The sequence below is a fragment of the Cupriavidus sp. FW305-46 genome, from assembly GCF_058787075.1.
On the sequence record NZ_JBYSZI010000044.1, the window covers coordinates 1 to 57,671 of the forward strand.

A 57,671-nucleotide genomic window follows, 5' to 3' on the forward strand; every position below is an offset into this window, starting at 1 on the left:
ATCCCCAGCTTGCGCTTCAGGTTCAGCCGGTGCGTCTCCACCGTGCGCACCGACACCCCCAGCTGCGCCGCGATTTCCTTGTTGGCGAGGCCGCGCCCGATCCCGCGCAGGATGTCGCGCTCGCGTGGCGTGAGCGCATCGAGCGGCCCTGTGGCGGGGCTCTGCTCGGCCATGCCGCGTGCAATGCGGGCGCTGTAGAAGACCCGTCCGGCCAGCACGGAGTGGATCGCCGCCATCAGCTCGTCGGCGGGCGCGTCCTTGAGCACATAGCCGCGCGCACCGGCACGCACCGCCTGGCGCACATACTCCAGGTTGTCGTGCATCGACACGATCAGCACCGCCAGCTCCGGATAGCGGTCATGCAGCGCCGCGGCCAGGGCAATGCCGCCCATGCCGCGCATGCCGATATCGGTGATAACCAGGTCGGGCAGCTCGGCGGCACCGGCACGGTCCAGCCACGCCAGCGCGGCCTCGCCATCGTCGGCTTCGCCCACCACGCGCAGGCCGGACTGCAGCGCCAGGTGCATGCGCATGCCGTCGCGCACCAGCGCATGGTCGTCGATCAGCAGCACGCGGGCGGGTACTTCGGTGGAATCGGCAAAAGACTGGGTCATGACGGCGAGGGTCCTGCTGAAACGGGATCGTGCGCAATGGCCGCGGGCCTGGCCAGCGGCAGTGAAGCGACCAGCTGGGTGCCGCCCGTGCCCGAAACGATGTCGAACTGCCCGCACAGCGCGGCGATGCGCTCGCGCAGGTTGCGCAGGCCGATGCCGCGCTGCGGGTCCTCCTGCATGCGCGCCACGTCGAAGCCATGCCCGTCGTCGCGCACGGTGAGGCGCGTGGCATCGGCATCGAAGGCCAGCGCCACCGCGACCCGGCGCGCGCCGGCATGGCGCTCGACGTTGGTCAAGGCTTCCTGGGCGATGCGGAACAGCGCCGTGGCCTGCTCGTCGGGCAGTTCGCGCGGGGTGCCGCTCTGGGTCACCGCAATCTCCAGCCCGCTGCCGCCCTGCATCTCGCGCGCCAGGTGCTGCAGCGCGGCGTGCAGGCCCAGGTCGTCGAGCAGGGCGGGGCGCAGGTTGCGCGCCACGCGGCGCACTTCATTGAACACGGTATCGAGCCGGTTCAGCGCCATGCCCAGCACCGGCGCCACCGCGGCGCCTTCGGCCGGGGCCAGGCGCAGGCGGTTGGTAGCGGTTTCCAGCACCAGCTTGACCGACACCAGCAGCTGGCTGATGCCGTCGTGCAGCTCGCGCGAGAGCCGGGCGCGCTCTTCTTCCTGCGACTGCACCACGCGCTGCGCCAGCTGGCGCAGCTTGGCGTCGGCCTCGCGGTGCTCGCTGACGTTCAGCGCCAGGCCGCTGGCGGCGACCAGCAGGATGCTGATGCCGGCAATCACGCCGATCCAGGCCATGGTCTGGCGGATATCGGTCTCGGCACGGGCGTCGAGCTGGCGCAGCGTGCTTTCCACGTCATCCAGGTAGATGCCGGTGCCCACCATCCAGCCCCATTCGGGCACCGCCACCACATAGCCGAGCTTGGGCGCCAGCTGCTGCGACGAGGGCTTTCTCCACAGGTAACGCACCGCGCCGCCACCGCCCTTGGCCGCGGCGATCAGTTGCTGGATGGTCAGCGCGCCCTGCGGGTCGCGCAGCGTCCACAGGTCCTGGCCGACCAGTTCGGGCTGGCGCGGGTGCATCAGGTTGCGGCCGTGCAGGTCATACAGGAAGAAATAGCCGTCGGGGCCGTAGTCCAGCCGCGCAAGTGCCTCCATCGCGGCCTGCCGGGTGGCGGCGTCGGTGCGCCCGGAGCGCACCAGCGGCGCGATGGCGCTCTGCGCCAGTTCTACGTAGTGGCGCAGCTCGGTTTCCTTGCTCTGCAGGTAGGCGGCCTCGACCAGCGCGCGTTCATGCTGCGCGAGCTGCGTGGCCTGGAAGCGCACGGCAAGTGCGATGCCCAGCATGGCGACCGCAAGTGGCGCCACGGCTAGCAACAGGATCTTCTGGCGGAGTTTCATACAGGTGCGGGGGGACCGGGGGTAAACACCGATGCCGCGCAGGCGGCATGCCACCGTCGATTTGCGTAGTACTACGCAGAAGTGCTGCGTAGTTACGCGCTTGTGCGGGGTTTGGCGGGTGTCAATACTACACGCCGAACGCGCCGCCGCCCCAGCAGGGCGCATGCGCGGACGCAGCTGGTGCACCGTCCACACCCGGACGGTGCGTCGCCTGCCTGCAAGACGAGATCCGGAAACGACGACACAACCGGGCGCGCAGCAGCTATCCCAGGAGACACCCTCACCGCCGGATTGCCCCCGCTGCCCGCCCTCGGCGCACCCCCGCTGCCGATCCTGCCAGTTGCCTGTTACCAGTCTTTCGCCGCCGCAGGCTATCCATATCCCGGTCTGAGGAGACCCTTCACTATGAATCGCATCGGAGAACACCTGGTGTGGCTGGCTGTCGCCGTCCTTGGCGCGTTTGCCTTCGGCACTGTCGCGCTGGCGCGCGGCGAGGCCGTCAGCGCACTGTGGATCGTGGTTGCCGCGCTCTGCATCTACCTGATCGCCTACCGCTACTACAGCCGCTTTATCGCCGACAAGGTGATGCAGCTCGATCCCAAACGGATGACGCCCGCGTGGCGCCATAACGACGGCCTGGACTACGTGCCGACCAACAAGGCGGTGCTGTTCGGCCACCACTTCGCCGCCATCGCCGGCGCCGGCCCGCTGGTCGGCCCGGTGCTGGCCGCGCAGATGGGCTATATGCCGGGCATGCTGTGGCTGCTTGCCGGCGTGGTGTTCGCCGGCGCGGTGCAGGACTTCATGGTGCTGTTCATCTCCACGCGCCGCGACGGCCGCTCGCTGGGCGACCTGGTCAAGTCCGAGATGGGCACGATCCCGGGCATGATCGCGCTGTTCGGCTGCTTCATGATCATGGTCATCATCCTGGCGGTGCTGGCGCTGATCGTGGTGAAGGCGCTGGCCGACTCGCCGTGGGGCACGTTCACCGTGGCGGTGACGATCCCGATCGCGCTGTTCATGGGCATCTATACGCGCTATATCCGCCCGGGCCGCATCGGCGAGGTGTCGGTGATCGGCTTCGTGCTGCTGATGCTGGCCATCATCGGCGGCCAGTACGTGCACGAGAGCGCCGTGCTGGCGCCGCTGTTCACCTATGACGGCAAGGCGCTGACGTGGATGCTGATCATCTACGGCTTTATCGCCGCCGTGCTGCCGGTGTGGCTGCTGCTGGCGCCGCGCGACTACCTGTCGACCTTCCTGAAGATCGGCACCATCATCGCGCTGGCGGTCGGCATCCTGATCGTCGCCCCGGACCTGAAGATGCCGGCGTTCACGCAGTTCGCGCAAGGCGGCGGGCCGGTGTGGTCGGGCAACCTGTTCCCATTCCTCTTCATCACCATCGCCTGCGGCGCGGTGTCGGGCTTCCACGCGCTGATCTCGTCGGGCACCACGCCCAAGCTGCTGGAGAACGAGACCCACGCGCGCTTTATCGGCTACGGCGCGATGCTGGCCGAATCGTTCGTCGCGATCATGGCACTGGTGGCCGCCTCGGTGATCGAGCCGGGCGTGTACTTCGCCATGAACAGCCCGGCGGCCGTGATCGGCACCACGCCGGAAGCGGTGGCGCACGCGGTCTCGACCTGGGGCTTCGTGATCACGCCGGACGTGCTGGTGCAGACCGCCAAAGACGTCGGCGAGAACACCATCCTCTCGCGCGCCGGCGGCGCGCCGACGCTGGCCGTGGGCATCGCCCATATCCTGCACCAGGTGGTGGGCGGCCAGGCCATGATGGCGTTCTGGTACCACTTCGCCATCCTGTTCGAGGCGCTGTTCATCCTGACCGCCGTCGACGCGGGCACCCGCGCCGGCCGCTTCATGCTGCAGGACCTGCTGGGCAGCTTTATCCCGTCGATGCGCAAGACCGATTCGCTGATCGCCAACCTGACCGCCACCGCGCTGTGCGTGGCGGCGTGGGGTTACTTCCTGTACCAGGGCGTGGTCGATCCGCTGGGCGGCATCAACACGCTGTGGCCGCTGTTTGGCATCTCCAACCAGATGCTGGCCGCGGTGGCGCTGGTGCTGGGCACCTGCGTGCTGGTCAAGATGAAGCGCGGCCAGTACGCCTGGGTCACGCTGGTGCCGACCGTGTGGCTGCTGATCTGCACGCTGACCGCCGGCTGGCAGAAGCTGTTCCACGCCGATCCCAAGGTCAGCTTCCTGACCCACGCCGCCAAGTTCAGCGCCGCCATTGCCGAAGGCAAGGTGCTGGCCCCGGCCAAGTCGATGGAGCAGATGCACCGCATCGTCTTCAACGACTACCTGGACGCCGGCCTGTGCGCGCTGTTCATGCTGGTGGTGCTGTCGATCGTGTTCTACGGCTTCAAGACCGCGCTGCAGGCGCGCGCCGCGAAGCGCCCGACCGACAAGGAAACGCCGTTCGAGCCGCTGCCGGGCGCCGCCTCGGCCCAGTCCTGATACCGGAGCCCGCCATGCTGGAACAACTCGGAACGATGGGACGCTACCTGGGGCAGTCGCTCAGGCTGATGGTCGGGCTGCCCGACTACCAGACCTACGTGGCCCATATGGAAAGCACCCACCCGGACCGCGCGCCGATGAGCTACGAGGAGTTCTTCCGCGAGCGCCAGGAGGCACGCTACGGCGGCGGGCAGGGCAAGTGCTGCTGAGCACACGCTGAACGCCGCCGTCCTGCGGGCCGGCGGCATACAAAGCAGACAGGCGATCACTTGATCGCCTGTCTTTTTATGAAGTGTTGCGTGTTTGCCGCGCTTTTGTAATGCACGGATACCGTTTCTGTAGCGGGTTACAGGGCTTTACAGGTGGTTACAGCAAGGGTGCGGCACCTTCTCTACACTTGCGACACATCATGGCAATTCGAGGAAAAAAGATATGACTCGCCATCCCGTTCGCAACCTGACCATTGCCCTCGCCCTGGCGGCCTGCGCGCTGCCGGCCGTCGCGAGCGACATGAACAACGCCCTGGGCGGCGCACTCGGCGGGGTCGCCGGTGCCGCCGTGGGCGGCGCGCTGGGCGGTAGCACCGGCGCAGTGATCGGTGGTGCAGTGGGCGGCGGCGCCGGTGGCGCAGTTACCTCCAACCGCCGCGAGCGCACCGGTGCCATCATCGGCGGCGCGCTGGGCGGCGGTGCCGGCACCGCGGCTGGCAATGCCATGGGCGGCCGCACCGGCGGCCTGATCGGCGCCGGCCTGGGCGGTGGCGCGGGCGCGGCGCTGGGCGGCAACGTCTCGCGCAGCAACTCGTACGACAATGACCGCCGCTATTACAACAGCAGCTACAAGCGCAAGAAGCACAAGCACCACCATCGCCACCACTACGACGACTAAGAAGTCGTAGGGGTCAGCAAAACGGGCCGTCATGGCCCGTTTTTCATTTGCGGCGTCTGGCATAATCGTTCGCCAGTGGTTGCAAACCTGCCGGATGCAGAAACAAAGAAGCCCGCAACCGGAACCGGTGCGGGCTTCTTCTCCAATAAAGGCGGAGAGGCTGCTAGGCGCTCCCCCAAGGACCTGTGGAGACCAGGTTTGAAGCAGGCGGGGCCGCACAAGGGGAGGAAGCTGCCCCGGGGATCGCGCTGCCAGAGACCGCCGGGGAGACGGGCCTGGGGTGGCCAGGCGGCCTTACAGCGGCGCGCGATCGGTGGTGGTGTCGTACTTGCCGCCTTCGGTGTAGGTGTCGAACTTGCCGGCGCGGGCACCCTCGGCGAAGGTATCGAACTTGCCGGCGCGGGCGCCGTCGGTGTACGGATCGAACTTGGCTACCTTGGCGCCGTCGGTGAACACATCGAACTTGCCGTTCTTGGCAAAGGCCGGTGCGGCCGACAAGGCGGCGGCGAGGGTAGCGACAGCGATCAGGGCGTAGCGGTTGGTTTTCATGATTCAGGCCTTCTCTATTGCATGGATGCCTGATTCATCACTTCGACGAAAGACTATGTTGCATTGCGGCATCCGATGGCTAGATATTAGGCATTTCCCTCATATCAATAAATATCAGGATCCACAATGATTAGTTTTGATTCGAACAATAAAATAGGCTGATTACGTAAGAATTCAGCGCAGAACCGGGAGACTGTGTCATGGATCGCCTGCAATCGATGCGTGTGTTTTCCAAGGTGGTGGAACTGGGAAGCTTCGCGCGTGCAGCGCAGCAGTTGGAAATGTCCAACGCGGTGGTGACGCGCTACGTGGCCGACCTGGAGAGCCATCTGGGCACGCGCCTGCTCAACCGCACCACCCGCAGCCTGTCGCTGACCGACGCCGGCGAAACCTACCTGCAGCGCTGCCAGCAGATCCTGGAAGACGTGGAAGAAGCCGAAAGCGTGGTCACGGCGCGCAGCCAGTCGCTGTCAGGCACGCTGCGGCTGGTCACCCCGGTGATGTTCGGCCTGCACCTGCTGCCGGAATTGCTGGCGCGCTTCCAGCAGCTGTATCCGGACGTGGTGTTCGACGTGATCCTGTCGGACCGCAATGTCGATATCGTCGAAGAAGGCCGCGACGTGGCCGTGATGCTGTCCGACCTGGGCCTGGGCTCGCACCTGGTGGCGCGCCCGCTGCTGTCGGCCGAGGTGATCCTGTGCGCGTCGCCGGGCTACGTGGCGGCGCACGCGCCGATCCGCCATGCCCATGAACTCAGCCACCACCGCTGCATTGCCATGCGCCTGCCCAGCGCCGAGCACGAATGGACGCTGCTGGGCCCGGAAGGCGAGGTGACCGTGCCGATCCGCCCCGGGCTGCTGTGCAGCAATGCCGAACTGGCCCACCAGGCGGCGCTGGCCGACATGGGCGTGGCCATGCTGTCGTCCTACCTGGCGCGTCCCAATATCGAATCCGGCAAGCTGGTGCATGTGCTGCCGCAATACCAGCTGCCGCGGCGCGACGTCAGCGTGGTCTACCCGAGCCGCAAGTTCTTGCCGACCAAGGTGCGCGCCTTTATCGACTTCCTGCTCGAAGAAGGGCAGGTACGGGGCAAGGAAGCGCAGCCGGCGCCAGCCGCCAGCCACGGCGCGCAAGCCGTGCGCACCTGAGCGGCTGCCCGGCCGAGCCAGCCAAAGCAAAACGCCCGGTGATGCCGGGCGTTTTGCCGTGACGCGCTGACGCTTACTCGCCGGCGGCCGCCGCGCGCGACTTCTTGGCCGCGGCGGTCTTGGCGGGGGCCTTCTTGGCTGCCGCCTTCTTGGCCGGTGCCTTGGTGGCCGGAGCCTTGGCGGCTGGCGTCTTGGCCGCGGTCTTCGCTGCCGTCTTGGTTGCCGGCGCCGCCTCGGCCGTGCCATTCGATGCCGCCTTGGCCGTGGTCTTCGCCGCCGTCTTGGCGCCCGCCTTGGGCTCGCGCGCCTCGAACTCGAAGCCGATCTTGCCGTCCGGCTGCTTGACCAGGAAGGCCTTGAAGTTGCGGCCGGTGCGCGACGACTTGAACCCCGTCAGCAGATCGGTCTTGCCGTCGGTGAGCAGCTTGCCGATCTGCTCGCGGCTGATTTCCTGCTGCAGGATGATCTTGCCGGTGGTGAAGTCGCAGCTCTTGGGGCTGGTCGTGCTGTTCTCGCAGACGTACTTCATGCCGTGCTCGAACACCGAGCCGCCGCACTTCGGGCAGGTGCCCACCGGCTCCTGGCCGCTGAAGTCGACCGGCTCGCCGTCGTTGTCGTCGTCGTTCTGGCCGAAGTCGAATTCCATCTTGTAATGGCCTTCGTCGTCCTTGCCCAGCTTGAGGATGGCGGCGAACGGACGGCCCATCTTGCTGCGGAAGCCCTGCAGCGGACCGATTTCCTTCTTCAGCAGCAGTTCTTCGACCTCTTCGATCTCGAACTGGCGCCCGCCCGGGATCTTGCTGATCGAGAACTCGCACGCGGTGCAGGCAAAGCGGCGATAGTTCTCCTTGACCTGTCCGCCGCATTGCGGGCACGGCGTGTCCAGCGTGGCGTAGTCGCCCGGGATGGTGTCGCTGTCGTATTCCTTGGCGCGCTTGACGATCTGCTGCGTCATCTGCGCGATCTCGAGCATGAACTCGTCGCGCTTCATGCGCCCGCGTTCGATCTGCGAGAGCTTGTGCTCCCATTCGCCGGTCAGCTCGGCCTGCGTCAGTTCCAGCACGCCCAGGCCGCGCAACAGCGTCATCAGCTGGAACGCCTTGGCGGTCGGGATCAGCTCGCGGCCTTCGCGCACCAGGTATTTTTCCGTCAGCAGGCCTTCGATGATGGCCGCGCGCGTCGCCGGCGTGCCCAGGCCCTTGCCGGCCATGGCCTCGCGCAGCGCGTCGTCGTCCACCAGCTTGCCGGCGCCTTCCATCGCCGACAGCAGCGTGGCTTCGTTGTATCGCGCGGGCGGCTTGGTGGTCAGGCCGACGCTCTCGACCTTGTCGGTCTTGACCTTCTCGTCCTTGGCCACCGGCACCAGGTTGGCGGCGTCCTTGTCGCCCTGCGCCTCGCGGCCGTAGATCACCAGCCAGCCCGGGTTGACCAGCACCTTGCCTTCGGTCTTGAAGTGGTGGCCGGCGACTTCCGTGATGCGGGTGGTGACCTGGAACTCGGCCGCCGGGAAGAACACCGCCAGGAAGCGGCGCACCACCAGGTCGTACAGCTTCTGCTCCGGCTCGGACAGGTTCTTGGGCGCCTGCAGCGTCGGGATGATGGCGAAGTGGTCGCTGATCTTGCTGTTGTCGAAGATCTTCTTGTTCGGCTTGACCCAGCCCTGGGCCAGGATCTTCTTGGCGTGCGGCAGGTAGTTGGGCGAGCTGTCGGCCAGCATGTCCATGGTCTGCTTGACCGTGTCCAGGTAGTCCTCGGGCAGCGCGCGCGCATCGGTACGCGGGTAGGTCAGGACCTTGTGCTTTTCATACAGGGCCTGCGCCAGGCCCAGCGTGTTCTTGGCCGAGAAGCCGAAGCGCGAGTTGGCCTCGCGCTGCAGCGTGGTCAGGTCGAACAGCGCCGGCGACTGTTGCGTCGACGGCTTGGATTCCTCGGTGACCGTGCCGGTCTTGTCGCGGCAGGCGGCGACGATGCTCTTGGCCTCGGCCTCGCTCCACAGGCGCGATTCGCGCGCCTCGGGATCGAACTCGCTCTTCTTGAACCTGGGGTCGAACCAGCGGCCTTCATACAGGCCGGCGGCGGCGATGAACTCGGCCCGCACTTCCCAGTAGTCGCGCGGCACGAAGTGCTTGATCTTCTCTTCACGCTCCACCACGATCGACAGCGTCGGCGTCTGCACGCGGCCCACGGTGGTCAGGAAGAAGCCACCGCCCTTGCTGTTGAAGGCGGTCATGGCGCGGGTGCCGTTGATGCCGACCAGCCAGTCGGCCTCGGAGCGGCAGCGCGCGGCGTCGGCCAGCGGCAGCATGTCTTCGTCTTCGCGCAGGCTGGCGAAGCCATCGCGGATCGCCTGCTGCGTCATCGACTGCAGCCACAGCCGGCGCACCGGCTGCTTGGCCTTGGCCTGTTGCGCGATCAGCCGGAAGATCAGCTCGCCTTCGCGCCCCGCGTCACAGGCGTTGATCAGGGCGGTGACGTCCTTGCGCTTGATCAGCCGGTTCAGCACCTTCAGGCGCGACTCGGTCTTGGCGATCGGGCGCAGGTCGAAATGCGGCGGGATCACCGGCAGGTTGGCGAAGCTCCACTTGCCGCGCTTGACCTCGTATTCGTCCGGCGCGGCGATCTCGACCAGGTGGCCGACGGCGGAGGACAGCACGTAGTCGTCGCTCTCGAAATACTCGTCGTGCTTGGTAAACCCCCCGAGGGCACGGGCGATATCCGCCGCGACCGACGGTTTTTCCGCGATGATGAGGGCTTTTGACATGGGAAGGGTCCTTGCGAGCTGCATCCGGCAACCCGCGAATTGCACTACAAACGAAGTAATCAGAACGCCGGGGGGCTATGAGGCGCCAATAATAAGCGCGCTTTCGACGGCGGTGCAAGCAAGCCCCGCCGCCGACCCAGTCGCCGCCTAGGCGGCGCTGCTCCCCCCGGCAAGCAACCAGTCCAGCACCTGCGGCACGTCTTCGGCACTCGCCGGCATCGCCGCACCGCGGCTCAGCATGCGTTCCAGCACCTCGATGTGCGGCAGCAGGGTGCCATAGAACTGGGGCGTGCCGCCCGACGCAGGCTGCACCAGCAGCGTCGGGAAATTCTCAATATCGATATCGCCAAGCGCATCCGCGTGCGTCTCGATGTCGATCCAGACGAAGCAATCCTCCGGATGGCGCGAGGCCAGCGCGGTCAGCGCCGCCAGGTAGTCCCGGCACGTGCCGCACCACTGCGCGCACAGGCAGGCCACCAGGCGGCCCTGCGGCCGCGCTGCCAGGCACCCGGCAATGGCGCCTGCGTCACGTTCTGGAAAGTAAACGGTCATGGCATCGGAAACATGAGGCGCCCGCGGCACGCGGGCTGCCGGCGATTGTATCGGTATTGCGCTGCAGCTCACCCAAGCCGCCGGAACAGGTTTCCCGGTAGACGCTCGGCGTGCCCGGCCAGTTCCAGTTCCAGCAGGCGCGCCGCGGCGGCTTCCGGCGGCTGGCCGCTGCGCTCGCACAGCGCATCCAGCGTAACCGGATCGTAGCCGAGAGCGGCCAGCAGGGGGTCGGCGTGGCCGGCAAAGTCAGAAAGATCTGGTTGCTCCGATACGGATGCGGGAACGCGCGCGGCAGCGGGGCGGGCAGGTGCCGGCAGCAGGTTGATCTCTTCCAGCACATCCTCCACGCGCTCCACCAGCTTCGCGCCCTGGCGGATCAGCAGGTGGCAGCCTGCTGACAGCGGCGCGTGGATCGAGCCCGGCACCGCAAATACCTCGCGCCCCAGGTCGGCCGCCAGCCGTGCGGTGATCAGCGAGCCCGAGCGCGCCGCGGCCTCCACCACCAGCACCCCGCGCGCCAGCGCGGCGATGATGCGGTTGCGGCGCGGGAAGTTGGCAGGCAGGCCCTGCATGCCGAGCGGGAATTCGGTAACGATGGCGCCGCGCGCGGCCACTTCGTGCGCCAGCGCCAGGTTCTCGGCCGGATAGACCCGGTCGGCCCCCGTACCCGTAACAGCGACGGTACCGCCGCAACCCAGCAGCCCGCCGGCATGGGCGGCGGCATCGACGCCCAGCGCCAGCCCCGAGACCACCGCCAGCCCCGACTCGGACAGCGCCCGCCCAAACGCCTGCGCATCGCGCTTGCCCTGCTCGGTGGCGCCGCGCGCGCCGACGATGGCCACCGCAGGACGCGCCAGCAGCGCGGGATCGCCCTTGATATATAGCAGCGGCGGCGGGTCGGGCAGGTCGAACAGGCGGGCAGGGTAGGCGTCGTCGCCAAACGTGACCAAGTGGTTGCCGGGCGTGCCGAGCCAGGCAAGGGTGCGTTCGACCAGTGCCGGCAGCCCGGTGCCGGGCCTGGCCAGCACCGCGCGGGCGTGTTTCTTGGGGACGACGGACGACAGCGCTGCCACGCTCTGCGCCAGGATCTGCTGCGGCAACCCGAATGCGGTCAGCAGCAGGCGCACCGTGACCGGGCCGACGCCGGGCGCGCAGGCGAGCTGCAGCCACGCCTTCAGCTCGTCGGGATCGCGCGTGGTGAGCTGCCGGGCAGCGCCGGCATGGCAAAGGGAAGCGGCGGCCGCCGGGGCCGCCTGCGATGTCGCCAAGGCCGGCTCAGCGCGGCGAGGTCGCCCGGTCGCCGACCGCGATCACGTTGGAGGCGTCGGTGACCAGCGCATACGACACCCCCGGGAACACGCGGAAGACAAAGGCCAGGCCGTAGCGCTCATCAGGCAGGCGGATGGCGCGGTTGCTGTCGGTCTTGTCGGCGACGGTCTCGCCGGTGCGCGACAGCGCGAGCACATGCCCGGGCTCAACCCCGGCCTGGCTGCCGAGGTTGAGCACCACCACCTGCTTGGCGCCGCCGAACTCGACCCCGCCATAGACCTTGGCCACGCGGCCGTCGAGCTGCGTATCGGGCGCGTGCGGCACATAGCGCGCCGCTTCGCGCGCGGGCTGCGGCATCAGCAGCGTGCCCACGCCCATTTCCTGCCTGGCCTGCGTGACCTGCATGGTCGAGACCGCATCCGGGCCCTGCGCACCGCGCGCCAGGCGCACGTTGCCTTCGTATTCGGCCTCGTAGCCGAGCACGGCGTTGGAGACGGGGTCGCGCACCGGGGTGACCGGGCGGTAGGCCTGCCAGTCGCTGCCTTGCGGCGCGTCGGCGGGGATGCCGCGCGCATAGCCGGTGTCGTCGCGGCCAAGGATGACGCGCGACTCGGACACGGCGACGATGCGCGCCGAGGTGGCCAGCGTATCCTGGTCGACCACCAGCGGGCGGATCAGGAAGGGCTCGATATCGGAGGACGCGATGCTCAGGATGGCGGCGCCGTCGGCGGCGTTGCCGCGTATCTGCGGCGACAGGCGCACCGTGCCGCTGCCGGCGGGCGTGGTCGATAGCCAGGCGCGGCCGTCGCGCTGGATCAGGTACAGGATCTGTCCCGGATAGATCAGGTGCGGGTTGCGGATCTGTTGCTGGTTCATGCCCCATAGCTCAGGCCAGCGCCATGGCTGGCGCAGGAAGCGGCCCGAGATCCCCCACAGCGTGTCCCCCGTGCGCACGGTGTACTGCGACGGCGCATTGGCAGCCAGGTCTGAAACGGGGATGCCCTGTTGGGCCGTGCGCTGGGCTTCGGCCTGCTGTGCCGGCGTGACCGTGAGGTCCGCGGCCAGGGCCGGAAGCGTGGCCGCGGCAGTGAAGCCGGCGGCACTCAACAACGCATAGGCAAGCTTAGGGATGAACGCGTGCAGCCTGCGGCCCGACGCCGCCTGGTGTTCTTTGGTAAGATCGCGCATTTTCCTGACCGGCCGGTGGTTCGGCCGGATTGACCCGGGAGAGCGTGCCTGTTTCGGCGCGCCTTGAATTTTTGTACTTGCGCCCCGATTCTGCATGTAAACACCCGCCGCCGCAACGCGGCCCGGTTGCCGGCAGCCGCCGGCGTTGCGCCTGAGCATCATGGCAAAACTCGATATCCTGACCTACCCCGATCCCCGTCTGCACACCGTTGCCAAACCCGTTGCGGCAGTGGACGACCGCATCCGCCAGCTGGTGAAGGACATGGCTGAAACCATGTACGAAGCGCCCGGCATCGGGCTGGCCGCCACGCAGGTCAACGTGCATGAGCAGGTGGTGGTGATCGACGTCTCGGAAACGCGCGACCAGCTCCAGGTCTTTATCAACCCGGAGATCGTCTGGGCCAGCGACAACCGCAAGGTCTGGGAAGAGGGCTGCCTGTCGGTGCCCGAGGTCTATGACCGCGTCGAGCGCCCCGACCGGGTGCGCGTGCGCGCGCTCAACGAGAAGGGCGAGAGCTTCGAGCTCGAGGCCGACGACCTGCTCGCTGTCTGCATCCAGCATGAGATCGATCACCTGCGCGGCAAGGTCTTTGTCGAATACCTGTCGCCGCTCAAGCTCAACCGCATCAAGAGCAAGCTGCAGAAGCGCGAGCGCACCCGCATGTAAGCGGCGCCCTTCCACAAAGATGTAACAGCCCGCCCGGAATCCCGCCGCCAGCGCGCGGCACCCGCGCGGGGTCTGTTATCTTTATGACTTCCGAAGAACAAAAGAACCGGCCGCGATAGCGGCCGGTCCTGTTTCAGGCCACGGAACCTGCCATGTCCCAAGCCAGACCCCTGCGTGTCGCCTTTGCCGGCACGCCCGAGTTCGCGCGCGTCGCGCTGGAAGCCATCCACGCCGCCGGTTTTCCCGTCGTGGCGGTGCTGACGCAGCCTGACCGCCCCGCCGGCCGCGGCCTGCAGCTGCAGGCCAGCCCGGTGAAGCAGTTCGCCGCCGCCAGCGGCCTTGGGCCGGTGCTGCAGCCGCGCTCGCTGCGCCGCCAGGGCAAGTACCCGGAAGACGCCGCCGCGGCCATCGACGCGCTCGCCGGCACCGCCCCCGACGTGATGGTGGTGGCCGCCTACGGCCTGATCCTGCCGGCCGAGGTGCTGGCCCTGCCGCGCCTGGGCTGCCTGAATATCCACGGCTCGCTGCTGCCGCGCTGGCGCGGCGCGGCGCCGATCCACCGCGCCATCGAGGCGGGCGATGCCGAGACCGGCATCACGCTGATGCAGATGGACGAAGGCCTGGACACCGGCGACATGCTCACGCGCGAGGCCGTGCCGATCGGCCCGGACGACACCACCGGCACGCTGCACGACACGCTGGCCGCGCTGGGCGCGCGCATGACCGTGGCAGCGCTGCAGGAGCTGGCCGCCGGCCGCGCGCTGGCCGCCACGCCGCAGCCGGCCGAAGGCGTCACCTACGCCGAGAAGATCGCCAAGGACGAGGCCCCGCTGGACCTGCGCCGCCCGGCCGCGGCGCTGGCCAACCAGGTGCGCGCGTTCAACCCCTTCCCGGGCGCGACGGTGCAGGTCGGCGATACCGTGATCAAGTGCTGGCAGGCCGTGCCGCTGGCCGCCGCCAGCAGCCTGCCGCATCCGCCCGGCACGGTGCTGGCGGCCGACGCCGCCGGCATCATCATCGCCTGCGGCGAGGGCAGCGCACTGCAGGTCACCGAGCTGCAGAAGCCGGGCGGGCGCCGCCAGCCGGCGCAGCAGTTCCTGCAGGCCCTGCCGCTGCCGCCGGGCACGCGCTGCGCGGTACCCGGCAACGGCGCCGCGCAGGCATGATCGGACGGGCCTTGGCCGCACATGGCGGCATAAGTGCCGGCGGCACCGCCCCGGCCGGCGCAAGCGGCCACGGCTCCCCCCTGAAACCGTTGAACAGCCGTTGAACAGCCGTTGAATTTTCGGGTATCGCCCCCTATCTAACGGTCATCGCGTCCGCTTTCCCCCGGGACGCGACTCACGATTACACGGAGATCACCGCAATGTTCAACTGGGTCAAGACCTTCATGCTGATGGCGGCCATCACGGCGCTGTTCATCGTCATCGGCGGCATGATCGGCGGGCGCAGCGGCATGATGATGGCGCTGCTGCTTGCGCTGGGCATGAACTTCTTCTCCTACTGGTTCTCGGACAAGATGGTCCTGCGCATGTACAACGCGCAGGAAGTCGACGCCGGCAGCGCGCCGCAGTTCTACGGCATGGTGCAGGACCTGGCGCAGCGCGCCGGCCTGCCGATGCCGCGCGTGTACCTGATCAACGAAGACGCGCCCAACGCCTTTGCCACCGGCCGCAACCCGGAGCACGCCGCGGTGGCGGCCACCACCGGCATCCTGCGGGTGCTGTCCGAGCGCGAACTGCGCGGCGTGATGGCACATGAGCTGGCGCACGTGCGCCACCGCGACATCCTGACCTCGACCATCGCCGCCACCATGGCCGGTGCGATCTCGGCGCTGGCCAATATGGCAATGTTCTTCGGCGGCCGCGACGAGAACGGCAACCGCAGCAACCCGATCGCCAGCATTGCCGTGGCAATCCTGGCCCCGCTGGCGGCATCGCTGATCCAGATGGCAATCTCGCGCGCACGTGAATTCGAAGCCGACCGCGGCGGCGCCGAGATCAGCGGCGACCCGCAGGCACTGGCCAGCGCACTGGACAAGATCCACCGCTACGCCCAGGGCATCCCGTTCCAGGCGGCCGAAGAACACCCGGCCACGGCGCAGATGATGATCATGAACCCGCTCTCGGGCGGCGCCATCGCCAATTTGTTCTCGACCCACCCGGCCACCGAGGAGCGCATCGCGCGCCTGATGCAGATGGCCCAGACCGGCACCTATCCCGCCTGAGCGGCCGGAAATCCGGGGCAGGGCCCCCGCACAGGGTAAACTGCCCGCTGTTCCGCATGGACCGGCGGGCTTTTTTTTGTGCCCGCGCCGGCCTGCTTCCCGATTCCAACGCCTGATCCGCCGCCTGACCGATATGCGCCTGCCTCCCGATTCGCTTGCCTTCCAGATGCTTGGCGCCGCCGCCGCGGTGCGCGCCGTCAGCGAAGGCACAGCCTTGCCCCAGGCGATCGAGGACGCCGCCGCGCAACTGCGGCTGGACCGCGTGCAGGATGCCGCCACGCGCGGCGCGCTGCAGGACATCGCCTATCGCACCATGCGCCAGTTCGGCACGGCACGCGCACTGGTGACAAAGCTGGTCACGCGCCCGCCGGGCGCGCAGGTCGATTCGCTGCTGGCGGTGGCGCTGGCGCTGCTGCTGGAGCACGCACCGGGCCCGCGCGACAAGCAGGACGGCGCGGACGCCGGCCGCCCGGGCTACAGCACCTTCACCGTGGTCGACCAGGCAGTCAGCGCCGCCGCCTCCGAACCCAAGACTGCGCATGCGCGCGGCCTGGTCAACGCGGTGCTGCGCCGTTTCCTGCGCGAACGCAAGGCGCTGCTGGCCGAGGTCAACCGCGACGAGCAGGCGCGCTGGAACCTGCCGCCGTGGTGGCTGCGCATGCTGCGCGAGGCCTACCCGGACCAGTGGATGGCCCTGGCCGCCAGCGCCAATGTGCGCCCGCCGATGACGGTGCGCGTCAACACCGCGCGCGTGTCCGTGCAGCAGTACCAGACCGATCTTGCCAACGCCGGCCTGGCTGGCCATGTGGTCGGCCCGCAGGCCGTGCGCCTGGTGCGCGCGGTGCCGGTGACGCAGTTGCCGGGCTTTGCCGAAGGCGTGGTCTCGGTGCAGGATGCCGGCGCGCAGCTGGCCGCTCCGCTGCTCGAGGTGGCCGACGGCATGCGCGTGCTGGATGCCTGCGCGGCGCCCGGCGGCAAGACCGGGCACCTGCTGGAACTGGCCGATATTGAAGTCACCGCGGTGGAAAGCGACCCGCAGCGCACCACCCGCATCGCCGAGAACCTGGCGCGCCTGGGCAAGCAAGCGCGGATCGTGGTCGGCGATGCCAGCCGGCCCGCCGACTGGTGGGACGGCCAGCCCTTTGACCGCATCCTGGCCGACGTGCCGTGCTCGGCTTCGGGCATTGTGCGGCGCCATCCCGATATCCGCTGGCTGCGCCGTGAGACCGATATTGCCAAGCTCATCACCGAGCAGCGCCGCATCGTCTCGCAACTGTGGCCGCTGCTCAAACCGGGCGGCATCCTGGTCTATGTCACCTGTTCTATTTTCCCAACGGAAGGCGAGGAGCAGGCGCGCTGGTTTGGTGCACAGCTGGCAGATGCGATACGATTGCAGGCGCCGGGGCAGCTGCTGCCCGGCACCCATGCCACGCAAGCCGCCGGCGCCAATGGCGAAAAGGACGCCACTGCCGGCACCAGCCTGCCGTCGGATCACGATGGCTTCTTCTACGCCCGCTTCCAGAAACGCGCCTGATCTGATCCGATGCTGAGCACGCCGCGCCTGTCAGACTTCCGCGTCATGGTGGACACGAACGTGGACGCTGCCGCGGACCGGGCGTGCCTGCATCTGCGCCCCGGCAGCGCGGGCAGGCGTGGCCTGCTGGCGCAGTGGTGGCTGGCACTGGTGCTGGCGCTCGCCTCGCTACTGTGGCTGCCGCCCGTCGCGCGCGCGCAGGTCATCGAGGCCACCGAGGCGCGCATCGAGTTCCAGGACGGCGGCTTCGAGCTCGCCGCCAGCTTCGACTTCGACCTGCCGCCCGCGCTGGAAGACGCGTTGCACAAGGGCATCTCCCTCTATTTCGCGGTCGACTTCCAGCTCTCGCGCTCGCGCTGGTACTGGTTCGACGACAAGCCGGTCAACACCACCCGCAGCGTGCGCCTGTCGTACCAGCCGCTGACGCGCCAGTACCGTGTCTCCACCGGCGGCCTGCAGCTGCCGTTCACGCGCCTGAAGGGCGCGCTGCAGTTCATCCAGCGCGTGCGCGGCTGGCGCGTGTTCGAGCGCAATGTGGTCAAGCCGGGCGAGACCTACCACGCGGAAGTGCGCATGCGGCTGGACCTGTCGCAACTGCCCAAGCCGTTCCAGATCAACGCCGTCAACACGCGTGAATGGAACCTGGCCTCCGACTGGCGGCGCTTCGCCTATACGGTGCCGACGGACCTGAACGCAGCGCCGCCACCCCCGCCGCCCGCAGCGCCGCCGCCGCCCGCGCCGGCCCCAGGGCCCGCATCGCCGGCGCTGCCGGCCTCGCCCGCCGTACCCGCGCCTGCGTCGGCGCCTGCCGCTGCCATTGACTCACGCGGCCTGACCATGCAGACGGTGTCGTACGGACTGTCGCCCGCACTGCTGCTGCAGCCCGCCTCGAGCCAGCCATGAACAACTCGCTGTGGGACAGCCGGTTCCGGCGCGTGCTGTACCGCGTCGTGGCCGGGATCATCGTCTTCCTGGCACTGGTGCTGGTGGGCCTGCTGGCCGGCGCATCGGCCAACACCGAATTCTTCGATCGCTATTTCACGCTGCTGTTCAAGGTGAACCTGGTGATCGGCGCCCTGCTGGTGCTGATCGTGGGTGCGCTGGCGCTGACGCTGTGGCTGCGCTATCGCCGCGGCAAGTTCGGCACGCGGCTGATGACCAAGCTCGCCGTGTTCTTCGGCGTGGTGGGCGTGCTGCCCGGCGTGCTGATCTACCTGGTATCGCTGCAGTTCGTCTCGCGCAGCATCGAGTCCTGGTTCGACGTGCGCGTGGAAACCGCGCTCGAGGCCGGCCTGAACCTGGGCCGCTCCACCATCGACAGCTCGCTCGCCGACCTGCAGGTCAAGGCACGCCTGATGGCCGAGCAGCTCGCCGGCGCCTCCGGCGTGGCCACCTCGCTGCAGCTGAACCGGCTGCGCGAGCAGTATGGCGTCCAGGAAGCCGCCATCTTCACCGGCAGCGGCCGCGTGCTGGCCACGGCGTCCAGCAACTACGCGTCGCTGGTGCCGGACCTGCCTTCCGGCGTGCTGGCCGAACAGGCACGGCTGGCCGGCGGCTACGCGGCGGTGGAGGGCGGCACCGACCCGTCGGGCGACGGCAGCCCGAGCCCCGAGCGCGTCGACAGCAGCCACCTGTACCGGCTGCGCGTGATCATTCCGCTGGGCGCCAGCCCGACCACGGCACAGGATGACGCGGCAGGCAGCAGCGCCCCGCGCGCGCTGGCCAAGCCGCCGCGCTGGGCCGGCTCCGGCCTGTCCGTCGAGCGCCGCCCGGAGGAATCGCCGTCGAGCGGCTTCGGCCTGGTCGGCGAGACCGTGCGCGAAGAGCGTTACCTGCAGGTGCTGCACCCGGTGCCGGCGGTGCTCGCGCGCAATGCCGACGAGGTCCAGCGCGCGTACCAGGAATACCAGGAGAAGGCGCTGGGCCGCACCGGCCTGCGCAAGATGTATATCGGCACGCTGACGCTGACGCTGTTCCTGGCCGTGTTCATCGCGGTGATGCTGGCGCTGCTGCTGGGCGGGCAATTGGCGCGGCCGCTGCTGATGCTGCTGCAGGGGACCAAGGAAGTGGCCGAGGGCGACCTCTCGCCCAAGCGCGAACTGAAAAGCCGCGACGAGCTCGGCATGCTCACGCAGCAGTTCAACCAGATGACGCGCCAGCTGGCCGAGGCGCGGCTGGCGGTGGAAGAGAACCGCACCGCGCTCGAGCAATCGAAGGCCTACCTGGAAAGCGTGCTGCAGAACCTGACCGCCGGCGTGCTGGTGTTCGACCGCCGCTTCGTGCTGATTACCGCCAATCCGGGCGCGGAGCGCATCTTCCGCCAGCCGTTCGGCGCGGTGCTGGGCCTGCCGGTTGAGCAGATCCCTGGCATGGGGCCGTTCGGCGAGATCGTGCGCCAGGCCTTCTCGGACCAGAACACCAGCGAGGTGCTGGGCGGCGCCGAGCACTGGCAGAAGCAGATCGAGCTGCCGCAGGGCGAGGAACAGCCGCTTACGCTGCTGGTGCGCGGCGCACGCCTGCCCGGCGGCGAGCGCGATGAGCCCGGCTACGTGATCGTCTTCGACGATATCTCCGATGTGATTTCCGCTCAACGCTCGGTGGCCTGGGGCGAGGTGGCACGGCGCCTTGCGCACGAGATCAAGAACCCGCTGACGCCGATCCAGCTCTCGGCCGAGCGCCTGCAGATGAAGCTCTCGCCCAAGCTCGAAGGCACCGACGCCGATGTGCTCAAGCGTGGCGCCGCCACCATCGTCAACCAGGTGGCCGCGATGAAGCGCATGGTCGATGACTTCCGCGACTACGCGCGCACACCGCCCGCGGTGCTGCAGTCGCTGCAGCTCAACAGCCTGGTGGCGGAAGTGCTGCACCTGTATGGCATCGATGATCCCGCAGTGCACGAGCATCCGGTGATTCATCCGACGCTGGGCACCGCGCTGCCCGAGATCAAGGGCGATCCGACGCAGTTGCGCCAGGTCATCCACAACCTGCTGCAGAACGCACAGGATGCCGCCACCGAGAACGTCGCGGCCGGTAGGGCGGCGCCCCATATCACTCTGAACACCGAGACTGTAGAATACAAAGATTCTGCCGGCGAAAACCGGCAGGCCGTCAAGCTCACCATTGCGGACAATGGTCCCGGTTTTGCGCCACGAATCCTGAGCCGTGCGTTCGAGCCCTACGTGACCACGAAAGCCAAGGGCACGGGCCTGGGGCTCGCGATGGTAAAGAAGATCATTGACGAACACGGCGCGCGAATCGAGATGCGCAATCGCATGGAAGGTGCGGAGATCGTCGGTGCACAGATCTCGATCCTGTTCGTTAAACTGACATAGTCAACAATGGCGTCCGGTCCCGGAACGCTGCGGTGGGGTTAAGAGGGGAAGTATGGCAACGATCCTCGTAGTCGATGACGAAATGGGAATCCGGGAGCTGCTCTCGGAGATCCTCAGCGACGAAGGCCACGTGGTTGAACTCGCGGAGAACGCGCTGCAAGCGCGCGAATACCGCGCAGCGGGTACGCCCGACCTCGTGCTGCTCGATATCTGGATGCCCGATACCGATGGCGTGACCCTGCTCAAGGAATGGTCCGCGCAGGGACAGCTGACGATGCCCGTCATCATGATGTCGGGCCACGCCACCATCGATACGGCGGTCGAGGCGACCAAGATCGGCGCGCTCAATTTCCTTGAGAAGCCGATCGCACTGCAGAAGCTGCTGTCCGCGGTCGAGCAGGGCCTGGCCCGCGGCATCGAACGCCCGCGCAGCAGCTCGGCCACCACCGCCGCGCCCGCCACGGCACCGTCTGCCGAACCCGGTTCGTCAGAGATCGTGCCCGAGGCCACCGCCGAGGCCGCCGCCAACGGCAGCCCCGCGCGCGTGCCCGAGGCCGAGATGCAGTTCTCCTTCGACATGCCGCTGCGCGAAGCGCGCGACCTGTTCGAGCGCGCCTACTTCGAATACCACCTGCTGCGCGAACACGGCAGCATGACCCGCGTGGCCGAGAAGACCGGGCTGGAGCGCACCCACCTGTACCGCAAGCTCAAGCAGCTCGGCGTCGAACTGGGCCGCAACAAGCCCGAGCCGGCCGAGCAATGAGGCTGTGACGCACATGACGCTTGACTGACCAAAAAAGTCCAGTTATAGTTTCGCTTCTTTGGCCCGGTAGCTCAGTCGGTAGAGCAGAGGATTGAAAATCCTTGTGTCGGCGGTTCGATTCCGTCCCAGGCCACCAGAACAAGAAAAGCCCGGCTCCCGCAGCCGGGCTTTTTGCATTGGGGCGCAGTGTCATAAACGCATCCGGACTCACGTCCCCGTCCTGTCGCCGCAACGGCGTACACATCCCGGCTCAACGCCAGCAACGCGCAACAGCCAACCCAGAAGTAAATATCTTCTACTTGGCAGCCGATCTATGTATCTCTACGATGCCCTGATGCGCTGCCGCCCGGCGGCGCGGACCGAGCCGGCCAAGCCGCACCCATAACGCGGACATCCGGTCCAGGGCTTACTTTCTTACCGGGGGGTCTGATGGATACGTTGATCGGGACAAACAACCGCTGGCCGCCGCAGACTGCGGGCGACGAGCGCGGGTTGTGGAAGAGCACCATGGCCGCGGCCAGCCACGCGCTGGGAGCGGCGGGGCGGGTGCAGCAGGCGGTCTCGCAAACGCTGAAGCTGCAGCACAAGATCCGCGCGCTGCGCGACGAGCTGCACCAGATGGAGGCCGAGCGCGACGTCTACCGCGAGCTGCATGCGCGCACGGTCGAAGAGCTGCACCAGGCAATCGACCGCAGCCCGGCAGAGATCCGGCGGCTGCGCGCAGAGACTGAGGCCATGCAGGTGCGCCACCGCGCCTACAAGCTGCTGGTGCAGCACTACATGCGCCTGGGCGCGCCGATCGATCCCGCGGCCTTTGCCGAGCAGCGCAGCCGCGTGCAGCAGCACATCCTGTTCCAGCGCCGCAAGGGCATTCCGGTGGCACAGATCCGCGTCGAGGACATCGCGTTCCTGCTGCGCTGAGGCGCCTTGCGGCGGTGAAGCCATTCCCTTTGTCGCGATAAGCCAGGCTGCACTAACATGGCGGCAGCGAAGCATCCCGCGCTCGCATCCAACACTGCCAGGCCGCCATGTTCGACATCCAGAACTACACCAGCTTCGTGCTCGCCATCCTGGTGTTCCAGCTGATCCCCGGGCCGGGCACGATCGCCATTCTCAACGCCACCGCGCGCAATGGCGTGGCGGCCGGCATGGGAGCGCTCTGCGGCACGCTGCTGGGCGACCTCGTGTACATGCTCGCCGCGGTGGCGGGACTGGCGGCGGTGATGCAGGCCAATCCGCTTTTGTTCCACGGCTTGCAATGGTTCGGTGCCGCGTACCTGTGCTGGATGGGTGTGCAGCTGCTGCGTACGCGCTTTGCCACGGACGCCGGCGCGCCCGAGCCGCGCAAGTCCGCGCGCGTATACCTGCGCCAGGGCTTCACGGTGAGCCTGACCAACCCCAAGGTGGTGCTGTTCTTCGTCGCGTTCTTCCCGCTGTTCCTGCGCCCGGATGCGTCGCCGGCCACGCTGGCGGCGATGATGGCCCACGTCACGGTGCTCAGCCTTGCCTACCAGGCAGCGCTGGTGCTGGCGGGCAACGCAGTGGCCAGCCGGCTGCGGGCGCTGCCGTTCGCGCGCACGCTGGCAACGCGACTGGCCGGGATCGCGCTGGTCGGCTTCGGCCTGCGGCTGGCGGCCAGCAACCGGTAACGGCCCGCGGCCAGGGCGGCGATTCGATACCGCGCGTCTGCACACAACAAAGCGGCCACGCATTGACGCGCTCCATGCGCGAGCGGAACACTGTCGCGTCCGCGCTCACCGCGTGCGCGCGGGCTTGCTACTGAACCGCCACCGTTCGAGGCGTCGTCTCAGGCGACGTTGTCCATCTTGCCGCTGCACGTTTTCCTTACTGCCTTTGCCGCGACCTCGCGGCCGCTCTCGTATCCCGTTCGTTGCTCCGCTTTATCGCTGCCGCGCGCCGTCAACGGAGCGCAGCGATGAGTACGCTCGCACGCCGCCTGGTGGCCGAAGGCCTGGGCACGGCGCTGCTGGTGGCGATCGTGGTGGGCTCCGGCATCCGTGCCGAGCGCCTCGCCGCAGGCGACACCGCACTGGCGTTGCTGGCCAATTCGCTGGCCACCGGGGCTGGGCTGGTGGCCTTGCTGGTGTCGCTGGGCCCGGTCTCGGGCGGGCATTTCAACCCCGTGGTGAGCCTGTCGGCGCTGCTGCAGGGCACGCTGCCGCCGCGCGATGCGCTGCGCTATGTGATGGTGCAGGTGGCGGGCGGCGTCTGCGGCGTGCTGGCCGCCCATGCGATGTTCGGCGAGCCGGCGCTGGCCTGGTCGGCGCAGAGCCGCACCGGCGCGGCGATGTGGTGGAGCGAGTGCGTGGCCACCTTCGGCCTGGTCGGCGTGGGCATCGGCACGCTGCGCAGCCGGCCGCAGCTGGTGCCGTTCGTGGTGGCAGGCTATATCACCGCGGGCTACTGGTTCACGTCGTCGACCTCGTTTGCCAACCCGGCACTGACCATCGCCTGCGCGCTGACCGATACCTTTACCGGGATCCGGCCGCAGGACGTGCCGGGCTTCGTGCTGGCCCAGATCGGCGGCGGGCTGGCAGCCACGCTGCTGTTCCACTGGCTGTGCCGCAAACCCGCTGCGGCCGCCACGGCGCAGGCCGACTGGCGCCCTGCGCCCGCCAGCGCCCCTACCAGCGCCGATTGAGCTGCACGCCGAAGATCGAGCCGCTCGCCTGCGAGGCCCACGCGTCGGCCGGCGCGGTGTAGCCGATGCCGTCGACGTCGCTGGCACGGCTATAGGTGTAGAAGGCGCGCAGGTTGGCATTGCCGGCCGACTTGCCCAGCGTCAGCGTGGGCGCCACGGTCAGCGCGGTGCGCTGGCCGCTGACGCCGAAGCCGGACGAGATCTGGTCGTGCGAGACCTCGAAGTTCAGGCGGAACTGGTTGCTGGCAACGTAGGCAGGACGCAAGCGCGTGGTGGTCCACTGCAGCGTGCCGACCGGCGACCGGTCGAACTGCAGGCTTTGCTCCACCGCGCCGCTCAGCCCTGAACGGCCCTTCCATTCCATCGATTCCGCCACGCGCGTGCGCGACAGCGCCGGTCCCATTCCGGTGTAGCCGGTCATGGCGGTGCGCGATCCCGATCCGAACTGCACCCCGAGCCGGTTGGTGCCGAACAGCACGCCCTTCTGCTCGTGCAACGCAGACGCCCACCATGCACCGCCGGGGTCTTCCACCAGCGGCTGCGCCTCCACCCGCGTGAAGCCGAGCTGGATCGAACCCTGTTCGTTGGTATTGATGGGCGCGGTGCGCAGCGAGTGGTAGCTGGGCAGGTTCTGGCCGTTCTGGTCGGCGCGCGCGGTGTACTGGTAGCTCAGGCCGATATCGCCGATCACCTTGGCGTTGTCGACGCCGAAGCGCATCGCCGTGGAATTGGGCGGCAGCAGGCCGGACGACAGCAGGAACGGCGCATTGTCGCGCCGGCCGGCCCACATGGTGGCGCCGTCCAGCACCGCCAGGCCGCTGACGGCGGTATAGAACTGCGGCACCAGGGCGTAGGGATCGATCGCCGCGGGGCGGCCATTGACCGTGGTGGCGTCGGTGCCGCGCGCCTGCGCGATCAGCATCACCTGCGCGCCGCCATCCAGGTCCAGCACCGATTCGCGGATCTTGACCTCGCCGGCGCTGCGGCAGGCCAGCCCGTTGCCGATACCGGTGGAAAGCGCGCCGCCGGGGCAGGCGCGCATGGTGGCCGGGCGTTCCTCGGCCGCGGCGCGGCCGCTGTAGCCGAGGCGCCACACGGAATCCCCGGCGGGGTCGTCGGCGGGCAGCTGCGAGTGCAGTACCGGCGGGGCGTCCGGCGGTGTGCCACCGGTGGTGCTGTCCGCCGGCTCGGCGGGCGCCTCGGCCTGGAACTGGCCGAGCCGGGGCGGGAACAGCACCAGTGGCGGCGGCGGCTGGGGTGGCAGTTCAGGCGGTCCGACGAAGCTCGGGTCGGCAGCGGGGCTGGTGCCGGCCAGGGTTGCCGGCGCGCTGCCGTCAGGCTGCACGCCGGGCTGGGCAGCCGGCTCGCCCGTGGTGCCTGGCGCCGGTGCCGCTGGCACGGTCACGCTGGCCGCAGGTGCCGCTTCGCCGGCGATCAGCGCCGCCAGCGGATCCTCCGTGCTTGCCGTGGCCGGCGTGGCAGGCCCGGCGGCTTGCGCCGAACCAGCGGTCACCACCGGCGGCACCGCCGGGCGCGGTTCGATGCGGGGCGGCGGGGTGGTCGCGCTGGTCGTCGCATCCCCGGTCTGCGCGCACGCGACCAGGCCCCACGCGGCCAGCACGGCAAAACCGAGGCGGCGCAGGGGCAGGCCACCGCGTCCGGCAGGGCCGGGACAAAGCGGGATGGCGGGAATTCGACGGGAGACTGGCGGCAATTCGGACAGCAATTCAGTCAAGCAACAACGATGGCCGGAGCAGGCAAGGGCTCCGGAGGCGGGACTGTTTTTTATCAGCCGACCCATTTGACCGCAAGCCGGGTTACAAAATCCATCACACTGTGCGCCGTCTCACAATGCGAAAAACCCCGGGATATGGCGCGATTGACTAGCGAAAACCCGCACTTGCGCGATACCCCGTGGCGAAAGAGCCACCGCTATAATCGGCTGGCTTGTCTTTCGGGTAAGACAGCCCTTTGCCGTGGCCCGCGACCGGCGCCAGGCATGCAGGGCACGCCGCCGTGCCCGTTCGCAACAGGCACAGCGTTGCGCAAGCCGCTGTACCCCGGCGGCTGGCGCGTCACGGTCCGGCGCGCGGCATCATGCAAGCCGCGAGCCTGCATCCGAATCAATATCTATAAGAGGAGAAGTGGAGATGGAACGTCGTTCCTTTCTGTTGAAAGCGTCGGCCGTGGCCGCCACGGGGGCACTGGCCGCGTGCGGCAAGGGTGAAGAGAAGGCAGCACCTGCCGCCGCCAGCGGCCCGGCAGCGCCGGCCGTGGTCGGCAGCAACCCGGCCGTGGAATGGCGCCTGGCCTCGAGCTTCCCCAAGTCGCTCGACACCATCTACGGCGGTGCCGAGCTGCTGTCGGCCCGCGTCAAGGAACTGACCGACGGCAAGTTCAACATCAAGGTGTTTGCCGCCGGTGAAATCGTGCCGGGCCTGCAGGTGCTGGACGCGGTGCAGAACAACACCGTGCAGATCGGCCACACCGCCGGCTACTACTACTTCGGCAAGAACCCGACGCTGTGCTTTGACACCACCATCCCGTTCGGCCTGACCGCACGCCAGCAGAACGCCTGGATGATGCAGGGCAACGGCATGAAGCTGATGCGCGAGTTCTTCAAGGAATACAACGTCGTCAACTTCCTGGGCGGCAACACCAATGCACAGATGGGCGGCTGGTTCCGCAAGGAAATCAAGACCGTGGCCGACCTGCAGGGCCTGAAGTACCGCATCGCCGGCTTTGCCGGCGTGGTGCTGTCGCGCCTGGGCGTGGTGCCGCAGCAGATCGCCGGCGGCGACATCTACCCGGCGCTGGAAAAGGGCACCATCGACGCGGCCGAGTGGGTGGGCCCGTACGATGACGAGAAGCTGGGCTTCTACAAGGTGGCGCCGTACTACTACTACCCGGGCTGGTGGGAAGGCAGCGCCCAGCTGTCGTTCTACGCCTCGGCCACCGAGTACGAGAAGCTGCCGGCGCTGTACAAGCGCGCGCTGGAAACCGCCACCATCGAGGCGCACACCAACATGATGGCCAAGTACGACACGGTCAACCCGCAGGCGCTGGCGCGCCTGCTGGAAAACGGCGTCAAGCTGCGCCCGTTCTCCAAGGAGATCATGGAGGCCTGCTTCAAGGCGACCCAGGAATCCTACGCCGACGAAACCGCCAAGAACCCGTCGTTCAAGAAGATCTACGACGACTGGCGCGTGTTCCGCAACAACCAGGCCGCCTGGTTCAACGTGGCCGAACAGGGCTTCGCCCAGTTCAGCTTCGCGCGCAAGCTGTAAGCGGCACACTGCCCCGGGGCCTGCCGCAAACCCCATGTTCCCTCGGGAGCATGGGGTTTTTTGTTGGCCACGGCAGGCGGGCGCCCGTCGGGCGGGGATCGCGCGGCGCCGGTAGAATCGCCGGCATCTACCGGAAATCCCTATGCAACTCGGCATTCTCTACGCCCTCCTGGCCTACGTCATCTGGGGGCTGCTCCCGCTCTATATCAAATCGCTGCCCGGCATTGCACCGCTGGAGATCCTGCTGCACCGGATGGTGTGGTCGCTGGTATTCCTCGGCCTGATCCTGACCTGGCGGCACCAGTGGGCGTGGCTGGGCCGGGTGCTCAGGGACCGGCGCCTGCTGCTGTCGTTCGGCGCCAGCGCGGCGCTGCTGTGCGCCAACTGGTTCCTCTACATCTGGGCGGTGTCGGCCAACCGCGTGGTCGATGCCAGCCTGGGCTACTTCATCAACCCGCTGTTCAGCGTGCTGCTGGGCGTGGTGTTCCTGCACGAGCGGCTGCGCCGGGTGCAATGGCTGTCGATCGCGGTAGCCGCCGCCGGGGTGGCCTGGCTGACGGTGGCGGCAGGCCAGCTGCCGTGGATCGCGCTGGGGCTGGCGGCCAGTTTCGGCGGCTATGGCCTGCTGCGCAAGACTGGCGCGCTGGGTGCGCTGGAAGGGCTGTCGCTGGAGACGCTGCTGCTGTTCCCGCTGGCCGCGGCGGCACTGGCCTGGCTGTTCGCCACCGGCCAGGACAGCTTCACCCACGCAGCGCCGGGTACGCAGTGGCTGCTGCTGCTGGCCGGGCCGGTCACGGCGGTGCCGCTGCTGTTCTTTGCGGCCGGCGCGCGGCGCATTCCGCTGTCGTTGCTGGGCCTGCTGCAGTACACCGGGCCGACGCTGCAGCTGCTGCTGGGCGTGTGGCTGTGGAACGAGCCGTTCCCGGCGCAGAAGCAGGTCGGCTACGCGCTGATCTGGCTGTCGCTGGCCTTGTATGCGGCCGAGGGGCTATGGATGAATGCGCGGCAGAAGCCCACTATCATCCAATCGATCAATGAAACCAACTAAAAATCAAACCATTTCATTCGTCACACGGATAACCAATACGGTGCCTGGCCACCATGTCCGCCCCGCCTGATGCCACTCCCTCGGTCCAGCGCAAGATCATCCATTGCGACTGCGACTGCTTCTACGCCTCGGTCGAGATGCGCGACGACCCCTCGCTGCGCGGCCGCCCGATGGCCGTGGGCGGCTCGCCCGACCGGCGCGGGGTGATTGCCACCTGCAACTACGAAGCGCGCGCCTTCGGCGTGCGTTCGGCGATGCCGTCGGCACAGGCGCTCAAGCGTTGCCCGGACCTGCTGATCGTGCGCCCGGCGATGGACAAGTACCGCGAGGTCTCGCGCCGGATCTTCGCGATCTATCGCGAATACACCGCGCTGGTCGAACCGCTGTCGCTGGACGAGGCCTACCTGGACGTGAGCCTCTGCACCCGCCACGCCGGCAGCGCCACCCGCATCGCCGAGGAAATCCGCCAGCGTGTGCGCGATGAAGTGGGGGTGACGGTGTCGGCCGGGGTGGGGCCGAGCAAGTTCGTGGCCAAGATCGCCAGCGACTGGAACAAACCCGACGGACTGTTCGTGGTCAAGCCGGCGGCGGTCGATGGCTTTGTCGCCGCGCTGCCGGTGGAGCGCATCCACGGCGTGGGCAAGGTCACCGCGGCCAAGCTGCGGCGCCTGGGTGCCGAGACCTGCGGCGACCTGCGGCCGTGGTCGCCGGACCGGCTGCACCGCGAGTTCGGGGTCTTCGGGGCGCGGCTCTACAAGCTGTGCCGCGGCGTCGACGAGCGCGAGGTCACGCCCGAGCGCGAGCGCAAGTCGATCAGCGTGGAAGAGACCTATGCCAACGACCTGCCCGACCTGCAGGCCTGCATGGCCGAGCTGGAACCGCTGATCGCCATGCTCGAAGCCCGCATCGACCGGGCTCAGGCACACGACACCATCGACAAGCTGACCGTGAAGCTGCGCTTCTCTGACTTCCGCCAGACCACGGTGGAATGCCGCGGCCACGCGCCGGACCGCACCGTCTACGCGCGCCTGCTGGCCGAGGGCCATGCGCGCCGGGGCTTGCCGGTGCGGCTGCTGGGGGTGGGGGTAGGGACCAGCGACCGGGATACGTCGCAACTGGAACTGTTCGACTAATCGCATGATTATTCCCGCGAATAATCAACGCAAATAAAATCAGGACACCCTGATAAATCGCATCAATAAACCAGCTACTGCAGGTCGTTGCGCATCACCAGCAGCCACGGCATATGCGAATTGGTGACGCCGTCGAGCCGGCCCGAATCGCCCAGCTCGATCTCCTCCATCGACACCGACTGCTGGACATTGCCGCCGATGGCACGCACCACGCGCATTGCCGGATCCACGCCGACCACGATGTCGCAATGCATGGGGGTGGCCCCGAAGCCGATTTCGGCGATGTCCTCGAGATAGCGGTCGCGCCCGCGCCCGGCGCAGATGATGTCGCCGGGCCTGGGCATGGCGGGCACGGGCTCGATATGGAAGGCTGGCCTGGGCAGGATGCCGTCGCGGGCATCGACCACGTACATCGAGTGCGACTGCCCGGTCAGGAACTGGCGCTCGTCCAGCCCCGCCTTGCGCAGCACCCATGAGATAAACACCGCCGACCAGGCCCAGGACCCCTGCGTCACCTGCCGGCACCCGGGCGCTTCGCCGACGATGCCCCAGTAGCGGCGCGCCAGCGAGCAGCCCAGGGGCGTGGCTTCCATGCCGGTGCCGTCCGGAAAGGACAGGCAGCTGGCGGCGGGTGGCGGATTGCCGTTGGTCTTGGATTCGGTGTCGGTGGTGGCGGCAGCGGGTGCCCCGGCCTCCGCGGGGGAAGCTGGCTGGGCCTCCGGGATCTCTGGCAGTGGCGCAGGCAGTTCCGGTGCGGGCACCGGGCTGTAGGTGACGCAGGAGGTGTCGTCCCGGCCCAGCCGCACCACCTGCCCGCCCCAGCGGGCCCATTCCTGCGTGGCGATCTCGACGATGCGTTCGCGCGGCGTGGCGCCCGGGCGCGTCACCGGCCTTTCGGTGTCGGGCAGGGCGCTCGCCTGCGGCCGCACCGGCTCGCTGACGGTGGTGCAGGCACTCAGCAGTGCCAGCGCCACGGCAACGCAGGCCGCGCGCATGGCGCCTGCAGCCTGTGGAGAAAGCTGTGGAACCGGCTGTGGAAAGCGCTGTGCATAACGCTGTGGAGATCTGCGGCGCGGCGGACGGGCAAGCATGGAGGCCCCATGTGGCACGGCACCCGGTCCGGCCTGTCACGGCCACGGCTGGACGCCTGTTGGAAGACTTCGCGCGCGATCGCCCCGATGGCGGACTCAGCGATGCGGCGGATACTGCAGAAAATCAGCTTACTGCTGTGGATAACGTCCCCCGCCTGGCGCTCGCCTGCACCCTCGGGCACCGGGCGGCGGCATGGCGGGGTCTGACAATTCGGGCCCTGCAGTGCAGCCCGTCAGGCTCACTGGTTGACAGCGTCCTTGAACTTCTGGCCAGCCTTGAACTTCACGGTCTTGGCTGCTTCGACCTTGATTTCTTCGCCGGTACGCGGGTTGCGCGCCATGCGCTCGCCACGCTCGCCCTTGCTGAACGTGCCAAAGCCGATGAGGCTCAGCGTTTCGCCCTTGGCCACGGCGTCCATGATGGCCGACAGGGTCACGTTCAGTGCCTGTTCCGCCTTGGACTTGGTCAGACCGTCCACCCCGGCTGCGATAGCGTCGATCAGTTCGGTTTTCGTCATGCTTCACTCCGTATCGAGTTGATAAAACACAGGCGTCCGCATGCCGGGCGGCCTGACTGGCACCGCTCCGGCAAAGACGCCGCGGGCCACATGATACCGTGTCGGACAAGGCGCACCGGGAACAGATTGTTACCTGGCAGTTTCCGCGAGGCCGCGCCAGACTGGGCTTCGCGGCAAATCGACGCAGCTGGGTACAGCCATCGCAAGCGGCGGAAGGTGACGAAAGCGCCCTAAGCTGACAGGGCAGAGCACCCAGGCCGCGCAGGCGCGATGGCGCGCGGGCCGGGTGCCTGTGCCCTCACCCATCCCTCACCAGAGGCTCTCAGAGGCCCTCTGCGCACGCCGAGGCGTATTGGACAGGCCTGGAGAGCCAGCGACGGCTAGAAGCGCTTGCAGACGCTCTGGCAGCCTCGGAGGAATCGGCTGCACTATGTTGCATGTTGTCGGATCACCGGGCCTGACAGCGAACAGAGCAGCTATTCAGGGTATGCATGGCGCCTTGCAGGATCGGTTTACGGACCGGCTCCAGATACTGTCTGGCAGCGTATACGCGCAAGTCGGTGTGATTGGGCGTATACGCCCGAGGTATACGCCCAATCCAAACCCAAAACCACAAAGTTTCGCGCTATCGCGACGTTTCCGGTCCCGGCCATTCGGATGATGCCTTGGGGGGCATTCTGTTGCCGACGCCGTTGGTTCGTTCTTTCGGTTTACCTTTTTCTTTCATGTATACAAATAGTAGTAGTAAGTAAACACCCGCCCCTGCTGTGGAAAACCACGTAAACGTCTTTCGGTTCAACGGTTTACGTAAACGAGAAGTGGTCGTATCCAATGTTGGTCGAGGTGGATGACTCAGCCATCCGGAGGAGGCCAGTGCCGCAAGCCCTCCGACTTATGCCTGAGGCATCCCCATGCCAGCCCCAGGCAGCCCACATCCAATCCGCGTGCTTGTCCACAGTTCGAGGCGGGGTTATCCACACGCGGGGACGTAAACGGGCGGCGGCTGAGGCGGAAACGGGGTGCCGTATACGTGCCAATTGCAACCAAGGCGTATACGGTGAGGTCGCCGGAAGGGGTGTTACGTATACGTGTCACGGTTGCACCGGTATCATCCCCGCTCGCGCCGGAACGGCCGGCACAGCGGGCCACTCAGGCACAACAGGCGACGAGCACGGAAAGGCAAATGGCGGACAAGGCAAAGCGCAAGGCAGCGGACGAGGGCAAGAAGAAGACGGCGAGCGACCGGATCGAGGTGCGCCAGTCAGGCGTGCACGGCAAGGGGGTCTATGCGATCGGCCAGATCGCCGAAGGCGAACGCGTGATCGAGTACAAGGGCGAGCATATTTCGTGGAAGAAGGCGCTGGAGCGCCATCCGCACGATCCCAGCGATCCCAACCACACTTTCTACTTCAGCCTGGACGACGGCAGCGTGATCGACGCCAAGTACGGCGGCAACCGCGCGCGCTGGATCAACCACGCCTGCGAACCCAATTGCGAGGCGCGCGAGAAGAAGGGCCGCGTGTTTATCCACGCGCTGCGCGACATTGCCCAGGGCGAGGAGTTGTTCTACGACTACGGCCTGGTCATCGACGCGCGCTATACCGCCAAGCTGAAGAAGGAATTCGAGTGCCGCTGCGGCAGCCCGCAATGCCGCGGCACCATGCTGGCACCGAAGGAAAAGAAGAAGAAGGCCAAGTAAGGCGCGCGTCCCAACCCGCGCCGCCGCCAGCGCAGCGGCGGGTTCAGGCCACCGATCCTGGTGGTTCGCAGGGGATCCGGATCACGAAGCGCATGGTCGGCCGCCGTTCGGGCGCGCCGTCCGCGGCCGGTGCATCGCCGGCCGCACCTGGAACCGGCGGCACGTCCTCGATGCGGATGGTGCCCTGGTGCAGCGTCACGATCTCATGGACGATGGCCAGCCCCAGCCCGGCGCCGCCGCTGTTGGCCGCCCGCCCGCCGCCCGGCTCGGGGGCGCGGTCGCCGCGGAAGAAGCGCTTGAAGACTTCCTCGCGCCGCTGCGGCGGGATGCCGGGGCCGTTGTCTTCGACCATCACCACCGCCATGCCGCGGTGACCCATGGCCTCGCCGCCGGCGCGCACCGTGATGCGCCCGCCCGCGGGCACGTACTTCACCGCGTTGTCGATCAGGTTGGACAGGGCCTCGCGCATCAGCAGCCGGTTGCCGCGCACCACCGCGGGCGCGCTGCCGGTGAAGGTGGGGCCGGGCAGGATCTCGAAGCCCAGGTCGATGCGTTGCGCCAGCGCCTGCGGCACCCACTCGGCGCCGATCTCGAAGGCCAGCTCGGCCAGGTCGAAGTGTTCCACCGGCCCGAGACGCTCCAGCGACAGCCCCGGCTCGGCGCGCGCCAGCGACAGCAGCTGGTTGGACAGCCGTACCGCGCGGTCGGCGGCGGTCTGCACCTCGCGCAGCGCATGCCGGGCGACTTCCAGCGAATCGGCTTCCTGGGCCCGGTCGGCATGCAGCTTGACCGCGGTCAGCGGGGTGCGCAGCTGGTGCGCGGCATCGGCAATGAACTTGCGTTGCGCGTCGAGCGCGTCGCGCAGCCGCGCCAGCAGCGCATTGAGGCCGCGGATCAGCGGCGCCACCTCGGCCGGCACCTGGGTCTCGTCGAGCGCGGCGAGTGAACGGGCAGTCTGCCGGTTGAGCTTGTCGGCGAGGATCTGCAGCGGCACCAGCTCTTCCTTGAGCACGTGCGACAGGATCAGGCTGCCGACCAGCAGCAGCAGGATCAGCGGCACCGACACCGACAGCAGGATCTCGTTGGCTGCGGTCTCGCGCCGGTCCAGCAGCTCCGCCACCTCCACCACGATCGGCCCGCGCGCGGGTTTGCCGGCCTCGCTGGTGCCGAGTTCGTCCACCGCGGCGCTGGGCAGCATCACCGGCAGCCGCACCGCGCGCACCTGGCGGCCGCTGAACCAGGCGTAGAACAGGCGTGCATCGTGCAGCGTGGTCTGGCCGGTGCCGTAGCCCAGCCAGGTGTCCATGCCGCCGATCAGCCCGTCGGGGCCGTGGATGCGCCAGTAGATGCGGTCGGTGCCCTCGGCCTCGACCAGCGTCTGCGCGATCATCGGGATGTCCTGCTCCAGGCGCGGGCCGGCAATGCGGATCTGCTGGGCGATGTTGTTGGCCACGCCATACAGCGCGCGGTCGAACACCTGCGTGGTGTAGTGCGCCGCCAGCCAGTACGACAGCGAGCCGCTGGTCAGCACCAGTGCAAACAGCGGCGTGGCCAGTGCGCGCAGCAGGTGCGCGCGCAGGCTGATGTTGGAGCCGGGGCGGGAGGCCTGGCGCGTCGCCGCGGGCGCAGGGGTGTTGCCGGCGGCGTCAGCGGCGGCGGAAGCCGGGGGCACGTTCCGCGTTGCGATGCGGGAGGCCGTGCGCCAGGAAACCCGGGAGGAGGTGCGGGAGCGAGGCCACATTGCCGGCTAGGCCGAAAGGCAGGGCCGCGTGTCGGATAACCGCGGCGGCCGGAGCGGTTTCATTGTCCGGCGCGGATCTGCAGCAGGTAGCCGAAGCCGCGCACGGTGACGATCTCGACATCGCTGTCCTCGAGCTTCTTGCGCACGCGGTGCACATAGACCTCGATCGCGGTGTCGCCCACGGTGTCGCCGCCTTCGCCGGCGGGGTGGGCAAAGGTGGCCAGGTGGTCCTGCAGCTGCGCCTTGCTGACCACGCGGCCCTGGCGCTGCAGCAGCAGCTCCAGCACCGCGAACTCGCGCGGCGACAGCTCCAGCGGGCGGGCGTCGATAAACATGCGGCGGTCGTTGCCCGACAGCCGCAGGCGCCCCAGGCGCACGTCGCGCTCGGGGGCGGCCTCGCCGTGCTGGCTGCGGCGCAGCAGCACGCGCACGCGCGCTTCCAGCTCGGGCAGGGCGAACGGTTTGATCAGGTAGTCGTCGGCGCCGGCGTTCAGGCCCGAGAGCTTGTCTTCCAGCTCGTCGCGCGCGGTCAGGATGATGACCGGGGTGGTGCGGTTGCGGGCGCGGTAGCGCGCCAGCAGGGTCATGCCGTCGATGCCGGGCAGGCCCAGGTCCAGGATGACCAGGTCGTGCTGCTCGCGCAGCAGGTGTTCGGTGGCATAGACGCCGTCGTGGACGACGCGCATCTGGTGGCCAGCGCGGGACAGGCCGGCTTCGACGCCGCTGGCAATCTGGCGGTCGTCCTCGATCAGCAGGATACGCATGGCGGCAGTTCGGGCAGGAAGTTGGGCATGGCTGGAGGGAAGGCCTCTTGGCGCACACGGGAGGTGCGGGCCTGCCGCAGATTGTACTAGCCGCGGGCCTCCGCTTCCTTACGGATTGCCTACATCGGCCCGATCCGGCGCTGCCGCCGCGCCCGCGCTTAGTCCGTCACCGCGTCGGCGGCGCGCTCGATGAAGTGGGCCAGGTCGATGTCGCGCTGGGTCAGGCCGTTGGCATCGTGCGTGGACAGCGTGATGTCGACGCGGTTGTAGACGTTGAACCATTCCGGGTGGTGGTCGGCTTTCTCGGCCTGGATCGCCACGCGCGTCATGAAGCCGAAGGCGGCATTGAAGTCATGGAAGGTGAAGCGCTTGAAGATCGCGTCGCGGTCCGGGACGGTGGTCCAGCCGGGCAGGTCTGCCAGCAGCGTGACACGGGCTTGCGGGGAAAGAGGGGTCATAAGGGGCTCGATCTGGTCGTAACGAAAACGAAGGCCGCAAATCAATGCGGACAGCCGGCCCGCCCGCGCCGTGGCGGCGGGCATGCCGGCATTGTTTCACAAAGCGGGAAGCGGGGCAGCGCGCCCCGGGTTTGCCGGCGAGGGCCGGATCAGATGTCTTCGGTGTCGGCCCAGCCTTCACGGGTGCCGACATTGAGCACCTGGTCGCCCGGGGCCACGTCGCCCGCGCCCAGCGTCGGCTGCGCGCGCAGTTCTTCGTACAGCGGCGCAAAGTCCGGCCGGGTGGCGTCGAACAGCTGTTCGAAGCTGTCGATCACGAAGTAGGTCTTCTGGAAGGTGTCGATGCGGTAGCGCGTGCGCATGATGCGGCGCACATCGAAGCCGATCCGGTTGGGGCTGGCCGAATCCAGGCTGTAGATCGACTCGCCCTGGCTCGACAGGATGCCCGCGCCGTAGATGCGCAGGCCCTGCGGCGTGCGGATCAGGCCGAATTCAACCGTGTACCAGTACAGCCGCGACAGCATGTCCAGCGCGCCCAGCCCGTTCGCCTTCAGCCCGCCCTTGCCGTAGGCCTCCATATAGTCGGCGAAGACCGGGTTGATCAGCAGCGGCACATGGCCGAACACGTCGTGGAAGCAGTCCGGCTCCTGCAGGTAGTCCAGCTGCTCGGGCTTGCGCATCCACCAGCTGGCCGGGAAGCGGCGGTTGGCCAGGTGTTCGAAGAACACCTGGTCCGGCACCAGGCCGGGAACGGCCACGACCTGCCAGCCGGTGGCGCGCATCAGGGTTTCATTGAGCTGGTCGAAATCGGGGACGCGGTCCTTGTCCATGCCCAGCGTGGCCAGGCCCTGCAGGAATTCATCGCTGACACGGCCCTGCAGCATCGCGGCCTGGCGTTCGTACAGCTTGCGCCAGATGGCGTGGTCGGTGCTGGTGTAGCGGTGCACCGGCTGGGCGATGGTGAAGTCGGGGCGCAGTTCCTGGCCGGACAGCAGGCCGGCGTCGAACTGTTCCTTGAGCTTGTCGGTCAGGGTGCCCTGGAAGGCGCCGGGGGCTTCGGTGGCCGTGGCGATGGACATGGTGCGCGTCTCCTTGTAATGCGTGCTTGCTGCATCGGCGGCAGCATGAATGCGGATTTACTGCGTAGTTTAGACAGCCAGGCGCGCAGAATGGCCGCAAAATCCGCTTGTTTTGGTGCGGCGGCGCATATAATATGCATCGTTCAAATAAAGAGTGCGGGATTTGTGTATGACTGCCTCCGGCGTCTCCCTGGACCCCTTCGACCTCGCGCTGCTGGCCGTCCTGCAGGCCGACGGCCGCACCACCCACCAGCAGCTGGCCGAACGCGTGCACCTGTCGCCCAGCCAGGTCGGGCGCCGGCTGGCGCGGCTGGAAGCCGACGGCGTCATCACCGGCTACCGCGTCAACCTGTCATCGCAGGCGCTGGGCCTGGGGGTGATGGTCTTTATCAGCGTCAAGCTGGCCCACCATGCCGACACCATCATCGAACGCTTCCGCGAAGAGATCCTGCTGCTGGAAGAGGTGCAGGAGTGCTATTCGGTGGCCGGCGAGGCTGACTACCTGATCCGCGTGGTCGTGCCCGACCTGCCCACGCTGGCCGAATTCACCATGAAGCGGCTGATGCGCGTGCCCGGCGTGGAAAGCGTGCGTTCGAATATCGTCCTGACCGCGATCAAGTGCGACGGGCCGCTGCCGCTGTCGCACCTGCGCTGAATCTTTTCCTGCGGCGCGTTGCAGGTTTGCGTGCCGGTCTTGCGCTCCTGTGGCGTGCGTGTCACCCTCGCCAGGTGCCGCAAACGTGGCGGGAACGGAGGATGGCAGGATGAAGGGAATCGTCGCCCGAGCCGATCGGGGTCTTGGCAGGATGCCAACGCAATTGCATGCGCGGCGCGCAGTCCTGGCCCTGGTGGCCACGCTTGGAATCCTGGCAGCGGGCGGCGCGCAGGCCGCGCAGGTGACGCGCTTCTCCCCTGAAGGCACGGTCGGGCAGGTGCGGCAGGTGGCGATCCGCTTCGACGAGGCCATGGTGCCGATGGGCGACGTCCAGGCCACCGCGCCCGCGGCGGTTTCCTGCACCGGTGCCGGCACCGGCGGGCAGGCCCGCTGGATCGATGCGAAGAACTGGGTCTATGACTTTGCCAGCGACCTGCCGCCGGGGGTGCGCTGCACCGTGCGCATGCGCACCGGCCTGCGCAGCGTGGCCGGCACCGCCTATGCCGGCAAGCCGGAGTACCGGTTCGAGACCGGGGGCCCGACGGTCGTGTCCAGCCGGCCTTCGGGCGGCGAGATCGAGGAAGATCAGGTCTTTGCGCTGCGCTTCAATGGCGCCGCCACCGCGGCCTCGGTGCGCGAGCACGCCTGGTGCCAGGCGCAGGGGCTGGGCGAGCGCATCCCGGTGCGCTTGCTTGCCGGCAAGGAGCGTGATGCCGTGCTCGACGCCATCCACTGGGAACGCATCGCCAGGCAGGCGCCCGATGCCGTGCACCTGCTTGCCTGCCAGCAGCGGCTGCCGGCCGCGGCGCGGGTGCAACTGGTGCTGGGCGCGGGCATTGCCACGCCGTCCGGCGTGGCCACGCGCGACGAGCGCCGCTTTGACTACACCGTGCGCGAACCCTTCACCGCCAGCTTCAGCTGCGAGCGTGAACACGCGCAGTCGCCGTGCACGCCGCTGCGGCCGATGTCGGTCAGCTTCTCCTCGCCGGTGCCGCGCAAGCTGGCCGAGAGTGTGGTGCTGAAGACGCCGTCCGGCCCGCGCGCGCCGCAGTTCGATCCCGACCTGGCGCCGGACGCCAGCGTCAGCGCGCTGACCTTTGCCGCGCCGTTCGCGGAGAAGGCCCAGTTCACCATCGAAGTGCCGCGCAACCTGAAGGACGACAGCGGCCGCACGCTGGCCAATGCCGACCTGTTCCCGCTCAAGGTGGCCACCGCATCGATGCCGCCGCTGGCCAAGTTTGCCGCGGCGCCGTTTGGCGTGGTGGAACGCTTCGGCGAGCTGCCGCGCGGCAAGGCGCCGGCCGACTACCCGCCGCTGTTGCCGGTGACGCTGCGCAACGTCGAGGCCGACCTCGCCGTGCGCGGCGTGCAGGCCAGGGCCGGCACCGTGATGAAGCTGCGCGTGGACGACGACACGGCCGTGATGCAATGGTTTGGCCTGGTGCGCCGCATGCATGAGGCCAGCTATACCCGGGCCGAGCTCGACGCCGTGCTGGCGGGCCGATCCCCGTATCGCGTCAACAACCCGCGCAATGCGGTGTCGATCGAGACGCGCTCGGTGTCTCTGCTGGATCGCGCCCCCGGCGTGCAGAAGCTGGCCGTGCCCAAGCCTTCGGGCGATGCGCCGCGGCCGTTCGAGGTGATGGGCATCCCGCTGCCGGAACCGGGCTTCCATGTGGTGGAGATCGCCTCGCCGATGCTGGGCGAGGCGCTGCTGGGCAAGCGCGCGCCGATGTACGTGCGCACCGCGGCGCTGGTTACCAACCTGGGCGTGCATTTCAAGCTGGGCCGCAGCGCTGGCAATGAAGACGACGGCAGCCGCAGCGGGCTGGCCTGGGTCACCACGCTGGATGACGGCAAGCCGGTTGCCGATGCCGCCGTGGCGGTGCGCGACTGCAGCGGCCGCCTGCTGGGCGAAGGGCGTACCGATGCCAGCGGCGTGGTGCGTTTTGCCAGGCTGGCTGCCGCGCCCGAGAGCGCCTGCGAGCAGAACGGGCTGTCGGGATATTTCGTCTCGGCGCGCATCGCCGCCGGCCACCCGCAGGCACGCGGCAAGGCCGACATGGCCTTCGTGATGTCGGACTGGAACCGCGGCATCGAGAGCTGGCGCTTCAATGTGCCGACCGACACCGGCACCGCACCCACGGTGCGCGCCCACACCATCTTCGACCGCACGCTGCTGCGCGCCGGCGAGACCGTGTCGATGAAGCACCTGATCCGTGCCGAGACCGCGCAGGGCTTTGCCCTGCCGCCGGCCAGCCGCCCGCTGCCCACGCGCGTGGTGATCCGACATGAAGGCAGCGGCCAGACCTACGAGCTGCCGCTGCAATGGCGCCAGACCGCGACCGGCGGGCGCAGTGCGGAGAGCACCTTCCAGGTGCCGGCGGCGGCCAAGCTGGGGGTCTACAGCGTCGAGCTGGAAACGCAGAAGGGCGAAGGCGCGCAGGACAATGGTGGCGCGCGCAGCTACACCAGCGGCAGTTTCCGGGTCGAGGCATTCCGCCTGCCGGTACTGGCCGGCACGCTGCAGGTGGCAGGCAAGGCGGGGGCCGTGGTGGCGCCTGCCGAACTGCCGGTCGGCGTGGAGATCCACTACCTCTCCGGCGGCGGTGCGGCCGGGCTGCCCGTGCGCGTGTCCGCGCTGCTGCGCGACAAATACGTCAGCTTCCCCGGCTATGACGAGTTCTCGTTCAACCCGCCGCGCGCGCAGCGCGAAAGCGCCAGCGGCGACGAGGAGATGGATGAGGACGGGCAGGGCGATGCCAGTGCCGACAGCCAGAAGCTGGTCGCCGACAAGCTGCCGGTGACGCTCGACAAGAACGGCAACGGCACCGTCACGCTGCGCAAGCTGCCCAAGATTGAAGCCCCGCGCGACCTGCTGCTCGAAGCCGGCTTTGCCGACCCCAACGGCGAGATCCAGACGCTGCGCCAGACCGTGCCGGTGTGGCCGGCGGCGGTGGTGGCCGGCATCCGCACCGATGGCTGGGTCTCGGTCAAGCAGAAGCTGGCCGTGCACGGCGTGGTGCTGGACGTCAACGGCAAGCCGGTGGCGGATGCGCCGGTCAAGATCAACGCGCGGGCACGCATCACCACCTCGGCGCGCAAGCGCGTGGTGGGCGGCTTCTACCGCTATGACAACCGCTCCGAGACGCGCGACCTCGGCACCGTGTGCGAGACCCGCACCGATGCGCAAGGCCGTGCGCGCTGCGACGTGGCGCTGGAGCAGGCCGGCCAGATCGAACTGGTGGCGAGCGCGCGCGACAAGGACGGACGCACCGCGCAGGCGGCCTCGACGGTCTGGGTCACGCGCCAGGGCGAGCTCTGGTTCGGCGGCGAGAACCATGACCGCATCGACCTGCTGCCGGAGAAGAAGTCCTACGCGCCGGGCGAGACCGCGGTGTTCCAGGTGCGCATGCCGTTCCGCCATGCCACCGCGCTGGTCGCGGTGGAGCGCGAGGGCATCTACCAGACCCAGGTGGTGGAGCTGCACGGCAGCGATCCCACCGTGCGCGTGCATGTGAAGCCGGAGTGGGGGCCCAACGTCTACGTGTCGGTGCTGGCCTTGCGCGGGCGCCTGCATGAGGTGCCCTGGTATTCGTTCTTCACCTGGGGCTGGCGCCAGCCGGGCGAGTGGTGGCGCGCGTTCCGCAGCGAGGGCCGCGAATATGCCGCGCCGACCGCGCTGGTGGACTTGTCCAAGCCGGCCTTCCGGCTGGGGCTGGCCGAGATCCGCGTCGGCAATGCGGGCCACCGGCTCGACGTTACCGTGACGCCGGACAAGGCCAGCTCTCCGGTGCGCGGCAAGGCGCGCGTGGCGATCCAGGTGAAGCTGCCCGACGGCAAGCCCGCCGCCAACGGCGAAGTGGCCCTGGCCGCGGTGGACCAGGCCTTGCTGGAACTGATGCCCAACACCAGCTGGGATCTGCTCGATGCGATGCTGCAGCGGCGCGGCTACGGCGTGGAAACGTCGACCGCGCAGATGGAGATCATCGGGCGCCGCCACTACGGGCGCAAGGCGGTGCCGGCGGGCGGCGGCGGCGGCAAGAGCCCCACGCGCGAGCTGTTCGACACGCTGCTGGTATGGAACCCGCGCGTGCAGCTCGACGCCGAGGGCCGCGCCAGCATCGAGGTGCCGCTCAACGATTCGCTGACCAGCTTCCGCATCGTCGCGGTGGCGGACCTTGGCCTCGGCCGCTTCGGCACGGGCAGCGCCACCATCGCCGCCACGCAGGACCTGCAGGTGATTTCCGGCCTGCCGCTGCTGGTGCGCGAGGACGACCGCTACCGCGCCATGTTTACGCTGCGCAATACCACCAAGCGCGCGATGACGGTGCAGGCCAGCGCGCGCGGCACGCTGCTCGGCAATGAGGCCAGCCTGCCGGCGCAGACCGTGCAGATCCCCGCCGGCGAAGCGCGCGAGATTGGCTGGGACGTGACCGCGCCCGCGCTGCTGGCGTACTCGCGCAGCGGCACGGTGATGTGGGAAGTGCAGGCGAGCGAGCAGGGCACGGGTGGGGCGGCCGACCGCATCAAGGTGTCGCAGCAGATCGTGCCGGCGGTGCCGGTGACAGTGCAGCAGGCCACGCTGGCGCAGGTGTCGCCGTCGCTGTCGGTGCCGCTCAAGGCGCCGCCGGGCGCGCTGGCGGATCCTGCGGGCAAGGTGCGCGGGGGGCTGCAGGTGAACTTCCAGTCGTCGCTGGCGGGCGGTATGCCGGGCGTGCGCGAGTGGTTCCGCAACTACCCGTTCACCTGCCTGGAGCAGCGCGCATCGAAGGCCATCGGCCTGAACGACACCGCCGCGTGGGACGCGCTGATGACGCAGCTGCCGTCCTACCTCGATGCCAACGGGCTGGCCTCGTACTTCCCGCTGAACGCCGACGGCGACTTTGGCAGCGAAGTGCTGACCGCCTACCTGCTGGCGGTCACCGACGAGGCCGCGCGCGCCGGGCTGGCGCTGCGCATCCCCGACGCGCAGCGCACGCAGATGGAGCGCGGGCTGACCGACTTCGTCGAAGGCCGCATCCGCCGCGACAGCTGGGCCCCGGTGGCCGGCACGCAGTACCTGGAGGCGCGCAAGCTGGCAGCGCTCGAGGCGCTGTCGCGCACCGGCCATGCGCAGGCGCGCATGCTGGGGTCGATCCAGATCCTGCCGGCGCAGTGGCCGACCTCGGCGCTGCTGGACTGGACCCTGCTGCTCACGCGCATGCAGGACATCCCGCAGCGCGAGCAACGCCTGGCCGAGGCGCAGCAGCTGCTGCGCTCGCGCCTGACGGTGCAGGGCACGCGCCTGGCGTTCTCCACCGAGCGCAACGACAACTGGTGGTGGATGATGGCCGGCGGCGACACCAATGCCGCGCGCCTGCTGGCGCTGGCGTCGGAACTGCCGGGCTGGAAGGAAGATGCGCCGCAACTGGCCACCGGGCTGCTGGGCCGGCAGGTGCATGGTGCCTGGGGCACGACCACTGCCAACGCGTGGGGCATGCTGGCGGTGACGCGCTTCTCGCAGGCGTTCGAGAAGACACCGGTGGCGGGCACCACGCGGGCGAGCGTGAGCAATGCGGCCGACGCCTCGCGCAGTTTCGACTGGGCGCGCGCGCAGCGCACCGACGGCGTGGCCGAGGGCAGCGTCGAGCTGCCGTGGCCGACCGGCGCCGACGGCGGCACGCTGCAGGTGGAGCACGCCGGCGCCGGCCATCCGTGGGCCACGGTGCAGGCGCTGGCGGCGGTGCCGGTGACCGCGCCGCTGGCCGCGGGCTACCGCATCAAGCGCACCGTGACGCCGCAGGAGCAGGCGGTGCAGGGCAAGTGGTCGCGCGGCGATGTGTACCGCGTCAAGCTGGAGATCGATGCGCAGGCCGACATGACCTGGGTGGTGGTCAGCGATCCGGTGCCTGCCGGCGCCACCATCCTCGGCAGCGGCCTGGGCCGTGACTCCGCGATCGCCACGCGCGGCGAGCAGCGCAAGGGCGCGGCCTGGCCGGCCTACACCGAGCGCACGCCGCAGGCCTACCGCGAGTACTTCGGCTACCTGCCCAAGGGCACGGTATCGGTCGAATACACGGTGCGGCTGAACAACGCCGGCGACTTCGCGCTGCCGCCCACGCGCGTGGAAGCGATGTACGCGCCCGACGTGTTCGGCGTGGCGCCCAATGCGCGGCTGGCGGTGGGGGCGCGCCCATGAGCTGGCTGTCGATGATGATGCCGGCACGCGTGCGCGAGTGGTGGATCGCGGGCACGCTGGCCGGCATCATCTACGGCGCGCTGCTGGTGCAGGTGGCGATCGAGCTGCCTGAAGGCGCGCCGCTGACCGGGCATATCGCCATGCAGCCCGCGTGGAAGACCGCGATGGCGCTGCTGCTGGCACGCGCCGCGTGGTTCCACCGGCCGCTGGTTGAGCGCCGCTGGCTGGTCACTGCGCTGATGTTCTCGGCCCTGGGCGATCTCCTGCTGGCGCTGCCGACGCTGACGTTTTCGTTCATGGGCGGGCTTGGCGCCTTCCTGCTCGCGCACCTGGCCTACCTGCGCGTGCTGGTGCCGCTGGCGGGCGACACGCGCCCGCACCGGCTGATTGCGTGCGGCGCGATGCTGGGCGTGGCGGGCACCATGCTGGGCCGCTTCTGGCCCAATATGGGCCCGCTGACGGTGCCGGTGGCGGTATACGTGGGCGTGCTGGCGGCGATGGCCTGCAGCGCGCTGGTGGCGCGCCTGCCCACGCCGCTGGCGGCGCTGGGGGCGCTGTGTTTTGCCGCATCGGACATGATGATCGGCATCGCGCGCTTCCTGGTGCCGTTCGAATCCTTCCAGCTTGGCATCTGGTGGACCTACGCCGCGGCACAGGTGCTGCTGGTGGCGGGCATCGTGGCGGGACGCGAGCAGGCATGAAGCAGCGCTGTATTCGCATGATGCTGGTGACGGCGTTGATCTGGTCCGCGCCGGCCATGGCCCTGCCGTCCTTCGAGCAAGTCCGTACCGACTGGCGCAGTGCCGACGTGGTGGTGCTGGACCGCCACGGCGCTACCGTGGGCCGCGTGCGCGACGACTTCCGCGCGCGCCGCGGCGACTGGGTCGCGCTGGCCGATACCTCGCCCGCGCTGCGCACTGCCATCGTGCTGTCGGAGGACCGGCGCTTCTATGCCCACAGCGGGGTCGACTGGCAGGGCGTGGCGGCCGCGGCCTGGGCCAACCTGTGGAACACACGCACGCGCGGCGCCTCGACGCTGACCATGCAGCTGGCGGGCCTGCTCGATGAGGACCTGCGCCGGCCGGGCGCTCCGGGGCAGGGCCGCAGCTTGACGCAGAAGCTGGGGCAGGCCGCCGGTGCGGCGGCGCTGGAGCGCAGCTGGAGCAAGGACCAGATCCTGGAGGGCTACCTGAACCTGGTGCCGTTCCGCGGCGAGCTGGTGGGCCTGTCGGCGATGTCGCAGGTGCTGTTCGGCAAGTACCCCGAAGGGCTCAACGCGAGGGAATCGGCCCTGGCGGTGGCGCTGGTGCGCGCGCCCAATGCCAAGGCCGCCCAGGTGGCAAGCCGCGCCTGCGGCATCCTGCGCGAGATGCGCCTGCCGCGCGAGTGCGAAGGCCTGGAAGGCTTTGCGCAACTGGCGCTGCTGCGCACCGGGCCGGTCGCGCAGCGCGCCGCGGCCGCCACGCCATCGGCGGCGTCGCCGCAGCTGGCACCGCACCTGGCACGGCGCCTGGTCGGCGAAGCGCGCTCGCAACTGGCCGCGGGCGTACCCATGCCTGCGCGCATCGCGTCCACGCTCGATGCCCGCCTGCAGCGCGTGGCTGCCACCAGCCTGGACCGGCACCTGCGCGAACTGGGCGGGCGCAATGTCGAGGACGGCGCGGTGGTGGTGATCGACAATGCCAGCGGCGACGTGCTGGCCTATGTGGGCTCGTCGGGCACGCTGTCAGGCGCCGCGCAGGTGGACCACGCGGCGGCGCTGCGGCAGGCGGGCTCGACGCTCAAGCCCTTCCTGTACGAGCAGGCGCTGGAAGAGACGCGGCTGACCGCGGCCTCGCTGCTGGACGACCGGCCCGTAAACCTGCCGGTCGGCGGCGGGCTCTACGTGCCGCAGAACTACGACCACCGCTATGCCGGCTGGGTCAGCCTGCGCGCGGCGCTGGCCGCGTCGCTGAACGTGCCCGCGGTGCGCACGCTGGTGATGGTGACCCCGCACCGCTTCCACAAGCGGCTGGTGGCGCTGGGGCTGCCGTTGGCCGAGGCCGGGGACTACTACGGGTTCAGCCTGGCGCTGGGCAGCGCCGACGTGTCGCTGCTGGCGCTGACCAATGCGTACCGGGCACTGGCCAATGGCGGGCGCTACGCGCCGCCACGGCTGCGGGAAGGGGCAGCGGCCGCACCGATGACAGCGGTGATGCAGCCGGGCGCGAGCTACGTGATCGCCGACATCCTGTCGGACCGCCATGCGCGCGCGCGCACCTTCGGCCTGGACAGCCCGCTCACCACGCGCTTCTGGACCGCGGTGAAGACCGGCACCAGCAAGGACATGCGCGACAACTGGTGCATCGGCTGGTCACAGCACTACACCGTGGGCGTGTGGGTCGGCAATGCCAGCGGCGCGAGCATGCACGAGGTTTCGGGCGTATCGGGCGCAGCGCCGGTCTGGCACGACATCATGGAAGCGCTGCACCGCGCGCGCGCCAGCCACGCGCCCGCCATGCCCGCCGGCGTGCAGCGCGTGGCGCTGAGCTTCGACGACGGGCTGGAGCCGGCACGCGATGAAGTCTTTCTGGCCGGCACGGCGATCCGGCGCGTCAGCGTGAGCGCACCCGCCGCGCGCCCGACCGCACCCGTGATCGCCAATCCCGCCGACGGCACCGTGTTTGCGCTGGACCCCGACATGCCGCCCGCGGCGCAGCGGGTCTGGTTCCATGCCGAGGGCGTGGCCGGCCAGACCGCGCGCACGGTCAGCTGGCGCATGGACGGCAAGCCGCTGGGGCGCGGCGGCGAGGTGGCATGGCTGCCGTGGCCGGGGCGGCACCAGGTGGAGCTGCTCGATGCGTCTGGCAAGGTGGTGGACCGCATCGGCATCGAGGTGCGTGGCGCGTCAGTGCGCGCGGCGGTGCCAGCGGCCAAGCGCTGAGGCCGCAGGCGCTCTGTGCGCAATAATGGCGCTTCGCAACGTCTTGCCGGAGCCAGCGCATGTCCCTCGTCCCCCTCGATGCCGCCAGCACGGCGGCGCGCCTGCCGTATCCCGAACTGGCGCAAGCCATCGCCGACATGCTGGCCGAGCTGCGCGACGGCACCGCCATGGCGCCGCCGCGCATTGCACTGCCGGTGGGCGATGCGCAAGGTGGCGAAGGCACGCTGCTGGTGATGCCCGCGCGCAACCGCAGCCTGGTGATGACCAAGAACATCACCGTCCATCCCGGCAACCCGCAGCGCGGGCTGCCCAATATCCTCGGCGAGGTGGTGGTGGCCGACGCGCACACCGGCGCGCGTATCGCCATGCTCGACGGCCCCACGGTGACGGGACGGCGCACTGCGGCCGTGTCGCTGCTGGCGGCGCAGTGCTTTGCCGCGCGCAAGGATGGCGAGTTGCTGATCGTCGGCGCCGGGGTGCAGGCGCTGACGCACCTGGAGGCCTTCGTGGCCGGGCTGGGCGTGCGCAAGGTGTGGCTGCATTCGCGCACGCGCGACAAGTCCGAGGCGCTGGCCGCGCACGCGCGCACGCTGGGGGTGCAAGCGCAGGTGGCCGAGTCGGTCGCGGCGGTATTGCGCCGGGTATCGATGGTGGTGACGGTCACGTCCAGCCGCAGCCCGGTGCTGCCGGACCTGGACAGCGGCCTCTGGCGCGACGATCACTTCATTGCCGCGGTCGGCGCGTTCCGGCCCGACATGTGCGAACTGCCGCCGGCGCTGTGCCATGCGGCCGCGGATAGCGGCCGGCTGCTGGCCGATACCCTGTTCGGGATCGAGGACGAGGCCGGCGACCTGCTGCAGGCCGGCATCGACTGGGCCGACGTGCAGCCGTTCGAGACCGCGATCCTGCAGGCCGATGCCATCCGCGCGCGGGCTGGCAGCCCGCTGGTGTTCAGGAGCGTGGGCTACGCGCTGTGGGACTTGGCCGCTTGCGTGCTGGCCAGCCGCGGCTGATTACTCGCCGCCGTCCCTGGCGCGCAGCCAGTCGCTGAAAAGCTCGCGCGCCGGCGCCAGGAAGCCGGCGATCGGTTCGCTGCGGTCGCTGGCATACCAGTGGCAGTAACAGCCATGGATGGTCGCCACCATCAGGCGCGCCATCGGCGCGGGCAGTGGGCGCCCCGGGGCGGACAGCGCATCGACCAGGTCCTGCACATGCGCGTCCCAGCTGCGGCGGATCTCCTCGCGCACGCTGGGCGGCACGCTGCCTGAGAACAGCAGGGCCAGCACGACACCCTTGGCTTCCGGATTGGCCGTGAAATAGTCGGCCACCCGGTCGAAGGCGTTTTCCAGCCGCCGCGCCGCGGTCTTGCCCCGGTGCGGCTCTGCGCCCAGCCCCTCGCCAATGTCCCGGAACAGGCTGGTTGCGGCTTCCGCCAGCAGCATTTCCTTGCTGCCGAAATGCCACAGCAGGCTGCTCTTGGCCACGCCGGCCTCGGCGGAGATCTGGTCGAGGGTCACCTCGGCGTAGCCGTGCGCGCTGATCAGTCCGCGCGTCACGGCAATGACGCGTTCGCGCGTTTCCAGGCCGCGGCGGTTCTTGGTGACGGAGGCTGGAGGCTTTTGTGCGGCCGGGCGGGTCGGTGGCATGGGCGGGGCGGAAGACAGGTGGTGCCGGCAGCAATTTAAGAGTATTCGGGCCGGATGCCTATTTGACAGCGGCCGGGATCTGCCAGCAAACTCCAGTATTGTACTGAACGTTCAGCACAATTACAGAAGCCAGGCCGGAGACGGACATCCGGCCCAGGATTTCCAGGAGACCAAGATGTCGTACCCGACTGCCATTGCCGCAGCCGCCGCCGCGCTGGCTGCAGCCGCAATCAGCCTTGCCGGCACCGCCGGCGCCGCACCTGCCCCGGCCACCGCGGGCAATCCAGCCACCGATGCCACCGCCCGTGCCAATGCGGCGGTGCTGCAACAACTGCCGTTCCAGGACCGGCGTGACTTCGAGGCAGCGCGCCGTGGCTTTATCGGCACGCTGGACAATGCCGAGATCCGTGACGCCAAGGGCAACGTGGTGTGGGCGCTGGACCCGTACGGCTTCCTCAAGCAAGACCAGGCGCCAGCCACCGTGAACCCTAGCTTGTGGCGCCAGGCCCAGCTGAATATGCACAACGGGCTGTTTCAGGTGACGGATCGGATCTACCAGATCCGTGGCTTCGATATCGCCAACATGACGATCATCGAGGGCGATACCGGCCTGATCGTGATCGACCCGCTGACGGCGATGGAAACCTCGCGCGCCGGCCTCGACCTGTACTTCAAGCACCGGCCTAAAAAGCCAGTGGTCGCGGTGATCTACACGCACAGCCATGGCGACCACTTCGGCGGGGTCAAGGGTGTCATCAGCGAAGACGACGTCAAGGCCGGGCGGGTCAAGGTGCTGGCCCCGGAAGGCTTCATGGAAGAGGCCGTCAGCGAGAACGTTTTCGCCGGCAACGCCATGAGCCGCCGCGCGCAGTACATGTATGGCTTCAACCTGCCGCGCTCGGCCACCGGGCAGGTGGATGCGGGGCTGGGCAAGGGCGTGGCGCACGGCACGGTGACGCTGATTGCGCCGACGGACCTGATCCACAAGACCGGCGACACGCGCACCATCGACGGCGTGCAGATCGAATTCCTGATGGCGCCGGGCACCGAGGCCCCGGCCGAGATGCTGATGTACTTCCCGCAGTGGAAGGCACTGTGCGCCGCCGAGGACGCCACCCACAACCTGCACAACCTGTACACCATCCGCGGCGCCCAGGTGCGCGACGCCAACCAGTGGTGGCGCGCGCTGGACGAGACCATCGACCGCTTCGGCGGCCGCACCGAGGTCCTGTTCGCCCAGCACCACTGGCCTACCTGGGGCCGCCAGGACATCGTCACCTACCTGGGCAAGCAGCGCGACGGCTACAAGTACATCCATGACCAGTCGCTGCGGCTGGCCAACATGGGCTACGTGCCGGCCGAAATCGCAGAGCGCGTGAAGCTGCCGCCGCCGCTGGCTGCCGAATGGCATCTGCGCGACTACTACGGCACCGTCAGCCACAACGCCAAGGCGGTGTACCAGCGCTACCTGGGCTGGTATGACGCCAATCCTGCCAACCTGAACCCGCTGCCGCCGGAAGAGGCGGGCAAGCGCTATGTCGAATTCATGGGCGGCGCGCCCCGCGTGCTGGAGCAGGCGCGCGCAGCGTACGCGCGTGGCGAGTACCGCTGGGTGGCCGAGGTGGTCAAGCACGTGGTCTTTGCCGATCCGTCCAACCAAGCAGCCCGCCGGCTGGAAGCCGACGCGCTGGAGCAGCTTGGCTACCAGGCCGAATCCTCGACCTGGCGCAATGCCTACCTGACCGGTGCCGCCGAATTGCGCAGCGGCCCGCCCCAGGCCGGCCGCCGCGCCGGCAGCCCGGACGTGCTGCGTGCCATGACCGACACCATGTTCCTGGACTACCTGGCGATCAGCCTGAACGGCGACCGCGCCGCGGGCAAGACGCTGGCGCTGAACTGGGTACAGCCGGACACCGGCAAGCGCTTTGCGCTGACGGTTGAGAACGGCGTGTTCCGCTACAAGCCCGACGCGCAGCACGCGTCCCCGCAGGCCACGCTGACCATGCCGCGCGCCGTGCTGATGGGCGTGCTGGCCGGCCAGACCACGCTGCAGGCCGAGACCCAGGCGGGCCGCGCGCGCGTGGACGGCGACCCGCAGGCGCTGGTGGCGTGGACGGCGCTGATGGACAAGGCCGAGCCGAACTTCAGCATCGTGACACCCTGACCGCACAGGGATGGGGCAGGCGCGCGGCCACTGTTGCGTGCCCGCCCCATAAAACCGCTCTTGCCTGAGGGTTTTTTCCTGCGCCCGGCATAAACCGTTGTGCGAATGCCTCGGTGAACGGCGCTGAGAGCCGCTCCCATGCTGGTTTCTTAGTGGTTAACCCTCCCTTTAGGGGGCGTCCTCTACGAATCAGTGTCATCGGTGAAACAGTCGTGCACCGGCTGGCCGGATAATGCACACGGCAGTAACCGAAAGAGGAGTAAGAGGATTATGAAATCGACCTATAAGAAGATGCTGGCGGCAGGCGCTGTCATGGCGCTGGCCGGAGCCGCACACGCGCAGTCCGCCGGCAGTAATATCGTCAGCCTGGGCTGGTTCCGCGTGATGCCGAACAGCTCCGCCGATCCGCTGACTGTCGACAGCATCAACGGCCGCCCGGTGGGCCTGACCCGGCCGAACACCGGCGCGGAAATCGAATCCGCCGACACGCTGGGCCTGGGCTTCACGCACTACTTCACCGACAACATCTCCGGTGAGATCGTCGCGGGCATTCCGCCCAAGCACGACGTCAAGGGCACCGGCAACTATGCCCAGTATGGCAAGCTCGGTTCGGTCAAGCAGTGGAGCCCGGCGCTGCTGGTCAAGTACCACTTCTTCGACGCCAAGACCAGGTTCCGTCCCTATGTCGGCATCGGCGTGAACTACACCTGGTTCACCGATGAGACAATCACCAACCAGAACTTCGTCAACCGCGAGTTCGTGCCGGGTGCGCGCATGACCGCCAGCGCCAAGCCGTCGTGGAACCCGGTCTTCAACATCGGCGCCAACTACGCCATCAACGACAACTGGTTTGTCGGCCTGTCGGTCTCGTACGTGCCGGTGTCGACCCGCGCGTCCTTCACCACCCAGGCGGGCCCGGTGACGATCCAGTCGCACACCAAGATCAAGATCGATCCCGTTGTGACCTTCCTGAACGTGGGCTACCGCTTCTGAGCGCGGCACACTGACGGCAGAAAGGGCACCGGGGGTGCCCTTTCTTATTGGCGCCGGCTGCGGTGGCCAGCTTACGCCACCGACCTGACCGGATAGCCGGCCTCTTCGATGGCATCGCGCAGGGCCTCTGTGTCGGCGCTGCTCTCGACGCGTACGGCCTGGGCGGGCACATCCGCGCTGACACGCGCGGCCGGGTCAACCGCCTGTACGGCACGCGTGATGGCGCCCACGCAGTGGTTGCACGACATGCCTTCGACCTGGAACTGGATCATGGTGGGACTCTCCTGAACGGGATGGGACGGGCGGCGGGTGCCGCGACAGATGTAGTTTGAACGTTCCCATGGTGGGAAGCGCAAGAGGAATTTATTGGCGCTTATGTGACGGTAACCCCCTGTGCATCCGACCTTGACCTTCCAATGATGGTAAGGTCCATGATGCTGACATCGACACTGTGGATGACTCAGAACCCATGCCAAATTCCAGCGCTGTGCTCGCTTCACAACCTGTCAGGCCGGCTGACCGGCCGGCCGACGAAATGCCCGAATGGCGCCTGCCGGTAGACGGCATGACTTGCGCCTCATGCGTGCGCCGCGTGGAGAACGCGCTGGCCCGGGTGCCGGGCGTGCGCGACGTGGCCGTCAACCTGGCAACTGAAGCCGCAACGCTGCGCGCCGACTCGGGCGCGGTGCTGCCGGCCGCCGCCCGTGCCGTGGCCGATGCCGGCTACACGGTGCCGCAGGACACCATCGAGCTGAATATTGCCGACATGACTTGCGCCTCATGCGTTGGCCGGGTCGAGAAGGCGCTGCGCGGCGTGCCGGGCGTGATGGAGGCGCAGGTCAACCTGGCGACCGAGCGCGCCAGCGTCACGCTGCTGCGCGGAGCGGCGGATACCGCTGCGCTGGTGGCCGCGGTCGCGCGCGCCGGCTATGGCGCGACGCCGGTGGCCGATGCCGCATCGCAGGCGCCGCAGGCCGGGCAGGGCACTGCCTTCTGGGACGGCCCCTGGCCGGTGGCGATCTCGGCGGCGCTGTCGCTGCCGCTGGTGGCGCCCATGGTGCTGGAATGGTTCGGCGTGCACTGGATGCTGCCGGCATGGCTGCAGTGGCTGCTGGCCACGCCGGTGCAGTTCGTGTTCGGCTGGCGCTTCTACAAGGCTGGCTGGAAGGCGGTGCGTGCCGGCGCGGGCAATATGGACCTGCTGGTGGCGCTGGGCACGACGGCGGCCTATGGGCTGTCGCTGTGGCTGATGTGGCGCACGCCGGCCGACGCCATGCCGCACCTGTACTTCGAAAGCGCGGCGGTGGTGATCACGCTGGTGCGCCTGGGCAAGTGGCTGGAGACCCGCGCCAAGCGCCAGACCGCCGATGCCATTCGCGCACTCGCGGCGCTGCGTCCCGATACCGCGCGCGTGCGCCGCGGCGGTGTGGAGCAGAGCGTGCCGCTGGCGGCGGTGCGCGTAGGCGACGAGGTGGTGGTGCGCCCCGGCGAACGCATCCCGGTGGACGCCGAGGTGATCGAAGGCAACAGCCACGCGGACGAATCGATGCTGACCGGTGAAAGCGTGCCGGTGCCGAAGAAGCCCGGCGACCGCATCACCGGCGGCGCCATCAATTTCGAAGGGCTGCTGGTTGCGCGCACCGAGGCGGTGGGCGCCGAGACCGTGCTGGCACGCATCATCCGCATGGTCGAGCACGCACAGGCGGCCAAGGCGCCGATCCAGCGCATGGTCGACCAGGTCAGCGCGGTGTTCGTGCCGGTGGTGCTGGGCATTGCGCTGCTGACGGTGCTGGGCTGGGGCCTCTTTGCCGGAGACTGGGAAACCGCATTGCTCAACGCGGTGGCGGTGCTGGTGATCGCCTGCCCGTGCGCGCTGGGCCTGGCCACGCCCACGGCAATCATGGCCGGCACCGGCGCCGGCGCGCGCGCCGGCATCCTGATCAAGGACGCCGAGGCACTGGAGGTGGCGCACCGCGTCAGCGTCGTGGCATTCGACAAGACCGGCACGCTCACGGTCGGCAAGCCGGAAGTGGTGGCGCTGCATGCGGCCGATCCCGCCGATGCCGACGGCAGCGCGCTGCTGGCGCGGCTGGCCGCGCTGCAGGCCGGCAGCGAGCATCCGCTGGCCCGCGCCGTGCTGGCCGCGGCGCAGGCGCGCGGCATTGCCGCGCCGCAGGCCACCGAGGTGCAGGCCCTGCCGGGCCGCGGCATTGCCGGCGTGGTGGACGGCCAGGCGCTGCAACTGGGCAGCGAGCGCCTGCGTGACGCGCTGGGCGCAGCGGCAGGCTCGCTGGCAACGCTGGCGGAGCAGTTGCGCGCGGATGGCCGTACCGTGTCGTGGCTGGTCGAAACCACGCCGCCGCGCGTGGCCGGGCTGGTCGCGTTCGGCGATGCCATCAAGCCGGGCGCGCCGGCGGCGATCGCCAGGCTGCGTGCGGCCGGCGTGCGCACCGTGATGCTGACCGGTGACAATGCCGGCGCGGCGGCTCGCGTCGCGCAGGCACTGGGGCTGGACGACGTGCAGGCCGAGGTGCTGCCCGAGGACAAGGCCGCCCGGGTGCAGGCGCTGGGGCGCGATGGCGCGGTGGTGGCGATGGTGGGCGACGGCATCAACGATGCGCCGGCGCTGGCGGCGGCGCACGTGGGCATTGCCATGTCGACCGGCACCGACGTGGCCATGCACGCCGCCGGCATCACGCTGATGCGCGGCGACCCGGCGCTGGTGGCCGATGCGCTGGCGGTCTCGCACCGCACCGTGCGCAAGATCCGGCAGAACCTGTTCTGGGCTTTTTTCTACAACGTGGTAGGCATTCCGCTGGCCGCGGCCGGCTTGCTGAATCCGGTGGTGGCGGGTGCGGCGATGGCGTTCTCCAGTGTCAGCGTGGTCAGCAATGCGCTGCTGCTGCGCCGCTGGCGTCCACAAGCCGGTGCGGCACCTGCCGCGCAAGGAGGTGAGTGATGAATATCGGCGAAGCGGCGCAGGCGTCGGGCGTGTCGGCCAAGATGATCCGGCACTATGAATCGATCGGGCTGGTGGCGGCACCGCCGCGCACCGAGGGCGGCTACCGCCGCTATGACGAACGCGCGGTGCACAACTTGCGCTTCGTGCGGCGCGCCCGTAATCTGGGATTCTCGCTCGACGAGATCCGCAACCTGCTGTCGCTATGGCATGACCGCGGCCGCGCCAGCGCCGACGTCAAGGCGCTGACGCTGCGGCATGTGGCCGACCTTGAGCTGCGCATCGCCGAACTGGCGGCCATGCGCGACACGCTGCGCGAGCTGGCGCAGCACTGCAGCGGCGACGACCGGCCGGATTGCCCGATCCTGGCCGATATGGCGCAGCCGGAAGCTCAGGGCAGGCTTGCCTGCCACGGTTGAGCGGGACAGACAGTGCAAGGCAGCACCACAAAGAATAACGACAGCCGGCGCCAGCGCTTTGCTGGCGCTCCGTGCCGGGAGGAGACTTGCGCGAATGGACAACCGATGACGGACGATCCTGCTATTGCCGGTGTTGCCGGCATGCCTGCCGCTACCCCTGCCGGCACGCACGCGCCGGTGCAGAGCCGCCAGCGCATGCGCGACGGCACCGAGCTGCTGCTGCGCACCTGGCAGCCCGATCCGGCGCGCTTTGCCGAGCCGCTCGGCTCGGTGCTGCTGGTGCATGGTCTTGCCGAGCATGCCGGACGCTACCAGCATGTGGCCGATGTGCTGTGCGGGCTGGGCCTGCGCGTGCGTGCGCACGACCTGCGCGGCCATGGCGCCAGCGGCGGCGCGCGCATGGTGGCGGACCATCAGGATGCCTACCTCGACGACCTCGCCGAGATCTATGATGCCGCGGTGCCTGGCTGGAACGAGCTGCCGATCCTGCTCGGCCACAGCATGGGCGGGATGATCGCGGCGCGCTTTGCCACCGCGCGCGTGCGCCCGGTGCGCGCGCTGGTGCTGTCCTCGCCCGCGCTGGCGCTGCGCCTGTCGGGCCCGATGCTGGCGCTGCACCGCGTGCTGCTGGCGCTGGCGCCGCGGCTGCGCGTGCCCAATCCGATCGATGCGCGGCTCTTGTCGCACGATCCCGCCGTGGTGGCCGCCTACCGCTCAGACCCGCTGGTGCAGACCACCATCACCGCCAGTGTACTGGAGAGCTTTATCCGCGGCATGGCGCAGGCCCAGGCCGATGCCGCGCTGCTGGAGGCCCCCACGCTGATGCTGGTCGGCGGCGCCGACCGCGTGGTGGACCCGGCCGGCAGCCGCAGCTTCTTCGACCACGCGCCGCCGGAGTTGCGCGAACAGGTCTGGTTCGAGCACGGCTACCACGAGATCTTCAATGAAGCGCTGCCGCTGCGCGGCGAAGTGTTCGCGGCGCTGACCGGCTGGCTGCAGCGTCACCTGCAGCAGCAGGGACACTAAGTCCGGAACACCGACTCGGCCACGCCGAACACTGCCGCGACGACCGGGTCGTCGCGGCGCGTGGCCAGGCATACCAGCGTCAGTTCGGTCTGCACCGAGACCCCTTCAACGATCACCAGCCCGTGCGCATGCGATTCGCGCAGCGCGATCGCGTCGCGCACCAGCGACAGCCCCACGCCGGAGCGCACCAGGTCCAGCATCGAAGCCTCCTGGTCGACATGCGCCACCTTGGGCACGCCGGCCGGGTCGACGCCGGCCTGCGCAAAGCGCGCGGACAAGAGCCGGTTGTGCGCCGATTCGGGCGGCGTCCAGATCCACGGCAGCGTTGCCAGCTGCGCCCATGAGCGCAGCGCGGTGCGCTCTTTCCAGCCCTTGGGCGCCACCACGTAGTAAGAGAACGGCGTCAGCGTCAGCGCATGGAAGCCGGCGTCAGGCGGCTGGCCCAGGTAGAAGCCCACGTCGAGCGCGCCGCTGCGTACCTGTTGCAGCACCCAGCCCGACATACCGTGGCGCAGTTCTGTGCCGATCTGCGGATGGCGTTCCACCAGCGTGCGCAGCATCGGGCCCAGCCGCGTGAATTCCGGATCGAGGATGGTGCCGATCGCCAGCCGGCCGCGCACGGTGTGATGCATCGCGCTGACGGTGTGCTGCAGGTCGCCCACGCCGTCGAGGATGCGTTCGGCCAGCGGCAGCAGTGCGGCGCCGTCGGCGGTCAGCGTCAGGCCCGCGGCAGTGCGCTCGAACAGCCGGATGCGCCACGCCGATTGCAGCGCTTTCAACTGCAGGCTGACTGCGGGCTGGGTCAGGTGCAGCCGCTGCGCGGCGCGGGTCAGGTTGCCCTCGCGCGCGACGGCAACGAAGGCGCGCAGGTGGTGGAGGTCCAAGGCAGTGTCGGGGCGAAAGGTGGCGCGGGAGCGAGGCGTGGTGCGGCGCAATATTTTGCGTGGCTTATATTGCGATTGACGATAAATCATTGGACGGGGCCGCGCAACTGCACCAAGCTTGCGCTCAATACGGCCCGGCACGCCTTGTGCGGCGCGGCATCGATGCCAGTGCGAGACTGGCGGATGTTTGCGCCAGCGTCTTCACCAGACGCAAAGATCGGGCAAGCCGCATGCCGTCAGCGACCCAGCATTCAGGAGCGGAAGTGGAAGACATAGTTGCAGAAGCCAGCGCGGTGCAGACCATCATCGGCCATAGCATCGCAGGCCGGCAGACACGCGGCGCATCGCAGCGTCTTGCCGATATCTATAACCCCGCCACCGGCGAAGTCGCCGCGCGCGTGGCACTGGCCACCGCGCAGGACGTGGCCGACGCCGTTGCCGCCGCCCATGCCGCATTCCCCGCCTGGGCCGACACCCCGCCGCTGCGCCGCGCGCGCATCCTGTTCAAGTTCAAGGAGCTGCTCGACCAGCACCACGACGACCTGGCCGCGCTGATCACGCGCGAGCACGGCAAGGTGTTCTCGGACGCAAAAGGCGAAGTCACGCGCGGCATCGAGGTGGTGGAGTTTGCCTGCGGCATCCCCAACCTGCTCAAGACCGACTTCACCGACAACATCGGCGGCGGCATCGACAACTGGAACCTGCGCCAGCCGCTGGGCGTGGTGGCCGGCATCACGCCGTTCAACTTCCCGGTGATGGTGCCGATGTGGATGTTCCCGGTGGCGATCGCCTGCGGCAATACCTTCGTGCTGAAGCCGTCGGAGCGCGATCCGTCGCCGAGCCTGCTGATTGCCGATCTGCTGCGCCAGGCTGGTTTGCCTGATGGTGTGTTCAACGTGGTGCAGGGTGACAAGGAAGCGGTCGATGCACTGCTGGCGCATCCGGATGTGCAGGCGCTGTCGTTCGTC

At 68.7% G+C, this 57,671-nt stretch carries 46 protein-coding genes and 1 tRNA gene (1 of these 47 running past the window's edge); 30 read left to right on the top strand and 17 right to left on the bottom strand.

What is annotated here, in order from left to right; genetic code table 11:
- Both AC3WON_RS20750 and AC3WON_RS20755 read right to left on the bottom strand, forming a co-directional pair.
- Positions 1-614: response regulator (locus AC3WON_RS20750; protein WP_492352651.1), on the bottom strand; the 614-nt coding region annotated here is incomplete at its 3' end.
- Complete coding sequence (locus AC3WON_RS20755) at positions 611-2,017, bottom strand: cache domain-containing protein (protein ID WP_492321349.1); 1,407 nt, start codon at positions 2,015-2,017, stop codon at positions 611-613. The genes AC3WON_RS20750 and AC3WON_RS20755, both read right to left, overlap by 4 nt.
- A gap of 405 nt (positions 2,018-2,422) precedes the next feature.
- Here AC3WON_RS20755 and AC3WON_RS20760 point away from each other — a divergent pair, with 405 nt between their 5' ends.
- The 3 genes from AC3WON_RS20760 (at position 2,423) to AC3WON_RS20770 (ending at position 5,383) form a co-directional block, all read left to right on the top strand.
- Positions 2,423-4,495 (top strand): carbon starvation CstA family protein, encoded by a 2,073-nt coding sequence (locus AC3WON_RS20760; RefSeq protein WP_492352652.1) that lies wholly within the window; start codon positions 2,423-2,425, stop codon positions 4,493-4,495.
- A 14-nt stretch (positions 4,496-4,509) separates the two neighbouring features.
- Positions 4,510-4,704 carry a YbdD/YjiX family protein gene (locus tag AC3WON_RS20765; protein ID WP_012354346.1) on the top strand — a complete coding sequence of 65 codons (195 nt, stop codon included), beginning with the start codon at positions 4,510-4,512 and terminating at the stop codon, positions 4,702-4,704.
- Between the two features lie 223 nt (positions 4,705-4,927).
- The gene (locus AC3WON_RS20770) at positions 4,928-5,383 is read left to right on the top strand and encodes a YMGG-like glycine zipper-containing protein (protein WP_340523080.1); all 456 of its coding nucleotides are present in this window, start codon (positions 4,928-4,930) and stop codon (positions 5,381-5,383) included.
- A gap of 294 nt (positions 5,384-5,677) precedes the next feature.
- Here AC3WON_RS20770 and AC3WON_RS20775 read toward each other — a convergent pair whose 3' ends face one another.
- Positions 5,678-5,932, bottom strand: coding sequence for a hypothetical protein (locus tag AC3WON_RS20775; RefSeq protein WP_492321351.1), 255 nt, complete (start codon positions 5,930-5,932; stop codon positions 5,678-5,680).
- Between the two features lie 200 nt (positions 5,933-6,132).
- Here AC3WON_RS20775 and AC3WON_RS20780 point away from each other — a divergent pair, with 200 nt between their 5' ends.
- Positions 6,133-7,080 (top strand): LysR family transcriptional regulator, encoded by a 948-nt coding sequence (locus AC3WON_RS20780; protein ID WP_010811330.1) that lies wholly within the window; start codon positions 6,133-6,135, stop codon positions 7,078-7,080.
- A 73-nt stretch (positions 7,081-7,153) separates the two neighbouring features.
- Here AC3WON_RS20780 and AC3WON_RS20785 read toward each other — a convergent pair whose 3' ends face one another.
- From AC3WON_RS20785 to AC3WON_RS20800, 4 genes are all read right to left on the bottom strand, one after another.
- Positions 7,154-9,841 (bottom strand): DNA topoisomerase III, encoded by a 2,688-nt coding sequence (locus tag AC3WON_RS20785; protein ID WP_492352653.1) that lies wholly within the window; start codon positions 9,839-9,841, stop codon positions 7,154-7,156.
- Between the two features lie 147 nt (positions 9,842-9,988).
- Positions 9,989-10,393, bottom strand: coding sequence for a thioredoxin family protein (locus tag AC3WON_RS20790; protein WP_011616267.1), 405 nt, complete (start codon positions 10,391-10,393; stop codon positions 9,989-9,991).
- A 68-nt stretch (positions 10,394-10,461) separates the two neighbouring features.
- Positions 10,462-11,661 carry a DNA-processing protein DprA gene (dprA, locus tag AC3WON_RS20795; RefSeq protein ID WP_492352654.1) on the bottom strand — a complete coding sequence of 400 codons (1,200 nt, stop codon included), beginning with the start codon at positions 11,659-11,661 and terminating at the stop codon, positions 10,462-10,464.
- Positions 11,662-11,668: 7 nt separating this feature from the next.
- Positions 11,669-12,850 (bottom strand): LysM peptidoglycan-binding domain-containing protein, encoded by a 1,182-nt coding sequence (locus AC3WON_RS20800; RefSeq protein ID WP_492352655.1) that lies wholly within the window; start codon positions 12,848-12,850, stop codon positions 11,669-11,671.
- 160 nt (positions 12,851-13,010) lie between these two features.
- On the opposite strand from AC3WON_RS20800, the gene def reads away from it, so the two are divergent.
- The 11 genes from def to AC3WON_RS20855 all read left to right on the top strand — a co-directional run bounded on the left by def (position 13,011) and on the right by AC3WON_RS20855 (position 24,035).
- Entirely contained in the window at positions 13,011-13,517 is a 507-nt protein-coding gene (gene def / locus AC3WON_RS20805) for a peptide deformylase (protein WP_010811325.1), read from the top strand.
- Between the two features lie 152 nt (positions 13,518-13,669).
- Positions 13,670-14,683 (top strand): methionyl-tRNA formyltransferase, encoded by a 1,014-nt coding sequence (gene fmt / locus AC3WON_RS20810; protein WP_492352656.1) that lies wholly within the window; start codon positions 13,670-13,672, stop codon positions 14,681-14,683.
- A gap of 200 nt (positions 14,684-14,883) precedes the next feature.
- On the top strand, positions 14,884-15,744 hold the full coding sequence (gene htpX, locus AC3WON_RS20815) for a zinc metalloprotease HtpX (protein ID WP_010811323.1): 861 nt from the start codon (positions 14,884-14,886) through the stop codon (positions 15,742-15,744).
- Positions 15,745-15,877: 133 nt separating this feature from the next.
- Entirely contained in the window at positions 15,878-17,278 is a 1,401-nt protein-coding gene (gene rsmB, locus AC3WON_RS20820; RefSeq protein WP_010811322.1) for a 16S rRNA (cytosine(967)-C(5))-methyltransferase RsmB, read from the top strand.
- 9 nt (positions 17,279-17,287) lie between these two features.
- On the top strand, positions 17,288-18,181 hold the full coding sequence (locus AC3WON_RS20825; protein ID WP_492352657.1) for a DUF4390 domain-containing protein: 894 nt from the start codon (positions 17,288-17,290) through the stop codon (positions 18,179-18,181).
- Complete coding sequence (locus tag AC3WON_RS20830; RefSeq protein ID WP_492352658.1) at positions 18,178-20,610, top strand: sensor histidine kinase; 2,433 nt, start codon at positions 18,178-18,180, stop codon at positions 20,608-20,610. Before AC3WON_RS20825 ends, AC3WON_RS20830 begins: the two co-directional genes overlap by 4 nt.
- 52 nt (positions 20,611-20,662) lie before the next feature.
- On the top strand, positions 20,663-21,373 hold the full coding sequence (locus AC3WON_RS20835) for a response regulator (protein ID WP_492352659.1): 711 nt from the start codon (positions 20,663-20,665) through the stop codon (positions 21,371-21,373).
- A gap of 60 nt (positions 21,374-21,433) precedes the next feature.
- Positions 21,434-21,509, top strand: a tRNA-Phe gene (locus tag AC3WON_RS20840).
- Between the two features lie 293 nt (positions 21,510-21,802).
- Positions 21,803-22,294: a hypothetical protein gene (locus AC3WON_RS20845; RefSeq protein ID WP_492321565.1), complete on the top strand. Its 492-nt coding sequence runs from the start codon at positions 21,803-21,805 to the stop codon at positions 22,292-22,294.
- A 107-nt stretch (positions 22,295-22,401) separates the two neighbouring features.
- Positions 22,402-23,022 carry a LysE family translocator gene (locus AC3WON_RS20850; protein WP_492352660.1) on the top strand — a complete coding sequence of 207 codons (621 nt, stop codon included), beginning with the start codon at positions 22,402-22,404 and terminating at the stop codon, positions 23,020-23,022.
- 287 nt (positions 23,023-23,309) lie between these two features.
- The gene (locus AC3WON_RS20855) at positions 23,310-24,035 is read left to right on the top strand and encodes an aquaporin (RefSeq protein ID WP_492321563.1); all 726 of its coding nucleotides are present in this window, start codon (positions 23,310-23,312) and stop codon (positions 24,033-24,035) included.
- On the opposite strand, the gene AC3WON_RS20860 is transcribed toward AC3WON_RS20855, so the two are convergent.
- Positions 24,019-25,836, bottom strand: coding sequence for a carbohydrate porin (locus tag AC3WON_RS20860; RefSeq protein ID WP_492352661.1), 1,818 nt, complete (start codon positions 25,834-25,836; stop codon positions 24,019-24,021). The genes AC3WON_RS20855 and AC3WON_RS20860 overlap by 17 nt on opposite strands.
- 349 nt (positions 25,837-26,185) lie before the next feature.
- Between AC3WON_RS20860 and AC3WON_RS20865 the strand changes: the two genes are divergently transcribed.
- From AC3WON_RS20865 to dinB, 3 genes are all read left to right on the top strand, one after another.
- The gene (locus tag AC3WON_RS20865; RefSeq protein WP_492321561.1) at positions 26,186-27,322 is read left to right on the top strand and encodes a TRAP transporter substrate-binding protein; all 1,137 of its coding nucleotides are present in this window, start codon (positions 26,186-26,188) and stop codon (positions 27,320-27,322) included.
- A 142-nt stretch (positions 27,323-27,464) separates the two neighbouring features.
- Entirely contained in the window at positions 27,465-28,370 is a 906-nt protein-coding gene (gene rarD, locus AC3WON_RS20870; RefSeq protein ID WP_492321560.1) for an EamA family transporter RarD, read from the top strand.
- A 53-nt stretch (positions 28,371-28,423) separates the two neighbouring features.
- Positions 28,424-29,503, top strand: coding sequence for a DNA polymerase IV (dinB, locus tag AC3WON_RS20875; protein WP_492352662.1), 1,080 nt, complete (start codon positions 28,424-28,426; stop codon positions 29,501-29,503).
- A gap of 74 nt (positions 29,504-29,577) precedes the next feature.
- Here dinB and AC3WON_RS20880 read toward each other — a convergent pair whose 3' ends face one another.
- Positions 29,578-30,594 carry a DUF2272 domain-containing protein gene (locus AC3WON_RS20880; RefSeq protein WP_492352663.1) on the bottom strand — a complete coding sequence of 339 codons (1,017 nt, stop codon included), beginning with the start codon at positions 30,592-30,594 and terminating at the stop codon, positions 29,578-29,580.
- 239 nt (positions 30,595-30,833) lie between these two features.
- Positions 30,834-31,112: an HU family DNA-binding protein gene (locus AC3WON_RS20885; RefSeq protein ID WP_010811309.1), complete on the bottom strand. Its 279-nt coding sequence runs from the start codon at positions 31,110-31,112 to the stop codon at positions 30,834-30,836.
- A gap of 1,183 nt (positions 31,113-32,295) precedes the next feature.
- On the opposite strand from AC3WON_RS20885, the gene AC3WON_RS20890 reads away from it, so the two are divergent.
- On the top strand, positions 32,296-32,811 hold the full coding sequence (locus AC3WON_RS20890; RefSeq protein WP_492352664.1) for an SET domain-containing protein: 516 nt from the start codon (positions 32,296-32,298) through the stop codon (positions 32,809-32,811).
- 43 nt (positions 32,812-32,854) lie between these two features.
- On the opposite strand, the gene AC3WON_RS20895 is transcribed toward AC3WON_RS20890, so the two are convergent.
- The 4 genes from AC3WON_RS20895 to phhA all read right to left on the bottom strand — a co-directional run bounded on the left by AC3WON_RS20895 (position 32,855) and on the right by phhA (position 36,853).
- Positions 32,855-34,483, bottom strand: a complete 1,629-nt coding sequence (locus AC3WON_RS20895; protein WP_492321556.1) for a sensor histidine kinase N-terminal domain-containing protein — start codon at positions 34,481-34,483, stop codon at positions 32,855-32,857.
- A gap of 128 nt (positions 34,484-34,611) precedes the next feature.
- Positions 34,612-35,316 carry a response regulator transcription factor gene (locus AC3WON_RS20900; RefSeq protein ID WP_011616251.1) on the bottom strand — a complete coding sequence of 235 codons (705 nt, stop codon included), beginning with the start codon at positions 35,314-35,316 and terminating at the stop codon, positions 34,612-34,614.
- 158 nt (positions 35,317-35,474) lie between these two features.
- Positions 35,475-35,774, bottom strand: coding sequence for a 4a-hydroxytetrahydrobiopterin dehydratase (locus AC3WON_RS20905; RefSeq protein ID WP_492321555.1), 300 nt, complete (start codon positions 35,772-35,774; stop codon positions 35,475-35,477).
- Positions 35,775-35,923: 149 nt separating this feature from the next.
- On the bottom strand, positions 35,924-36,853 hold the full coding sequence (gene phhA, locus AC3WON_RS20910; protein WP_492321554.1) for a phenylalanine 4-monooxygenase: 930 nt from the start codon (positions 36,851-36,853) through the stop codon (positions 35,924-35,926).
- Positions 36,854-37,022: 169 nt separating this feature from the next.
- Between phhA and AC3WON_RS20915 the strand changes: the two genes are divergently transcribed.
- The 5 genes from AC3WON_RS20915 to AC3WON_RS20935 all read left to right on the top strand — a co-directional run bounded on the left by AC3WON_RS20915 (position 37,023) and on the right by AC3WON_RS20935 (position 47,625).
- Positions 37,023-37,508 carry an Lrp/AsnC family transcriptional regulator gene (locus AC3WON_RS20915; RefSeq protein WP_010811303.1) on the top strand — a complete coding sequence of 162 codons (486 nt, stop codon included), beginning with the start codon at positions 37,023-37,025 and terminating at the stop codon, positions 37,506-37,508.
- 109 nt (positions 37,509-37,617) lie between these two features.
- Positions 37,618-43,689: an alpha-2-macroglobulin family protein gene (locus AC3WON_RS20920; RefSeq protein WP_492352665.1), complete on the top strand. Its 6,072-nt coding sequence runs from the start codon at positions 37,618-37,620 to the stop codon at positions 43,687-43,689.
- Entirely contained in the window at positions 43,686-44,390 is a 705-nt protein-coding gene (locus tag AC3WON_RS20925; RefSeq protein WP_492321552.1) for a lysoplasmalogenase, read from the top strand. The genes AC3WON_RS20920 and AC3WON_RS20925 overlap by 4 nt, the downstream gene beginning before the upstream one ends.
- On the top strand, positions 44,387-46,612 hold the full coding sequence (pbpC, locus tag AC3WON_RS20930; protein WP_492352666.1) for a penicillin-binding protein 1C: 2,226 nt from the start codon (positions 44,387-44,389) through the stop codon (positions 46,610-46,612). Before AC3WON_RS20925 ends, pbpC begins: the two co-directional genes overlap by 4 nt.
- 59 nt (positions 46,613-46,671) lie before the next feature.
- On the top strand, positions 46,672-47,625 hold the full coding sequence (locus tag AC3WON_RS20935) for a delta(1)-pyrroline-2-carboxylate reductase family protein (protein WP_492352667.1): 954 nt from the start codon (positions 46,672-46,674) through the stop codon (positions 47,623-47,625).
- Here the strand turns inward: AC3WON_RS20935 and AC3WON_RS20940 are convergent, their stop codons facing one another.
- Positions 47,626-48,258, bottom strand: a complete 633-nt coding sequence (locus AC3WON_RS20940) for a TetR/AcrR family transcriptional regulator (RefSeq protein ID WP_492321549.1) — start codon at positions 48,256-48,258, stop codon at positions 47,626-47,628.
- 175 nt (positions 48,259-48,433) lie between these two features.
- On the opposite strand from AC3WON_RS20940, the gene AC3WON_RS20945 reads away from it, so the two are divergent.
- Positions 48,434-50,422 (top strand): alkyl/aryl-sulfatase, encoded by a 1,989-nt coding sequence (locus AC3WON_RS20945; protein WP_492352668.1) that lies wholly within the window; start codon positions 48,434-48,436, stop codon positions 50,420-50,422.
- 270 nt (positions 50,423-50,692) lie between these two features.
- Positions 50,693-51,415 (top strand): OmpW/AlkL family protein, encoded by a 723-nt coding sequence (locus AC3WON_RS20950; RefSeq protein WP_492321547.1) that lies wholly within the window; start codon positions 50,693-50,695, stop codon positions 51,413-51,415.
- A gap of 71 nt (positions 51,416-51,486) precedes the next feature.
- Here AC3WON_RS20950 and AC3WON_RS20955 read toward each other — a convergent pair whose 3' ends face one another.
- Complete coding sequence (locus tag AC3WON_RS20955; RefSeq protein ID WP_492321546.1) at positions 51,487-51,687, bottom strand: heavy-metal-associated domain-containing protein; 201 nt, start codon at positions 51,685-51,687, stop codon at positions 51,487-51,489.
- Positions 51,688-51,884: 197 nt separating this feature from the next.
- Here AC3WON_RS20955 and AC3WON_RS20960 point away from each other — a divergent pair, with 197 nt between their 5' ends.
- The 3 genes from AC3WON_RS20960 (at position 51,885) to AC3WON_RS20970 (ending at position 55,819) form a co-directional block, all read left to right on the top strand.
- Positions 51,885-54,374 (top strand): heavy metal translocating P-type ATPase, encoded by a 2,490-nt coding sequence (locus tag AC3WON_RS20960; RefSeq protein ID WP_492352669.1) that lies wholly within the window; start codon positions 51,885-51,887, stop codon positions 54,372-54,374.
- Complete coding sequence (gene cueR, locus AC3WON_RS20965; protein WP_010811293.1) at positions 54,374-54,793, top strand: Cu(I)-responsive transcriptional regulator; 420 nt, start codon at positions 54,374-54,376, stop codon at positions 54,791-54,793. Before AC3WON_RS20960 ends, cueR begins: the two co-directional genes overlap by 1 nt.
- A gap of 141 nt (positions 54,794-54,934) precedes the next feature.
- On the top strand, positions 54,935-55,819 hold the full coding sequence (locus AC3WON_RS20970) for an alpha/beta hydrolase (RefSeq protein ID WP_492352670.1): 885 nt from the start codon (positions 54,935-54,937) through the stop codon (positions 55,817-55,819).
- Here the strand turns inward: AC3WON_RS20970 and AC3WON_RS20975 are convergent.
- Entirely contained in the window at positions 55,816-56,703 is an 888-nt protein-coding gene (locus tag AC3WON_RS20975; protein ID WP_010811291.1) for a LysR family transcriptional regulator, read from the bottom strand. The two genes, AC3WON_RS20970 and AC3WON_RS20975, sit on opposite strands and share 4 nt — an antisense overlap.
- A 230-nt stretch (positions 56,704-56,933) precedes the next feature.
- Here AC3WON_RS20975 and AC3WON_RS20980 point away from each other — a divergent pair, with 230 nt between their 5' ends.
- Positions 56,934-57,671, top strand: the beginning of a protein-coding gene (locus AC3WON_RS20980; protein ID WP_492352671.1) for a CoA-acylating methylmalonate-semialdehyde dehydrogenase. The gene runs 822 nt beyond the window's last position; 738 of the gene's 1,560 nt are visible here — the first part of the coding sequence; its start codon is at positions 56,934-56,936; its stop codon lies beyond the right edge, outside the window.

Bases quoted from the DNA above. Each gene is read 5' to 3' on its own strand.
- AC3WON_RS20770 (WP_340523080.1), top strand. From the start codon at position 4,928: ATGACTCGCCATCCCGTTCGCAACCTGACCATTGCCCTCGCCCTGGCG.
- AC3WON_RS20790 (WP_011616267.1), bottom strand. From the start codon at position 10,393: ATGACCGTTTACTTTCCAGAACGTGACGCAGGCGCCATTGCCGGGTGC.
- AC3WON_RS20800 (WP_492352655.1), bottom strand. From the start codon at position 12,850: ATGCGCGATCTTACCAAAGAACACCAGGCGGCGTCGGGCCGCAGGCTG.
- AC3WON_RS20935 (WP_492352667.1), top strand. From the start codon at position 46,672: ATGTCCCTCGTCCCCCTCGATGCCGCCAGCACGGCGGCGCGCCTGCCG.
- AC3WON_RS20885 (WP_010811309.1), bottom strand. From the start codon at position 31,112: ATGACGAAAACCGAACTGATCGACGCTATCGCAGCCGGGGTGGACGGT.
- AC3WON_RS20855 (WP_492321563.1), top strand. From the start codon at position 23,310: ATGAGTACGCTCGCACGCCGCCTGGTGGCCGAAGGCCTGGGCACGGCG.
- AC3WON_RS20780 (WP_010811330.1), top strand. From the start codon at position 6,133: ATGGATCGCCTGCAATCGATGCGTGTGTTTTCCAAGGTGGTGGAACTG.
- AC3WON_RS20925 (WP_492321552.1), top strand. From the start codon at position 43,686: ATGAGCTGGCTGTCGATGATGATGCCGGCACGCGTGCGCGAGTGGTGG.
- AC3WON_RS20860 (WP_492352661.1), bottom strand. From the start codon at position 25,836: ATGGGTCGGCTGATAAAAAACAGTCCCGCCTCCGGAGCCCTTGCCTGC.
- AC3WON_RS20850 (WP_492352660.1), top strand. From the start codon at position 22,402: ATGTTCGACATCCAGAACTACACCAGCTTCGTGCTCGCCATCCTGGTG.
- rarD (WP_492321560.1), top strand. From the start codon at position 27,465: ATGCAACTCGGCATTCTCTACGCCCTCCTGGCCTACGTCATCTGGGGG.
- def (WP_010811325.1), top strand. From the start codon at position 13,011: ATGGCAAAACTCGATATCCTGACCTACCCCGATCCCCGTCTGCACACC.
- pbpC (WP_492352666.1), top strand. From the start codon at position 44,387: ATGAAGCAGCGCTGTATTCGCATGATGCTGGTGACGGCGTTGATCTGG.
- AC3WON_RS20960 (WP_492352669.1), top strand. From the start codon at position 51,885: ATGCCAAATTCCAGCGCTGTGCTCGCTTCACAACCTGTCAGGCCGGCT.
- htpX (WP_010811323.1), top strand. From the start codon at position 14,884: ATGTTCAACTGGGTCAAGACCTTCATGCTGATGGCGGCCATCACGGCG.
- AC3WON_RS20825 (WP_492352657.1), top strand. From the start codon at position 17,288: ATGCTGAGCACGCCGCGCCTGTCAGACTTCCGCGTCATGGTGGACACG.
- AC3WON_RS20880 (WP_492352663.1), bottom strand. From the start codon at position 30,594: ATGCTTGCCCGTCCGCCGCGCCGCAGATCTCCACAGCGTTATGCACAG.
- AC3WON_RS20905 (WP_492321555.1), bottom strand. From the start codon at position 35,774: ATGACCCCTCTTTCCCCGCAAGCCCGTGTCACGCTGCTGGCAGACCTG.
- AC3WON_RS20765 (WP_012354346.1), top strand. From the start codon at position 4,510: ATGCTGGAACAACTCGGAACGATGGGACGCTACCTGGGGCAGTCGCTC.
- AC3WON_RS20865 (WP_492321561.1), top strand. From the start codon at position 26,186: ATGGAACGTCGTTCCTTTCTGTTGAAAGCGTCGGCCGTGGCCGCCACG.
- AC3WON_RS20830 (WP_492352658.1), top strand. From the start codon at position 18,178: ATGAACAACTCGCTGTGGGACAGCCGGTTCCGGCGCGTGCTGTACCGC.
- AC3WON_RS20955 (WP_492321546.1), bottom strand. From the start codon at position 51,687: ATGATCCAGTTCCAGGTCGAAGGCATGTCGTGCAACCACTGCGTGGGC.
- AC3WON_RS20950 (WP_492321547.1), top strand. From the start codon at position 50,693: ATGAAATCGACCTATAAGAAGATGCTGGCGGCAGGCGCTGTCATGGCG.
- AC3WON_RS20945 (WP_492352668.1), top strand. From the start codon at position 48,434: ATGTCGTACCCGACTGCCATTGCCGCAGCCGCCGCCGCGCTGGCTGCA.
- dinB (WP_492352662.1), top strand. From the start codon at position 28,424: ATGTCCGCCCCGCCTGATGCCACTCCCTCGGTCCAGCGCAAGATCATC.
- AC3WON_RS20970 (WP_492352670.1), top strand. From the start codon at position 54,935: ATGCCTGCCGCTACCCCTGCCGGCACGCACGCGCCGGTGCAGAGCCGC.
- fmt (WP_492352656.1), top strand. From the start codon at position 13,670: ATGTCCCAAGCCAGACCCCTGCGTGTCGCCTTTGCCGGCACGCCCGAG.
- AC3WON_RS20920 (WP_492352665.1), top strand. From the start codon at position 37,618: ATGAAGGGAATCGTCGCCCGAGCCGATCGGGGTCTTGGCAGGATGCCA.
- AC3WON_RS20785 (WP_492352653.1), bottom strand. From the start codon at position 9,841: ATGTCAAAAGCCCTCATCATCGCGGAAAAACCGTCGGTCGCGGCGGAT.
- phhA (WP_492321554.1), bottom strand. From the start codon at position 36,853: ATGTCCATCGCCACGGCCACCGAAGCCCCCGGCGCCTTCCAGGGCACC.
- AC3WON_RS20755 (WP_492321349.1), bottom strand. From the start codon at position 2,017: ATGAAACTCCGCCAGAAGATCCTGTTGCTAGCCGTGGCGCCACTTGCG.
- AC3WON_RS20835 (WP_492352659.1), top strand. From the start codon at position 20,663: ATGGCAACGATCCTCGTAGTCGATGACGAAATGGGAATCCGGGAGCTG.
- AC3WON_RS20890 (WP_492352664.1), top strand. From the start codon at position 32,296: ATGGCGGACAAGGCAAAGCGCAAGGCAGCGGACGAGGGCAAGAAGAAG.
- AC3WON_RS20900 (WP_011616251.1), bottom strand. From the start codon at position 35,316: ATGCGTATCCTGCTGATCGAGGACGACCGCCAGATTGCCAGCGGCGTC.
- AC3WON_RS20775 (WP_492321351.1), bottom strand. From the start codon at position 5,932: ATGAAAACCAACCGCTACGCCCTGATCGCTGTCGCTACCCTCGCCGCC.
- AC3WON_RS20845 (WP_492321565.1), top strand. From the start codon at position 21,803: ATGGATACGTTGATCGGGACAAACAACCGCTGGCCGCCGCAGACTGCG.
- AC3WON_RS20940 (WP_492321549.1), bottom strand. From the start codon at position 48,258: ATGCCACCGACCCGCCCGGCCGCACAAAAGCCTCCAGCCTCCGTCACC.
- AC3WON_RS20760 (WP_492352652.1), top strand. From the start codon at position 2,423: ATGAATCGCATCGGAGAACACCTGGTGTGGCTGGCTGTCGCCGTCCTT.
- AC3WON_RS20915 (WP_010811303.1), top strand. From the start codon at position 37,023: ATGACTGCCTCCGGCGTCTCCCTGGACCCCTTCGACCTCGCGCTGCTG.
- rsmB (WP_010811322.1), top strand. From the start codon at position 15,878: ATGCGCCTGCCTCCCGATTCGCTTGCCTTCCAGATGCTTGGCGCCGCC.
- cueR (WP_010811293.1), top strand. From the start codon at position 54,374: ATGAATATCGGCGAAGCGGCGCAGGCGTCGGGCGTGTCGGCCAAGATG.